Raw genomic sequence first — 57,671 nt, forward strand, 5'->3', positions numbered from 1 at the left:
CTATAGGCGTATACCGCAGGTTCCGTTCGGATTTGGATGGAATCTTCCTTAAAGTTGATTTCCAGTACCCCGGGATCTTTGTAAAAACTCCATTCCTTTTTCAGGAAGGCTGTACCATCTCCTTCAACTTCTTCGCCCTCCGGCCCCGCAAAATGCTTCGCCTCCGTGATCTCATAAGTGCTGTCAAACACAAAGTTGTTATTATCTACCGGGTCAACGGGATCAACAGGGCTGTCATCATCGTTGTTTGAACAGGAAAGAAGCAGCACTATAAACGGGATAAATACTAATCGATTCATAATTTAATGGTACGGTAAAAAGGCAAAAAGTTAAGGAGTTAAAAACACTTACAACCCCAAAATGACTTAAACGAGTTCGATATTATATATTCCCAAAAGCCGAAAACAGGTGACAAAAAACAACCCTTTTTTATCATAAATGATGAAGTAATGATCCTCCATCTGGTTCCCGTTTGTAACGGGGTCCCACCCCGGGATCTTTAATGTTTTTTTATGGCAGGTCCCCCGTTTTTGTTGCGCTCAAACGAGGGCCTGTTGGAAATTTTCCACTTATATTACTTCTTACTTTTCTTTACAGGATATTTTTCAACGTATATTTTTATCATTTCACCGGGTTCTTTTCCCACGACTTTTTCGATAAGCAGAAATTTACATAAGGCTCAGGCGCACCGGTATTGAAATGGATATTGATTAATTGTTGTTTCTCTATTCTTATCTTGCCCTGGATTTCCTCAAACGTGTTATCCCCTTCGAAATTTCCGTTTTTCACCCCTGCTTTTTCCCTTGATCCCTGCATTTTTGTGAGTTTGGGGTAATGTTTTTCTCAACTGTTTAAATTTTCTCGATTTTTTGTCACCCGTTTTCCTTTTTTCGGAATAATATAGTGTAAGAGGGCGAAAAAAATAAAATTTAAACAGTCACTTAGTATTATGTATAATGAACTTGTCCTGAGTTGTTCTATTACCTACAAAATCATCATTTTGCCCCCTAATTTCGTAATTTTCTCGAACCGTAGCGCTGCTATGCTCCCGATAAAATCGGGATCCAAAATTACTTCATTAATGAACAAAAGCATGACTTTTCGCTCAAATACAACAACTCAAGACGAGTTCAATTTAAGCAATTTTTGCAATGAAGAAAATTACCTTATTACATAATTTCAGATTTTCCTTTTTGTTTATTCTAACCATTTCAATTTATTCTTGTTCAAAAGACGATAGTATATCACATGAAACAGAAGCAAGTGGAAGTGTTGGTTTTTCAATACAAAAGGACAAACTCCACTTTAGTAGCAAGGAAGAACTTAAAGATTTTATTGATAATAGTAGTGAAAAAGAGTTCACTGAACAGATCAGGACATTACAAGAAAAAGGATTTAGACCGCTGACTCCTATTTTTTTTAGAAAACGAAACAGAAGCCTATAATGAATTTCTGATTAGAAAAAGGGATAGATTGGCTTCTAAGTCAAAAAATATACTTTCTTCCCGTGGGGATTCAAATATACTGTTGGAAGAACTGGATGAGGATGATGAAATTATTGCAGACCCCAGTTTTGCAGCGGTATTGAACGAAGACCGTGCTATTTATGTTGGAGATTCTTTGCATGTTTTTACTAGCAGGGGGGCATATAGCTGTACAATTGAAGATGAGCAATATCTGTTTGATTATCTTAATGGGTTGGAAAATGGGGATACAAATACCAAGCAAAGTAATACATCATCAAAAGTACCACCTGAGCCTCAGGATATGAATTGTCCAAATGGTACACAGGTTATTAGCGAAATTATTGATGGAAGAATGACACATCGGTATGTATGTAGACAAAGCACGTTTACTCCCCCAACAAACACAGGTTCCAATATTCCCTCAAAACTTCCCCATGAAATAAAGCAAGGTTTAGGGTTTTGTGCTATTGAAGGTGAAAGTTTATGGCAAAAAGTGTTTGGGGAGGCTGAAACTTGCCATGATTATTTTGATAGTAGAAGACGAGTAAAAGTAAAGTTCTGGAATCAAAACTATTTCGTGTATTCGTCCATTGGAGTTATGGTAAAATATCAAAAAAAATATACATTGGGTTGGCAGAAATCAGATGCGGTAGATTATACAGAATTAGGTATTAATTATGCGGAGTATACTTTTCCGATGAATATGACGGGATATAATGCTCTTAAAGAGCAGGGTGTTATTGCTAAATATAAGGGAGTGACTTATAAGGCAGATGGCACCATAGTAAGGGACTATAAACCAAAAACTTCTGGCTGGCCTTTTATGAACGAGGCTTATTTACCTGATGGATTAGAATTATATCTGTTTGATAATAAGTTTCAGGGTATAAAAGGAAAAGAGTTGAACAAACAAGTAGGGGAATTGATAAAAAAGGGAATTCCAGACGTATTAAAAGCGACCGGCTTGATGAAGGATCTTAAGGAAGGTAAAGTTAATATTACGGCTACTGCCTACGACCCCACTAAGGAAAGAATTAAGTTTATGCAAATAGGGAAAGTAAAGCAAAGTTCCGGAGGCAAAATAAGACATACTTTTGACAAGAATGCGATATTTACTTTTGTATTTGGAGATGGCGGGCTTGAAAAATTTGATTTTGGTGCAGAAAAGTATAAAGATGTGCGAATTGATTTTTATGGTGTTGCGAGAAGGGATGGGAGAATATATAAAGGTAAACAAATGGGATTCCGGGAAGAAAAATAAATATTACTTAACTAAATTCGACATGAAAAATTATTTGTTTGTATTTGCTTTTTTTTTAGCTATTATACATATAGAAGCACAGGAGGTTAGCATAGAAAAATCTATTTTTGGTATTCAAACAGGCTTCCTTGGAATATGGGTACATAATGAAGCAAAACTTTCCTCAAAAATTTCCTTACGGAGTGAAATTGGCTTAGATGCAGGTTTTCAGTCAGGCGAGTATTACCAAGCCGTAGGAGTATACAAAGGGATGGCGTTAATACCTTCCATTACTTTAGAACCCCGGTATTATTACAATTTGGAAAAACGGAATGGAAAGGGAAGATCCTATGCCAAGAACAGTGGTAATTTTTTAACGCTAAGAATGAAATATTTTCCGGATTGGTTTGTCATTGCGTCAGATAAAAACAGAGTGCATACTACGGAGCAAATTTCTTTTATTCCAAAATGGGGGTTAAGAAGAACTCTCGGGGAACACTTTACTTATGAAGCGGGGATAGGAATAGGTTATTATCATAATTTTGATGAAAGTAATATTGTTTTCGATAAAAGCGGAGTGATGATGGATTTTCATCTTAGAATAGGATATACTTTCTAATCTGTAATGAAAGCCAATAAGAGAATATTTTTTATCTGCTTCCTCTTCTTATTATCGGGAGTAACCACTCCGATAATAAGCCAAACATTAACTCCACCCCGATTCTATACTGGTGTGGAGTTAAACAATAAAAATATTTTTTTTCGGGATGATGGCGGTTATGCAGGTTTTTTTGTGGGGACAGAATTGTTTTCTGTGTCCTTTATAGCCCCGGAAATCGAAGTAAAATACCTTACCGGAAATATTGAATATGAAGAAGCGGATGTAGAAGGTATAATTTCAGGGCAATTAAATCACGCTATGCCTTCTAAAAGTATCACTTCCGGTGAATTTGATAGTTGGACATATAGTATAACTCCAAAACTTGCATTTGGCGATGAGGATTTTCGATTTTTGATATTGCCCAAATACTCCATTGCATCTACATCTGTCAGGGCAAGTTATCATGTAATAGATGATGCCAGAGAATATTATAGCCGGGTAGAACAGGATGAAAAAAAGGAAAGGCAATCTTATTTTACATTTGGAATAGGGGCTGAAGGACACATTTTTGACACTGATAAACTTTCTTTTGCCCTTACCCTTCATTATAGTGCATGGAATATCCGGGAATTGTTTGATGGCCTTAATGTAAAAGGCCTTAGAGGTGAAGAAGGTAAGGGCGCTATTGGAATCGGGTTTAGAGTATACTTTAACCCTTTCGCGAGACTGTAAACTGAACTCTGTCTGAAAAAGATTAGAAGTATTAATTTTATTCAGACAGTACCATGACAAAGAAAGAACAGACAGAATTTGAAAAGAAGGTGCTCGAGCAGTTCATGTCGGGCAAGAACCTTTTCGGTGAGGGAGGCGCCTTTGCCCCCATGCTGAAGAATGTGATCGAGAAGGCCCTTGAGGCGGAGATGGACGGCCATCTGGACGAGGGTGAGCGCACCAAGGGCAACAAACGCAATGGCAAGGGAAAAAAGACGCTGAAAAGTGGTTTTGGGACCTTCGACATCGATACCCCGCAGGACCGCCAGAGCAGCTTTGAGCCGGAGCTGGTGAAAAAACGCCAGACCATCCTGGCGGACAATCTCTCGGAGAAGATCATCGGCCTCTACGGCCTTGGGATGAGTTACCGGGACATCTCGTCCCATATCAAGGAGATGTACGATACGGAGATCTCCCATACGGTCTTAAGCCAGATCACCGATCGGATCGTCCCCGATGTAAAGGCGTGGCAGAACCGTCCCCTGGAGCCCCTCTATTGCATCGTATGGCTGGATGCGATGCACTACAAGGTAAAGGTCGATGGGAAGATCGAGCACAAGGCTCTTTATAACATACTTGGCATCAACAAGGAGGGATATAAGGAAGTTTTGGGCATGTACATCTCCGAGAGCGAGGGTGCCAACTTCTGGCTCCAAGTGCTGACCGACCTGAACAACCGTGGACTGCAGGACATCCTTATTGCCTGTACCGATAACCTGAAGGGCTTCACAGAGGCCATCCTTAGCATATTCCCAAAGACCCAGGTGCAGAAGTGCATTGTCCACCAGATACGCAATTCCCTGAGGTATGTTGCCTCAAAGGACCAAAAGGAGTTCATGCGGGATCTCAAAGAGGTATACCGTGCCACCAGTAAGGAGGTGGCCGAGGACGGACTCCTGGCCCTGGGCGAAAAATGGGGAGGCAAATATCCCGTGGTCATTGAATCCTGGCAGAACAACTGGGAAGAGCTCTCCCAGTACTTCCAATACACCCCGCCCATCCGCAAACTGATCTATACCACCAATGCCGTGGAGGGCTTCCACCGCCAGGTGCGCAAGGTCACCAAGACCAAAGGGGCCTTTACAAACGATATGGCCCTGCTCAAGCTGGTCTACCTGGCCACCAGGAACATCGAGAGGAAATGGACCTCGCCCCTCCAAAATTGGAGCCTGGTGGTCCAGCAACTTTATATTAAATTTGGGGAGAGGATTCCCTTGGAATTAAATCCCAATCCCTCTGGGGCTAGCCCCAGAGGGATTGATGGATTGGACAGAGTTTAATTTACAGACCCCCTTTCGCTGCTAACGACGACTAAGCTTCTTCCATTCTTTCACTCTTCCCAACGTTCTCTTTCGCCTCACCTAAAGCCTGAGCCGGGATTTTTTTATAAGCTGAAAATAATACGGTTTAAGCCCTTTACTTACTTTTCTTTACAGGATATTTTTCAACGTAAGCTTTCATCATTTCACCTGGTTTTTTTCCTACTGCTTTTTCGATAAGCAGAAATTCATAGGGCTCAGTTGCACCAGTATTGAAATAAATATTGATTAATCGTTGTTTTTCTATACCTGTCCTGGCTTGAATCTTTTCAAAAGTGTTTCCTCCCTCAGACTTCTCCCGCATAAATACTCCTAAATTGGTCCGCTTTTCCAATTTGTATTTTTTCTTTAGTTCCAAACTACGATCGGAGTAGACCGCGTTCCGTACATTTTTAATCGTGTCACCTGTATTGATTGCTATATTATAGAAGGAATAGGATCCTAATACATAATTTTTATGGTAAACTGTATTTGATAGGTATAAGTATTTAGAGATTTTCCAGCTTAGTAATCCATTCATTAAAATGTGGGCATTTGGTTCTAAGTAATGATAAACCAATATCTTCAGCTACCATAGGGCCAACTTGCGCTTTTTGACCTTTATAAGTAGGTATATATTTGATGATTCTCTTTGATGGTGCGGTTTGCGGAGATTCGTTAATTTCTTCGGGGGCTGTTTTTCCTATATCTTTTTTGAGTCTTTCAATTCCGGTTGGACTATCTGGATACATGAGGAAGAGCCGATCCGGATCAACCAATAGAAAAGTTTCAAACTCATGTAATTGTACGTATGGAATACAATTCGGATGATTAATAGATTTTCCAATGGCTTCTTCCAATGCTTTGACCTTTGCATAATGGTCTGGTATATTTTGAATATCTTCGGTGTATGGACTTTGAGAGTCTTTTGGGAATGCGTATAGATCAATAAACGTGGTATACCAGGTATTCGGCTTATTTCGATCTGATTGTATCCATCGGACTACATCATTTTTTAACCAGTTGTACCGTGAAAGACCACCTTTATGTCGTTTATTACTATGTTTAGACCATCCGGTGGTAATTTTTCGTACTGAAACAAAAATGTTTAATGAAGCAAAATGTTTTACTAAAACATCATTGACAAATGCTTCTTCTGTACTTCCTTCTACTATAATATTTAAGAACTTCATGGTCTGCCTCCTATGATATTTTTTTCCCAGATTTGGCCGGTAGAAAATTCATCTAAATATACTTCTAGTGCTTTGGCATCCGGTCTGGTATATTCGGAAGCCCTTCCTTTACGTTCAATAACAACAATGTCATCCAGTTCAAAATTATTAACCATACTTATAGATTGTGTAGCTATAAATACCTGACAGTGGGTAGAAGCTGCTTTTATTAATCCGGCTACAGCGTCTATGGCACTCGGATGAAGACCAAGCTCTGGTTCATCCAAAAACAATACGGTAGGTAAGTCTTTGGGATTTTGAGCCAAGAGACTTATTAACGCTATTGATCTGAGCATCCCGTCTGAAGCTTGCCCGGAATTAAATATTTTATTCGTACCTTTTTCTTTCCATCTCAAAAGAACTTGTCCAAATTCTTCGTACAGCTCAAAATCATCAAAGAAGGGTAATACTAAACGAAGGTATCTTACTATTCTTTGATAATACGCTTTTTCTTCGTTTTGTAACCGAAAGAGAAAACTACCAAGGTTTTCCCCGTTTTGCTTTAACCAACGGCCATCTGCCGAAGACCATTTTAAACGCATTGCTGAGGTATCACTGGTATTATGAAATTGGTATACCACCAATTTTTTAAGGGAGTTAAGAGTGACAAGAGCTGACTTGTCAGACAGTTCAATTAATCTCGGTTCTTCGTGCCCTACACCACAAGAAATCCAATCACCCTTTTTCACAGATTTGCCTTCTGTATGCCTATAATTTTCTTTTTTGAAAACTAACTTATCCGGTTTAGCAAACATTAGGCTAAATTCATATTCGTTATAACCACTTTCTGTTTCAATTTCTATATAAGCATCGATAGAATTTGTTACACTTGCCTCATCATGTAGAATATCATTAGAACCCCCAAGGAAAGACACATATTCTTGCAGCTTTCCATCCGAGTCTAACATCTTACTCAAAAAACGAAAAAAGGAAATAAAATTACTTTTGCCCGAACCATTCGGACCAATCAAGACATTAATCGGTTTTGGCTTAAAGCTTTCTATAGCTTTAATAGATTTAAACCCTTTTATTGTAAAGGACTTTAATTTTATATCTGGCATATTTTATTGTCTAATAAGTTGACTTATAGGTGTTGGTTTAAGTTTTTTTCTTTGATTCTAGCTCTTGAACTCTCTTTTTTAAAAAATCTTTTACTTCCTTTAGTGCTTCATTAGCTTCAGTCAGAAGATCAATTCTTTTTTCCAATTCTTTTACTTTTTCCTTGCAACCATTACCTTTTGAGGTTTCTTTATGCATGGAACCCTTACCCACCAATAGCCACTCTGAATTAACTTCTGAGTATTTAAGAATAATTTTTTGAATGATATCAAAAGATGCATTGGGGTATTTATTACTTCTTTTATCTATGGAGAATAACCTTTGTACCCTTTGATGGTCCACGCCAATAGCATTACTGAATGCTGAAACATTTCCTTTATGGTAATAATCAATTAACTCTCTAATTCTTTTATTATCCTTTGGTAAATCCATAAATTGCAAAAATGTTTGAATAATAGTTGTTTAATTTCAAACATGTTTGTATATTTGTTGTCACATACAAACCAAAACTCATTTTTCCTTTTATTGGAACTAAAAAGGTAAGAAACAAATTTACGCAAAAATGAAGAGAAAGTATAATACTCAAATCGTAAATACACTTGCTAAACGGTATGATGTAACCACGCGCTATATTCGAACTTGTTTGAAAGGAGAAGGAAATTCCTTGTTAGCCGATGAAATACAAAACGAATATAAAAGGCTAGTAGGCAAATTGAATGTTGTGCTGGATTCTTTAGGTATTGATAGATAGGTTGGTTTTATTACTAGAATCAATCTAATTCATATATCACTTTAACTACCGACCAATTAAATTATGTCTATCTTTTTAAGAAATGTTCTCATATACTGGACAATGAAATTTACCTTCATGTGCATTTAAGAATTGGGTATACATTTTAATCCACAATCAAAACGAAATGAAGATGATTGGATGGACAGTAAATAGAAAGCAAGCTGGTGACTTCTCCCTAAAATTGTGAAATTATACAAAGAAAGGACGGAACTTGTTTCCGTATGCCAACACTTTCTATTCTGGTGAATGAAATCCACCTTGTCTAAATTTACGAAAATCCAATTTTGCTGGCAATTTTCCATAAAAAAATAGCCTGGCGCTGGCACAGGCGATTTTTTAGTATTTTGTAACTCTTCCGGACTGTATAGCAAAGTTGTCCAGAAAGGTCTGGATTTATAGCCTCCTATTCTTTTAGAAATCTAACAGCCATACATTCATCCGGGTCTCCGATAGGGATTAATATAACTGCTTTTTCATCCTTTACGTAAATTTGCCAGGAAGCTAAATATCCCTTTAAGTCTGTTTGCTCCTTGTTAAAGTTAATATCCATGACTAAGTGGGCAGATTCGTCATGAGCTGTAGATTTCCAGCTTCCGCGCACGTCAATACCTTCAATCTTTCCATCATAATAAGCATCGAAATCAAATGTCCCCTCCGGAATATTTTTCATCTCAAAGGTGCCATCAGATTTTATGATTAGATAACCGTCCTTTATATTCTTGTATTCCTTAACTGTTTTAATGGTTTTTGCATCAAGCTTATATTTTCCGATCAAAAATTCAGGCTTTGGATTGTGGCTTATTGCATCCAAACCAGAATTCAAATTACAAGGAATTATCCGGGAGCAATTTGTCAAAATGCCCATTCCAAAGATTGCGTATATCCCCCATCTATACTTAAAGGAGCTTTGAATATATTGGAATATTATTATCATATTTATCTTTTTCTAATTTTAAATCATGGTCTTCCTTTCCATAATGAGCCACTATTCTTTTCGATAAAAACTAACATCATAATGATCTATAAACAAGATGTCATCATTTCTATGTATAGCAGGATATTTATATATTTCATCCCGGATATATTCTGAAGGGACATCGTGAAGAAATATCAGGTTTTTAAATCGGACATCGCAGCTTTCTTTAAAGAACTCCCATGTCCCGTGGTTCTTTTTGGTCAAAGAATCTTTTGTAAATACCTGTTCAAAAGTGCCATCAGGTTTTATAATTAAAATGTTTTCCGCCTGCTTAACAAAAGTATTTTTATAAATGCCTTCTATGGGTTTTTTATTGTTACATTGATCCCTTGAAATACACCCCATTAACATGGGAATCAGACCTAACATTAGTAAAATATTTTTCATTGTAGCCTGAGTGTGGATTTAAAGATTTGCTTGATCATACAGAGTCGTCAATATTTACCATTGCCTTATGATTTCATTTTCTTTTTGTGTCTTTAGAAGTAGGGATTAACAGATTAAGAAAATGGATCAATAGAATAAAAGAATAATTTTTCAAGATATTATTACAGATTATTCTTTTATAAATCTTACGGCCCTACATTCATCCGGATCACCAACGGGAATTATAATGACGGCTTTTTCACCCTTAGAAAAGATTTGCCAGGAAGTGCCGTAATCTTCAGCATTTATTTGATCTTTGTTAAAGTCTACATTTACAGAAAAAAAGGTTGCTTTTTCATGAGTTACAGCTTTCCACTTCCCTCGAACATCTATCTTTTTAGTCTTATCCTCATAATAGAAAGCGTCAAGATCAAGTATCCCTGCCGGGATATCCTTGATCTCGTAAACGCCATTTAATTTTATGTTCATGCTCGGATGTTTCATGTCCTTATAGGTTTTAAACCATTCTATAGTTTTAGAATCAGGTACATACTTGCCAACCAAAAATTCTGGTTCGGGTTTATCCTCAAGGACGGTCAATCCGGAACTCAAATTACATGGAAGTATTCGAGAGCAACTGGTAAGAAGAAATCCAATTACTGCTAATCCGTATAAGAACAATCTTTGAATATATAGGTTCATTTTCAGCATTTTAGTTGATTGTGTTCTAAATTGTTGTTTAAAAGGATATATGAAAAATCGCCCGGCAAGAGTTCAGGCGATGTTTTAGTGTTTTGTAATTCTAACAAACTGTATAGCAAAGTCGTCCATAAAGGTCTGGACTTATAGTCTCCTATTCTTTTATAAATCTTACGGCCCTACATTCATCTGGGTCCCCCAAAGGTATTATAATTACAGCCTTTCCATCTTTAGAGAGGATTTGCCAGGTAACCAGATATCCTTTGTCATTAAGGATTGTGGGCTTTTTGTCAAAACTGATATCTGCAAATAAGTGTGCAGATTCTTTATGTATTCCGGATTTCCATGTGCCCGTAAAGTCTACGCCTTTAGTTTGACCCGCAGCATAAGATTTGATGTCAAATACACTTATTGGAATATTCCTTATCTCAATGGAGCCATCGGGATTGATATTAAGATACCCTCCCTCGTAGCCCTTTATCATTTCAAGGGTTGCAGCGTCTGTAATATAATGGCCGATTAAGAATTCCTGTTCCGGACGGTCTTTTACCGGGGTGAATTTCGAATCTAAGCGACAAGGTGTGAATCGGGCACAATTGGTTAAAAAAAACATTCCTATTATAAAGCACATTATTATCCTATACGACAATGATGTTTGGATACGGTAAAAAACTTTTTGCATTTTATTTTATTTTAAGTTTAAATTTAAATGTTTGTGTTATGGTAGATAAAGGTTTATTCTTACCATTACCTGTTCGCTTATAGCTTTCCGCAATGTGTAACAGCAAGGAATTTCTGGAAGTGGGGTTGGTTAATTCCACGTTTATCCATCCCTCTTCATCACTTGGAGTATAGTCAATGCTTGCACCGCCAATGAAAAATTGTACCCAATTGGCTTTTATATGCTTATTAAAAGAGTCTTTAACCGTTGTATGATCAGGACTAAAACTATAACTTCCTAGAATGGTGTTTCCAGATTTGACAAATTCTTCAAAAGTTAATTTTTTGTCATGTAATATACTTAAAAAATCTTTTTTAATATCGGAAGGTACCTGACCGGCAAGCATTTGTTTGGTCATATCATAGTCAAACGGAAAATCCCGGTTATCTTTTCCTGTTCCGGTAGCAAACTCATATAATAATATTGCCACCCCATTTTTTCCATTGACCTTAAATTGTTTTTGTTTTTCCGTTTCGGATGTAATATTTGCTTTGGGATTCATGTAAAGTGCAGTTTTCTTTAAGGCAAAAATGAAAGAGTTGTCAACAGCCTCTATCATTTCTTTTTCTGCGTAGTCCGGGACTTTATCTTTTAATTTGTATACCTTTTCGGCATACTCGCGTGCACGTTTTAGCCAGGGAGAGTTGAGCGGGTTAAAATTTCCCGACTTGAGATATTCATCAAATTCCGCGAGTTCGGACAGGGTAATGGCTGCACTAGATGGTGGATTACCCATTATCCTGGCAATTTCTTTTTCCCTGTTAGCTTCAAACATTTTAGCCACATGCTCTGGTCTCAGGTGGCCTAGGTAACCCTGCGCTGCCCGTCTTATCATCTCCAATTCATACTCAGGGTCGAAGGCTTTTATTGCTTCCGAGATCTTAGGGGCATTTTTATTCCCAATTTGAAGCATATAGGAATTTGTGGCATAATTGGGAATCTGATACCTGGTAAGGACTGAAGGATATTGTAATATGCTTTGTGTATTATAGGAAATAATGTAGGCAGTCATAAGGCCTATTTTATCCTGAAGAGAACGGCTCTTGTAATGTGAAACCCTGTCTTGTACCAGCTTATCCACAAGGATATTAGAATCCCAACCTACTTTCATTAATCCTTTTTCTATACTGGAGTTCTTCGTGCTTTCCAGGTGATGTTTTCCAAAACTTGCGACAGACTTTTTTCTTATTTCATCATGTTTCGCTATGGTTTTAATATCCTTAAGCTTTACACCCTGAACTTTAAAACTACCAATGCTTGATTGGTTAACCTTTCCACTATTTATCTCTGCTTTGCGTTGCTTTAGCAATAATAATTCGGAAGTATAATTATCTCTGGAACGGCCTTCATCAAATGATTTCTTATGATAGTTTGCAGCTAAATCGGCTGCTTTATACTTGGTGCGCATGGTTCTTTCCTCATACGCTTTAAACATAGCTTTTTGAGCATCCTTGAAACCGTTGAAATTTTTATTTAAGGTACTTTCGATAGATTTCTCCAGGGTGCTTTCTTGTTTGGAAAGCCAAGCTTTCAAGGCTTTTTGGTGTGCTGCCCTCATGGCATTGTCCAATGCTATCAAATCATTAATGGCCGTGAATTTAATAGTGTGATTAAATGGTTCCTCGGCTGCGGCCACAGCTCCTGGTTCCATTAGTGGCGACACATCTTCTACCGAAGATTCTTCGTATTGTTTATATTGAGCCGAAAGCGGAGTATATCCCAAAAGACAAAGCAGGGAAAGTATAGCTAAGTAATTTTTCTTCATCGTAGTAAATGATTATTTCTTTAATACCTGTTTTGAATATTTTTTTCCGGCAATTTTAACCTGGATAATGTAGACACCAGGTATAAGGCTTTGTCCGGGAATCGTAAGGGTATGCCTTCCCTTTTGTTGCTCTTTTTCAGCTGTAACTACTGATTTGAGCCTTCCATAATGGTCATATAATGTAATTTCAACAGGAGAGGGTTTCTCAACTTCATAGGTAACCAGAATATCACTAGCAAAGGGATTGGGGTAAACAGTGAAAGAGACCTTATCTTCTTCCAGTAAATCACTGCCACTCTCTTTGGTGAAATTTTTGTGAAGTACCATAACCAGGGGAGGGCCGGGTTCTGACCAGTTGGAGATCCAGGTTTCCAGCCGGGCGATCAGAAAATCATTACCGTCTTTGTTTTTTTCTTCCAAAGAGATAGAAACTATTTCATATTCAAGTTCCTTTTCAGTAGGGTGATCCGTGAAATCCTGTTCAACCGAAATATTGGCATTAGGCAGCGTAAAAGAATTATTATGCCATATTATGGAACTTTCAGTTTCTTTATGCTCTATAGAAATAACCGCATGATCAGGTTGGATACCATCAGCTTCATTCGATAGACGGAGAACAGCAGAACGAACTTTCAATAATTTTTCTCCGGCCCAATCCATTTCATATAGACTTCCCTGCCACTCTCCGATAAGTGAATCGGAATGGATAGTAGATTTCGGTAGCCGATGAGCTAAGGTTTGACTATTAACAGGTATCGTTGAATTTGAAATTGCTGTTTGTGTAGAGTTATTGTTGTTGCTACGTTCATGTTCTTCCCATTGTGTGAGTAGTGTCCTGCTATTATATATGGGGTTGTTGCGCAAGATTTCCATGGCTTTTTCTTTATTCTCCACAATACCCAATCCGTAATAGTAGCACTTGGCAAGCCAATGTTTGGCCATACCGTAGTTACTTTTTTCAAACCATTCTATTGCCTTTCCATAATCCTGTTCTATACTGCCCATACCCTTTAAATAAAGATACCCCAAGCTATAAGCAGCTTTTTCACTACCCAATATATGGGCATAGGAAAACCACTCTCTTGCTTCATCAAAACTCAGGGTACAACCTATACCGTCTTTATAAAATATACCCATCAAACATGCCGCATCCGCATTTCCTTCCAGGGCACAGGATTTTACTTGTTCAAATATTTCTTCCGATTGTTGTTGGGTGATTTTGGAGATATCCGGATAACTTTCCACAATCTTTAGGATTTCCTCACATTTCTGTGGATTTGTGGATTGCGCAAATGCATCCGTAGGACTAAAGAGCACTAGGGCCAGCCCTATTAAAAGGTGATTTTTCATGCGTAGAAATTTGATATAATTGTTGAGTTTTTGCGTATTTACCGAAATCGGCGGGCAAAATTACATTATTATGTAATAAAATACTTTTCTATTTTTAAAATAAATACACACATATTATAATGTTTTTAGTGTTAAATAATTATCCATAACATAGAGGATATTTCCTCTACAAAGACTGGAAAAAAGAAAATAACCCTTAAAATTTATTCCGTTTTATACAATGAACAGACACGGCATAAGCCCTGAGTTTCAAACTTAAAGAATAAAAAAATGTAAAAACATAGGGGCTTTCCTAGTTTTTCTCTCTCAAAAATGTTTAGATAACCTCTATGTGTGTAGTGGGATTTAGGTAAGCATGTTTGATCAGCAGTAGTGTTATTTATTTTTCTTTTATTGAAGAAGCAGAGGTTTTTAACGATTGATATGAGATATAAAAAAATCGCCCGGTATAAGCACAGGCGACTTCTCTGCTTTAAGGATACATGGAGCCCTTAAAATTATTTATTCTGTGTAATTTAGGACAAGGAATATGGTGAAATTCTTTTTATTGTTTATCCCATTATCCTATTCAAATATAACCTTTGTATTTTTAGATTGCCAATTTCTTTTTTTGAACAAACTTGTAGTTGGAGCAAAATCCCGTTTCAGTTGCAATTTTTCTGGCTTGTTTGGAAAACGCTGCAAACGTTTATATATGATGCCCCTTGTTTCCGTTACGCTCCGAGGGATAGTTGGTAAAAGATCAAATCCTTTGTATTCCTGTTTCCGGGTTTCTTTTGGTATGTAATACCGCATGAACAAAAACTGTATCATCTTCTAGGGTATAATATATGCCGTAAGGAAATTTTTGTAGAAAGATAATTCTAATCTGTTTATATCGCTTTTGGTAATGTTCCGGGCTTGCCTTAAGATTTTCAATACCCTTATCAAGTTCATTTATAAATGCTTTAGGAAGATGTTCGGCCTGCTCTGCATACCATGCTATAGCTTCAACGATATCTTTTTCAGCTAATGTTTTAACTATCAACTTATAAGCCATACTGTTGCTTTAAGGAAGCCTTGATATCGTCCCAGTCTTTTCCGTCAGCAGGGTTTTCCCTGTGGTGCTTTAGGCGTATATCTATGATTTCCTTATGAGAACGTGTTAAACCAGGCTCTTCTGTTTCAGTTTCTATAATGGCATTAAAGATTTTGAGAATTCGCTCATCCGCATGCTCTATATACTTTCTAATCCTGTTCCTTAAATCCATTGAAGTGTCCATAACGTACTGTATTGTACACCAAATTTATTAAATAATAACCAAAAAGGAGGTGTTTTCCAGTGTTTTATGAAAATTTTCTCTTTTAAAAGGGGAACTACATTCTTTAATTCTATTGAAATGGTGTTAATTCTCCATATTCTACATTGAAATGAGTTAATACCCGTCTATCGATTTACCTGTCATAAGCAGGATTCTCCATGTCTACTGTATTCAAACGAGCACCAGTGGAGCTTTTTCATTTCGATCACTTTTTCCCTAAATACTTAAAAACCTTTTTTTTCGAAACATTGCCGCTTTTTGTCTTTTTCGTGGTTTCTCTTTTTGCCAGTTGGGAGACAATTATTTTGTGTTAATACATTCTAATAGCTGATACCAATTTCCAGCTCCTTGTTCACCTTCAGGTTTATCTACAATTTTAACTCTTTTGTTACGTGGCGATCGGCACAACAAATCCGTAATACGCATAGATTCGTTATTAATGTCTTCTCTTACAGCTACCGGAAGAAACTCCAATAGTTTTTTGGCAGTGATAGGGTTGTTTAGCTTTCCGTCATCAATGAGTTTATCTATTTCTTTCCCTAAATCAATCTTTTTATGTTCCCTTTTTGGCTTTGTACCTGCTTTTTCAATGTCTAATATAGCTTTTTGCGTTTCTAAAGGTAATTTCTTGATAGATGGTTTACGCTGTTTTGGATTCATAATTTGAAAGTTATGTAATCCATAAACGTTTGCAATATTTTCAATCTCTTGAGGGGTCGGAGTTTGTTTTCCAGACTCTATTCTTGAATACTGATTCTTCTTTAATTTGGCAAGCTGCTCAACAACTTCTTGAGTCAATTTATAATGTAATCTATACTCTTTGAAGACATCTCTTAAACGTTTATTTTCATTCATCTCTAATTTTTTAATATTATCGAATTAAAATATTTGTGTATTTCGATATTTTTCATATCTTTGTTTCAAATTGATAGCGACATCAACGTGATGTGTCAAAAGATTCATCACTTACAAAGTCTCTCGACTGGAAAAAACCGTCAATTATTGCCCACGAGAGTCCGTAAAGTCGCCCATTATTGTTTGGAAGTTATATCTTTGTGGTATATTCCAACAGGGCGGCCTTTGCGTTTGGACTTCCAGGGGCAAGCCGAGAATATCGAATAGATTTCTTGGCGAGGTTTAACTTGACGGTTTACCTCCAGCTGGAAGGAGCAAAGGTTGTCCTGTTGGATCTATATGACAATCCACCTCAATTTCCTGAGAGGCTCGTTTATAAAACTAACCTTATGAGAACGAGCAAGACTAAACCGTTAAAGTACCCAAACCATAAATTACTATTAGATAGTATTACAATTTGTGATGCTGTTAGGATACAATCCCAATCGCTTCAATCCATTTTAAAGAACATCAAATGCGCCCCGGAATGAGGGCGCAACAAAAGACGTCGGGCAGTAAAAGTAGGCGTTAAGCCATCTTTGCCAATGGTACAAAACACCGCTGGCCACTGCCGGACAGTACCGACCCTGCGCGATAAGGAAACGTTACGGTTTGCTTTAGGAGAGGTGCGGTTGTTTGCCTTTCAGTTTACAAATTCACATCCTAAAGGTAGATGGTCATTCCCATTTTTGCAAATTTTATCTGATTTTCTGTTGGCGTGGGTGTTGGTTTTTATACTTAACACACTAATCACTCAAATGTCGGAATTATGAAACACGCCACATTAGCAGGGTTCTCCTGCTGGTGCCCCATTACTATTGCCTTAATTTTACTTAGCCTACCGGTGTCCCTTAAAGCATCACTACCTTTTCAATCTTTCACTCAACACCAAATTACCGGGACGGTAACGGACGGTAACGGGAAGCCTTTGGGTGGTGTTAATATCATCATTTCCGGAAAACGACAAGGGACGATTTCTGATTTTGACGGAACGTATACTATTATGGCTTCTCCTCTGGATACTTTAGTATATTCCTTCGTTGGATTTAAGACGTTGGAGGAAAGGGTAGGAGGTAGGCTTACTATTGATGTGGTGATGGAGGAGGATGTTACCGCTTTGGGAGAGGTCACGGTGAATGCGGGGTACTATACGGTAAAAGAGAAGGAACGGACGGGGAATATATCCCGGGTTACCTCTGAAGAAATCGAGTTGCAACCGGTAGTAAGCCCTATACAGGCTCTACAGGGCCGCATGGCCGGTGTGGAAATTTTACCGGGAGGGAGCCAACCGGGAATGGCCTCTACGATTCGCATCCGGGGACAGAACAGTTTGCGTGCAGAAGGTAATTTTCCATTGTATATTATAGACGGGGTTCCCCTGAATTCCACTCCGATGGAAAGCAACAGCCTTTTGGGGAGTACGGGTATAGATCCTTTAAACAATCTGAACTTATCCAATATAGAAAGTATCGAGGTATTAAAAGATGCCGATGCTACGGCAATTTATGGCTCCCGGGGGGCTAACGGGGTAATTTTGATCACTACCAAAAGAGGGCAACAACAAAAGACGGAAATAGAAGCCCGGATATATGCAGGTATGGCTACAGTGCCAAATAGGTTAGATTTGCTCAATACGGAGCAATATCTGCAAATCCGGAAAAAAGCTTTTGAGAACGATGGTGTAGTACCCGATGCATCCAATGCTTATGATTTGGTCTTATGGGACCAAAACCGGTATACCGATTGGCAGGATTTCTTTTTTGGTGGTACTTCATACATTACGGATGTTAATTTAGCGGCCTCCGGAGGTAATGAAACCACTTCTTTTAGAATAGGAGGTTCTTACCATAAGCAAGGAACAGTATATCCCGGAGATTATGACTATAGCAAGCTAACCGCGGGATTGCATCTCAACCATACTTCGGAGAGCAAAAAACTGGGCATTGACCTTTCGGTAAATTATGGGATGGATACAAACAACCTGGTAGGGAATGTGAATGTATCCTCCAATGTATTTATGTTGCCACCGAACGCTCCTGCTGTTTTTAATGAAGACGGTAGCTTGCATTGGGTAGCATGGAACGAGGCAGGTGCGGACAATCCTTTAGCCGGCTTTTATAATACCAGTAAGACACAGGCAGGTAATCTGGTGTCCAACCTGGGAATTTCTTACCAGCTCTTATCCGGGCTTAGCCTCAAAACTAATGTAGGGTATTCGTATTTCCATAGCCAGGAATTGATGAAAATGCCTAAAAGATCATACAATCCTTCGAATTGGGGAAATATAGACCATAGGTCCCTACATCTGCAATCCGACAGGAAATCCTGGATTATAGAACCCCAGTTGGTATATAGTACGAAGATCGCGGAAGGAAAATTGGATGCACTGTTGGGAGGAACTTTTCAGAAAAGTAAAAACAGTAGTTTAGGTGTACAGGGTGTAGGCTATGTAGCCGAATCGTTAATCGGCAATTTAGATGCCGCAGAAAGTATGGTCAATGGAACCAGCCAAAACACCGCGTATGCATATAGTGCCCTGTTTGCCCGTTTGGGCTATAACTGGAAGCAAAAATACTTTATAAACCTTACCGGGAGAAGGGATGGCTCCTCCCGTTTTGGACCAGGTAAGCGTTTTTCAAACTTCGGTGCCGTTGGTGGTGCCTGGATATTTTCGGAAGAACCTTTTATTCAGAACAATATACCGTTTTTAAGCTTTGGCAAATTACGGGGAAGTTATGGTACTACCGGGAATGACCAGATCGGGGATTACGGTTACCTGGATGCTTATGAAGCCACACCCGGCCCTGGTGGATTATATCCTACCGGGCTTTCCAATCCCGATTATTCCTGGGAGATTAATAAAAAGCTGGAAGCAGCCATAGAACTGGGTTTTCTTGCGGACCGGATAAATCTCGGTTTGAGCTGGTACCGCAACCGTTCTTCCAACCAGTTGGTAGGCTACCCGCTCCCGGGGCTTACCGGTTTTCCTACGGTCCAGGCCAATTTACCGGCTACTGTAGAAAATACAGGTTGGGAGGTGGAAGTGTCTTCCCTGAATATCCGGTCTGAAGATTTCCGTTGGCAAACCTTTTTTAACATCAGTTTTCCTGAAAATAAACTGGTTAGTTATCCTGATATTGAGCAATCTTCCTATGCCAATACCTACCGTGTGGGACATCCGCTCAATATTTCACTGCTGTACAGGTATGAAGGTGTTGATCCGGAGACAGGCTTTTATAGTATAGCCGATATCAACGAAGATGGCCGGCTGGATTATGAAGACCGCGTGGTGATTTGGGACCGGGGCCGGAAATTTTTCGGAGGAATAAGCAACAACATAAGCTATAAGAATTTTTCCCTCCAATTTTTATGGGAGTTTGTCAAACAAGAAGGGAAGATAAGTTCGCTTATGGAGGCAGGTCCGTATGGGAATTCACGTATGGAGGTAATGCAGGCGCTTCAAGAGGGAAGCAAGTTTCAACGGATTTCACAATCTTCACAGGCTACTACGGCTTATTCTAATGTCTTAAATACCGTTTTCCTTGTTGAAGATGCCTCCTTTCTACGGTTAAAAACACTTTCCCTGGGATATTCGATTCCCGCTGAAGTGTTACAAACCACAGGGATAAAAGGGTGTAAACTTTTTCTGAATGGTCAAAACCTGATCACGCTTACCAATTATAGTGGAATGGACCCGGAAAGGCCCGGCCCGGGAACCTCATTTGCCGGACTACGTACGATAACTTGTGGGGTGCAACTAAACTTTTAAAAACATGGATATGAAATTATCAATATATATTAAACGGTTCGTAATCATAATGGTTTGTTGTTGCATGGTTTCCTGTGAAAGTTTTGTAGAAGTAGACGCACCGGATCATAAAATAGTGAGTGAAGCGGTCTTTGACGATGATGCTATGGCCATTAGTGTTATGACTGGTATATACAACCAGTTATTCAGGGCTTTTTTCAGTAGTGGCGGATCGGATAGCGTTACTGCTCTGGCCGGACTGTCTGCCGATAATTTGCGGTGCATAAGGACAACAGACCCTACCCGCCTGGAATTTGAACAAAACGAAATTTTGCCCAACAACCCCAGGAACCTTAATGTATGGACCAGCGCCTATAATATCATTTATATGACAAACTCCTTATTGGAGGGATTGACAAATTCCGGAAAAATTACGGAAGAAATCCGTAACCAATTGGAAGGAGAAGCCAAATTTGTTCGTGCCTTTACTTATTTCTACCTGGTTAATTTATACGGCGGAGTCCCTTTGGTATTAACTACCGATTATAGGGTAAATGCGTTGGCTGTAAGGGATACGGAAGAAGAGGTTTATCAGCAGATTATAGAAGACCTGGAAGATGCCATGGATAAATTAGAGGAGAACTATATAAATGGGGAACGCACCCAGGTCAACACTTTTGTTGTTATGGCATTACTGGCAAGAGTAAACCTTTATCAGCAAAATTGGGAAGAGGCAGAGAGACTAAGTACCCAGGTGATTTCCCAGGCAGGTACTTATGAAATACTGGAAGATCCTGACCAGGTTTTTCTGGCCAATAGCCATGAAGCCATTTGGCAGCTATCTCCTGTTGGCAGGGGGAGTGCTTCAACGAATACTAATGAGGGGAGTATTTTTATTATTAATCCCAGGATAACAGCTTTATCACACCTAAAATTGTCAGACGATATCGTAGGGACTTTTCAATCCCCGGATAAACGTTTATCGCATTGGGTGGGTTTTCATGAGGGACTGGCTGTCCATTATGCCTATAAATATAAGATAAGGAACAGTACAGCAGATATTACCGAATATTCCATGGTACTTCGATTGGCAGAACAATACCTGATACGGGCTGAGGCCAGAGCTATGCAAGGCAAGCTAAAGGAAGCCATAGCAGACCTGGATGTGATACGAAACAGGGCAAACTTAGATCTAATATCAGATATCAATCCGGGAATAGATCAAGAGGCTTTGCTGGAGAAAATCATGGAAGAAAGAAGGAAAGAGTTTTTTACGGAATGGGGCCACCGGTGGCTGGACTTAAAGCGTACCGGAACTGCCAGCGAAGTCTTAGGAACGGGCCATCCGTTATGGCAGGATACCGATATACGGTATCCCATACCGGAAGAAGAGCGGATAAAAAACCCGAATCTCGGCCAAAACAATGGGTATTAATTTAATCATAGTACAATTAGCATATGGACGCTCTATATAGATTGCTCATTTTTGTTACAATTATCGTATGTTCTTTTACACCTGCGATGGCACAATCGGAGCCTGGCCCTATGGCCGACACTTTACTCCTGGATAACAGTATAAGACATGGACGTTTACCTAATGGTTTTACGTATTACATGAAATCACTAACCAAAGATCAACCCAAGCTGTATTTAAATTTTTACGTAAAGGCAGGGTATAACCAGGAGGATAAAGGGCAGCTCAACCTGGCCCATGCCCTGGAACATCTGGCATTTGAAACCACGGAAAATTTTCCTTTAGGATTATTTAATACCCTGGAGGTCGGGTTGTATCGCTTTAACGGAAGCACCGGCTCAAAAGGTACGAATTATAATTTTGATGTGCCGATAAACAATGTAGCGATTTTGGATACCGCTTTTCTATGGTTTAAAGATATTGCTACCGGGCTTACCTTATCCGATACCGATATTGACCATATCAGGGAAGAGTTACGACAGGAATTCCTGCTAAAGAACGGCAAAGATTTAAATAAGAGATTTGCAGAAGCAAATTTGCAAGCTGCGTTATTTCCGGGAAGAAAAAGCCGTGACCATTTTTTTGAGCACCTAAAAGCATTTAAGCCAGAAACATTAAGGCGTTTTTATAAGGATTGGTATCGCCCGGATTTGATGGCGTTAAGCGTCATCGGAAACATAAAGGACCTGGATGCGATGGAAAGGAAAATAAAAGAAACCTTTTCCGATATTCGTCCCCATAAGAATCCGAGGATACATGTGGATTTTGATTCCATCTATTTTGAACGACCGTCTCAGTATGTTGTTGTGGAAAAGCCAACAGGGGCAACTTCATCCATGCACAATGGTGATGTTGAAATTCAATTATTTTTCAGGGCCCCGGATGTGGCCGAAAAAATGCATACGTTGGATGGCATTAAAAGGTTAATCCGGTTACAACTGCTGATCGCCTTAGTAAGTGAACGTCTTAACGTAGCTACACATGCCTATAACTCTTTTTATGCAGGTGCTTTCGATCCGTACACATATGGTGACTTCCCTCCGACATTAGGCATTAAGATCAATGCAGAGCATTATGAAACAAGGACCGCATTGCAGCAGACAATACAAGTATTGCACCAACTCCAAAAATATGGTGCTCTTGAACAGGAATGGACTACTATTAAAAAAGAACGGCTTCAATCCATAAACAATACGGACAGTGCGTATGCCAAATATTGGGTCAATGAAATAGGGAACCAATTTTTACATGGACAAGCCCTACCATCTAATAAACAAGCCCTTTTAAAAAAGTGGCTATCTGATCTTTCTTTAGGAGATTTTAATGATTTTGTTCGTGAGTTTCTCTCCAAGACGCCGGAAGATATCGGCATCATAGTCCCTACCGGGGATAAAGCGTTGTCCTATGGAGAGCAGGAAATACGCTCCCGGATAAAAAATGCTTTTAAGAAACCGGTACACCCTTACATGCTACCTGAAACACCTACTGTGTTGATGCCCGTTGAGAAGACTGTGGGACTAAAGGAGAAAGGCTATATAGATAAAGGCATAGGAGAATCCGGGGCCAGGGAACTGGTTTTGGATAATGGCATACAGGTGGTCTTAAAATCCTATATACCATCTCCGGGGGTATATAGTGATAAGATTATGCTGCATGGCTTTAGCCCGAAGGGAGCCTCTTGTGCTTCCAAAGAAGATTATTATGCTGCCCTGCTGGCTCCGGGTATTGTGAAAAATGCCGGGGTGGGGGCTATGGACAAGTTTATGTTAAAGCGTTTCCTTTCAAACACCAGTATTTCGGTTTCTCCGTATATTGGATATTACGAAACGGGAATAACAGCAAACGCTGCCTTGAATGATGTGGAAAAAATGCTGCAACTGATTTATCTCTATATTACTACCCCACGTAAAGACCAGGAAGCTTTTAAAGACTGGAAACTGGAAGAACAAAAGTCCTATTATAATTCCTCCTCTAACATCATCCAGGCAGATTTTTATAATGCTATTGGAGAAATTACCGGGGACAGTTCGGTGAGAAGAAACCCTTTGAGCAGTAAAAGAGCCCTTCAAGGAACAAAACGTTTTAGAGGTATAAAGCAAGCCAACCTGGATAAGGCCTATGAAGCATACAAAAGTCTCTTTGGTCATGCCAAAGATTTTACATTTTTAATCAGTGGAGCGTTTGCTATGGATTCCGTATTGCCTTTAGTACAGAAATATTTGGGGAACCTTCCCGATATATCCGATTCACCTCAGTGTAGCCAGAAGCCGGCAAATACCGACGCCCCTTCTAACGGCCTCTCATACCATGAAATACCGCCCCCGGATTATCAAATGCATAATACCAGTTATAGTTTGCGCTTTATGTCAAAAGCATCTGATATGGATGATTGGCGGGAGGAGATAAAAATACGAGCTTTGGGTAGAATTGCCATGCTAAAAGCCTGGTCACTGCGCTTTGAAAAGGGATATTCGTTATATGACCTAAGTGCATCCGGACAGTTAAACAAGGATAAATCACGATATGAAATCAGTATTAACTTTAACTGTGAATTGAAGGAATTGCCATTACTGCGAGGGGACAGCAAAAAGATTATTCACCAAATAAAATCAGGCCAGGTAACACGGGAAATACTTCAAAAAACATTTAAGGAACTAAAATCTGCGTATAATCAAACAAACGCCACGACCCCAAGGGAAATGCAACATAGACTTTATAACCATTATCGTTATGAGTTGTCCTGGGTCGATTCTGTTGAAGCTGAAAACTATATTGAATCGTTAACCCTTAAAGATATTATGGATGCCGCTAATGTATACTGTAAGGAGGAAAACTTATTTGAATTTGTAATGAAAAATTAAAAAAACGTTTTGCTGAAGGCCACTTTCGGATATTTTTATAAACAATATCCCGCCAGGAAAATTCTTGACGGGATAGTTAATCAAAATTAAAGGTCAATAATGTTGCCATCACCTACTTTTGCAGTTTGAGGGTCCTCGGCATCATAAACCTGATGAACCTGGCCATCAATTCGAACCTGGCAAGGTTCATTTCCTTCACCACAGTTCAGTTCAACATCTAATGGTTCAAATTCACCATCTACCAAAATATAATCGGTAGTGGGGTCGCTTAATGTCATGGTGGCAAATGCCATTCCAATGGCCAATATAAAGGCCAACATCGGTAAAATCAATTTAAGACGTTTCATGACTAAAAAAATTAAAAATTACGCCTACTCTATCAGGTTTTCGGCTTCCCCTGTATGTATTGCGCAATACATATATTGTACTCGGATAATATTCATTTTTCCGGGATTGCTATAAGCAGTCCCCCTGAATACAGTAAAATTAGAACCGGGTTTTACGACGCGAAAGAAAAAAACGGTAAAAATTCTGCAAACCCGGTCAAAACCTTTCCGTTTTTTTCCTTTTTATGTTAAAGTTTAGCTTTACTTGTTTTTCAGGTACCGGCTAAGGGCATAGCGGAAGGATCGTTCATCGTTGTAACCGACGGATAAGTAAACATCCTTTGCACTTAAATCATTATGTTCCATTTGCGCAATGGCGTCGGTGACTCTAAGTTTGCTGTAATATTCGTGAGGAGTTATACCATACTCGCGTTTAAAGTGGTTGCGGAGGGTACGTTCGGTCACCTGAAATTGCAAAGCGAGGAAGCCGGCATTTAGAAGGTCGCTGCGGTAATGGTCGTCCAGGTACATCTTTACCCGGTGGGCCAGCTTGTGATACTGTGGCCCCAATACGGAATTATAGTGCCCCAGTATATACGAAAGATACTTCCGCAGGTTACCGTCCAGTACGCCTATATTGTTGTTTGAGTAGCTATACACCTTATAAAGCCAGCGCCGTACCTTACGGTCTATACGGCAGGTGTGCATCATGTGGTAGGGCCTGGAGCTGTGCCTGAATTTCTCAAGGATGAACTGGAGGCCGGGAAAGTCCGTGCTGATGTTTTCCAGCCATTCCGGGGCCATATTTACAAACAGAACGGTGTGATGCCCTTTGCCGGCATGTACCGTATACCGTCCGCTGCCATAATACAGCATGGCAAATGTATTGGCATGTACTTGTGTAACAGGGCATGTATTTCCGGAGGTGATGGACAGGGTACCCCCAAGCATAAAATAGAGAAACAACTGTCGCCTGGGAATTTCAAACGGGACAGCCATGGGCCTGTTGGCCTTGATATCAAACATATCGATATAAAATGGGGCACAGTGAATATACTGGCTTACGATCTCCAGCCCCTGTAAACGGTAGTAATGACATCGCTCGGCAAAGGACATTGGGAAGCGGCACCATTCCGGTAGCTTTTCGACGGGGTTGTCGTATACTAATTCTTTCGGTTTAAAGACCAGGACGTATGGTGTTTTCATAGCATAGGGGTTTATGCTTTGCCTGACACTGAGAGTCGAACGTTTTAAAATTTAAGGACTACACTCCGGCTGCTGGCATATTGAAATAAAATTACTGCTTTCAATATTAAAACCGGTATCCTAAGTGGATACAAAAAGTATAACGGGGGAATACTTTTGTGTAAGGTTTTTAACAATTTCGCTTACATACACGTCGTATTTCAGAGGTCTAATTCTCGAAACTCCGAACTTGAAATGGGGGTCTTATTTAAAACAGGCTCCAAAAACAATATAAAGTTCCCAAATCCAAAACGAAAACATTTATGCCAGAGGGAGAAAGATTTATCTATAAGGGAGTTTTTTGGGTGGGAAAATTGTTAATCCATGTGTTATCTTTAGGTTTTAAGGGATTTTTCGACATAGTCGATACAAAATCCCAATTTAGGGGGTGTTCTATTTATATAAAGGAGAAAAATCAGGTTCACTTAATTTCTTTCTGGTCGAGCCCTTTGGTGCTTTGACATGCTTAGCTGGAAAGAACGGATAAAGTGAGCCACCCAAAACGGATAAAAATGGGCAGTGAAAATTTTGTTACCTAAAAAATAAAAAACCCAGTGAAATCAGTACTTCATAAGGTTTTACGTATCTTGTGTGAATTTAAATGAATTATCATCAAGATTCTTGCCTTGCAAGATTCGGGTCGTTCGGTTTCTGATCTCAGCCGGGAGCAGGGCATCAGTCAGGCGACATTTTACAATGGAAGGGTAAGTATTCGGTGGTACAGCGTCCCCAGTAATGGTTTTGTCCATCGCTAAGCATTGGCTCCCCGTAATTTTCCAGTTTATGGGCCAGCCAGAGGGTTACTATCCACCATTCATAGATCTCCCACATCTACTGTTCAGCATTTTGCAGGGCTTCAATGTCATTTTCAAGGGCAGAGATACGGCTGATTAAAGCGGCATTATCCGGCTCGTCTTCCAGTTTTAATTCCGCTTCCGGAAGCTCTTCAGACCAGGTTTCCAGTTGGTCGTCTTTTTCCGTTTCACAGTAGGTATTTCCCGCTGCATCCCCACAGGCGCTTCAGCAGCCCTAAGCCTACCTTTGTACAATGATTCATGTGTAGATCAAACTTTTTGGTATTTTAAAAGTATGTACACGATGCGTACATCGTTTATACTTTGTTTTAAGTTTAGGAATAAATTCTTGGTAATTTGGTATATGGGAATCGGACTAAAAAATCGGTTTTCATATTAAGCCTTGTTAATCGGAAATAGGTCACCTTCTTGCGAATGTCCTATACCATAGCCGGAAGGGAACAACCCAGCTAGCGGACAGGCTCCCTCCGTGTGATTCATTTTTTTGTTGTATTCATAAGAGAGGAATTGGATATTTATTGCTTGTCTTTAACTTTCCGAAAATAATCTTCCATTTTGAGCAACAAACTGATAATCCCTGGACTCGCCTTCATACTTTTTAGAAGGGATTAAGGATAAACGACGAAGGAACGCGGGAATGATATTTTCGAAATTTATCTTAAACAAACAGGAATAGGTCTTAGTAGAATTGAGAGAGTAGAATATGTATTAGGTGAACTATATAAAAAGTAATTTTTTACCTGATTACGGAAATCCATAATGAAGATCCCGAATATTCACTTAATTTTATCTGAAAACCATTACAATATAAATTGTTTTGGCCTCATTGATCCTTACTGCTTCCCGTCTGGTGTTTTTTTACCAGGGAGTTGTTGCTCTGATTTTTATATTAAACCTGCTCCAATTCATCATATTATGAACATTAAGAAAATTCTTCAGAATGAATTCCGCTACCCCTTTCCCTGTTTTAAAAATCCGTATGTAGACACCTTGCAACACATTACGGATAATGAATGGATAGACGGGGCCTATCTTTATCTCTACCAAGAGAATGAAGCCGTTCGTAAAAAATACAAAAACACCCGAACGGCGCATATTGCTTCACATTGGTTTCCCACAGCGGGCCACGAACGCCTTTTGCCGGTATGCCGGCTGATGCTCTGGACGCTGTATAACGATGATATGTACGAGGAGATCACCCCCGAAGAACTTCCTTTCATACGCGATCGTTCCCTGGCTGTGCTCAATGGAGAGATGACAGGAGAAAACTCCCGTATTCCCTTGGAGCCTTTACTAGGCTCTTTAAGAAAAGAGTTCTTGCTATACCTCGCCCCGGCTTCCTACAACAGGTTTGTCACCATGATAAACCGTTATTTTCACGGTTTGGAAAAGGAGTTGATATATAAAGCCAATCATGAATATCCTGGCATTGCCGAATGCCTGGCCATACGGGAAGCCTCCCTTTGTCTTTATCCGTTTTTGCAACTTACGGAGATCGACACCGGGGTGACCTTGCCCGATGAAATTCATGACCACCCTGTGATCAGGAGGTTACAGACCCTGGCCAGCCGGATGATGCTTTTGTACAACGACGTGCAGTCTTTACAGAAAGACCAGCTTACCGGGGGGATTTATTACAACATGGTAAAGGTCATCGAATATCAGAAAGGGATTTCTATCGAAGCGGCCTGTGCCGAAGACATCCGCATGCATAGCGAAGACCTGAAAGAATTTTTGATGTTGCAGCGAAGCCTTCCCGATTTCGGAGAGTGGCATAGCGCTGTAGTTAATTGGGTGCACTATATGAGTATTACCCTGAGCGGATGGAAAACGGTCTCCTTTGATCTTGCCCGTTACAATACCACAACGGGATTTCCCTCAGCGGACATGTTAAAAAACAATCGGAATATTATAACTTAAGGATTCATACTATTAAAAATTAATACCATGCAAAAAACAATACAGGTACCTAAACCCACCTATCCCTGGCCAACCATTCAAAGCCCCTTGAGCGGCACTTTCTACGAAGAAGAGAACAACTGGTATGACCGGGATTATCAATTTTTATCATCGGAAGCGTTGGCAAGATATAAAAAAATGCGATTGGTTGACGTAGGGCCTTATATGGTACCCACAATTACCGACCGGGACAAAGTGCGTGCCATTGCACGTTTTGTAATTTACATGACAATAACAGATGATTATGTAGAACTTTTACCGGTAGCGGAAATAGCGGCTTTCAGGGACCGGATTTTTGATGTAATGATGGGGGACGATCCCCGGCCGGAAGAAATGGGGATACTTCGTCAAATGCAAACCGGCAGAAAGGAATGGATCGCCCTCGGGATGCCCGACTTCTGGATGGAACGGATAGCCAGGAATTATAAATACCGCTTTATTGCTGATGGGATCATGGAGGAATCACCGTATAAGATCAGTAAAGACATTCCCCCCGTTTCCCTCTTTCATTTGATTCGCGCCAATTCTATTGGAATGATACCATTTATTGATCAGATTAGTCCCTTGACCGGTTTTGCTTTGCCTGACTTTATTTATAATCATACGGTTATCCAGCGCCTGGTAATGCTTGAGGCCATAATTGTTGCGCTCCAAAATGACTTTGCCAGTATCAAAAAGGAGATACCGATAGAATCAGAGATGTTCAATATCATCACATTATTACAGCATCATAACAAACTGTCTTTTGATGAAGCCTGTGCGGAAGGGATGAGGATTCATGATGAATTTGTAGATGAATTTGTAACATTATCAAACCATCTTCCGGATTTCAGTCCGTATCAAAAAGAAACAGAAGAGTTTATTTACTACATAAAACTAATGATCAGTGGTTTGAATTCCTGGTATTATCGAAGTGGAACACCACGGTATGAACCAGGGGGGTATCCTGTACCACCAAAAAGGAATGGTGAAACGGATCAAGATTAAGTTTGATATCGTTCCCAAGAGCGGGGTGGGGATAAGTGTTATTCTTCCTTCCTAGCGGGATATAGATGAAGATTATATTCTTTTTCAGGATTGAACTGCCGGTTTTTTTAGCATCTTGACAGAATGAGGGAGAGGATATTATGTATCTCACAAATCTTAAGGTGTCATTGGTATGATGTTTGTTTTTTCCTACATTTAGTATGGTTAAATATTTATGAATTTATACTCGGATGTTGACCCAAAAGAAATCACATAATATATGTTAAAATATTTTTGTTTTAACCAGTCAACGGATTCTATTTTATAATCAATACAGATGAAAATACTTACTTGACTTATAAACTTAAAACTGATTTTTCATGTATGATAAAGCCCCAACTTATTCAGACAGAAACGATTCTTCTTGTCAAAAAGGCATAGCCATAGTAGGCATGTCCTGCCGTTTTCCCCGGGCATCTACATTATCGGAATTCTGGGAATTACTGAAACAAGGTAAAAACACGGTTACCTCCATACCCAAAGAAAGATGGGAGGTGGCGGATTTTTATGACCCTTCCCCCGAAGCCGTGAATAAAACCCATCAACGGGAGGCTTCGATGCTAACGGATATTCACGATTTTGACCCTTTGTTTTTCCGTATTTCCCCGGCGGAAGCTTCCGAAATGCACCCTTCCCAGAAATTAATGCTGGAACTGGTATGGGAAGCTATAGAAAATTCGAATATACCGTTCGATAAAGTACAGGGAAGCCGGGCCGGAGTGTATATAGGAAACATATGGAATGATTTTGAACATTATTGCCGGCAGAAAAATGCGTTGGTATCCTCACATTCTGCATTAGGACGGGCTGCCAATATAATTGCCAACCGGATCTCGTTTGTTTATGGTTTTACCGGCCCCAGCCTGGTCGTGGATACCGGTTGTTCCGCCTCCCTGGTAGCCCTGCACCTGGCATGTAGGAGTTTGTGGGAAGGAGATACGGAACTGGCTGTTGCGGGTGGGGTCAACCATCTTCTCGATCCCGGGCAGTATGTTTTGCTTTCGAAATTCGGCGGATTGTCTGTACAAGGACAATGCAGTGCATTTGACAAGGGGGCGGACGGTTTTGTTCGCGGAGAGGGCGGAGGGGTTCTCCTGTTAAAAGAATTGTCCCGGGCAGAAGCGGATGGAGATATGATCTATGCCGTTATACGCAATACGGCCGTCAATAATAACGGCCATAATGCAAACTTGCCAGCTACCAGTATCCCTGCGCAGGAACAATTGCTCCATAAAATCTATAAAGAATGTGGAATAGCCCCGCATGAAGTACATTATGTGGAAGCCCACGGAACCGGTACTAAAGTGGGAGATCCTACGGAGGCTAAAGCCCTTGGAACATTTTTTTCCAGGGAAAGAGAAGAAAACAAGTTGTACATTGGTTCTGTAAAAACAAATATAGGGCACCTGGAAGGCGCGGCAGGTATTGCAGGGGTGATAAAAGCGGTACTCTCCATGCAACACAAACAGTTACCGGCAAGTCTCCACTATCGGACCCCGAATCCCGATATTCCCTTCGAATCCCTCAAACTTGCGGTACAGCATCAACTCACTTCGTGGCCTGTTCTTAACGGGGAACGTTTGAAAGCCGGGGTCAATTCCTTCGGATGGGGAGGGACCAATGCCCATGTGATCCTGGAAGAATACCGGGAAAGTTACGCTATTACAAAGTCCCCTGCACCGATTACCCGAACAGGGTATTGCCTCCCGGTCTCGGCTAAATCCACAGCGGCCTTAAAAGATTATACAAGGGCTTATGCCGCAATATTAAAAAATGCGCCGGACACTGTTGTTCGGGATATTTGTGTTGCATCCGCTATGTTAAAACCGGCTTTTGATCACCGGGTATTATTTACGACAGAGCACAGGGATGAATTGCTCGAAGCACTGGAAAATTTTGCACAGGGGACGGAGGAGATCATCCCCCTTAATCTATCCTCATCCATAAATAAGTTGGTCATGGTGTTTCCCGGGCAAGGAGGACAATGGATTGGCATGGGAAAGGAACTTCTTAAAAAAGAGCCGGTGTTTAAAGAGGTCATAGAAGCCTGTGCCCGGGCTTTCCGTTCCTACACGGACTGGAACCTGGTGGAGGTGCTGCAAGCTACTCCGGAGATCAACCGTTTACAGGAAATCGATGTCATCCAACCTGCCTTGTGCGCCATACAAATTGCGCTGGCCAGGCTTTGGATGTCCTGGGGCATATACCCGGATGGAGTGGTAGGACATAGTATGGGGGAGGTGGCAGCTGCACATATTGCGGGGATATTATCCCTGGATGATGCCGCCCGTATTATCTGTAAGCGTAGCGCCCTGATGAAAACAGTGAGTGGTAAGGGAGGGGCGATGATGGTCACGGAACTGTCCTATAAAGAAGCCAGTGGATGGATAGAAAGGGAATACCCGGAATTGTCCGTTGCCGTAAACAACAGTCCCAGGTCTACCGTATTGGCGGGAGACCAAAAAGTTATGGATAAGGTCAAATCCGTACTGGAGCAGCGGGATATTTTCTGTCGGCAGGTAAAAGTGGATGTGGCTTCCCACAGTAGGCAAATGGATCCGCTTACAGGAGAACTCAAGGAAGCACTACAGGATATTAAACCACAACCCGGAACGATCCCGGTTTTCTCTACTTGCCGGAATAAGATAGTAGACGGGGAGGAACTTCATGCAGATTACTGGGTGGATAACCTGCGAAATACGGTACAGTTCACTTCTGCTATGACATATTTGATGAATGAGGGATATACGGTTTTTATGGAGATCGGACCCCATCCCGTGTTGTCGAACGCGATAAAGGAGTGTGCCGGAGATTTTAAAAAACAAATAATTACGGCAGCCTCGCTTTACCGGGAAGAACCGGAACTGCCATCACTGTACAGAAACCTGGGAAACTTATACGAACAGGGGTATACTATAGATTGGACCCGTTTTTACGGTACCACCAAGGCACCGGATGTGGTATTACCGAATTATCCTTTTCAGCGCGAACATTTTGAGATCAAAGACAGGTCTCACCTGGTGACCGATACCGGAAAAAGTCCCCGGTTCCCGTTAGAGGGGAAGGCCATACCTCTTGCCGATTCCGAAGATACCCGCTACCTGGAAAGGCAAATCAGCCTGGAAATGTTACCTTTCCTAAAAGATTTCAGGATTAATGATGCTTTTGTCATCCCCGAATCGGTTTATATCGAAATGCTCTTACAGGTAGTAGGCAAAGAGAACACTACAGATGTTCCAGTTATTACCGGGCTACATTTTTTGAAATCCGTTATTTTACCACTAGAAGGATGTATAACCATACAATTCAAGTTAGATCGTCAGGATAAAGGTTTTTCGTTTAAATTCTTTGTAAAGGCCGATCATATATATGATGACGGTCAATGGGAACCGGTTGCTATGGGAAAGATTGTTTTCCGGTCACAGGCTGAATTACATTTCACAAAAACTGTAGAGCTCCTCCGGACGGATGAAATTCCCGAGGCATTATCTTATTACAATGCCCTTCGAACACTGGGATTAGATTATCAGGGTTCGTTCCTGGGACTTCGGGAGATCGGCAAGAATGACAGGTTCCCGGAAGAGGTACATTTTCGTATCCGGCCGGACAAGCACATCCTGGAGTCCGCAGATAGCTATCGGGTACATCCGGGATTACTGGATGCTTGTTTTCAGCCGATATACTATACAGCCATAGAAAATACCGGAATACAACCCGGGCGGGCTGCATTTCTTACAGCTGCGGAAGAAATAACAATAGCCGGTATTCCGGATGGTGCCCAGGAGTTGTATGGAAGCATTGTATTCGGAATACTGAAAAATGAAGAAGGGGGAGGGACGACCATTTCCGCAGATATAGCTATTTATGATTATACCGGAAATCCGGTACTGAAAATAAAAAAACTGGAAGGAAAACTACTTGGAGAACAGCTTGCACAAGACCATTATTTAGGGACCTTTTCTCATCCGGAACAAGGTGAAGAACAGGATAGTGAAGAATTCCTCTCCCGTTTTCAATCCCTTTCTTCCAGGGAGGAAAAGCAGGAAGCGGCAGAGCAGCTGTTGGTGAAGCATGTTGCGGGAATCACCAAAATACCCCCGGGCCGTATCCGCCCTTCCGTAACATTTAAAGATGTCGGCGTAGATTCGCTTATGACCCTACTGCTGCGCAATGACCTGGAGGAAGAACTTTCCTTGAAATTACCGGTCTCCGCCTTCTGGTCTCATCCTAGCATAGCGGCTTATGCTGCACTGATTGTGGGTATTATGGATAATCGGGAAGATAAGGAACATTCTTTAGCTACAGGCACGAATAAGGTGGCTGTGGATATTACGGATTGGCTTGTTATTTCCCGGCCTCGTCCGGAATCCCGATACAGATTGTTTTGCTTTCACGATGCCGGGGGGGATTCTTCTTTGTTTCGGGGATGGGAGCACCTGTTAGGGACAGATATAGAACTGGTAGCTGTGGAACTGCCGGGGCGGGGAACGAGGTTAACTGAAAATGCCTATACGGATATACATCGGCTTGTTACCGATATCATATCGGAACTTTTACCGATCCTGGATAAACCTTTCCTGTTTTTTGGTCACAGTATGGGGGGATTACTGGCATTTGAGATTGCAAGGGAACTTAGAAACTTACATTATAACTTGCCCGAAAAACTGATCCTTTCGGGAATGCCCGGGCCTGTGAATTATTTCCCCCGGGAAGTAATGAGTACATTTAACGATACAGAGCTCACCGGGATATTTCCACATCTAGAAAAAATTCGACACCAGGATAAGGAATTGTTTCAATTGTTGATAAAACGCTTACGGGACGATTTGCTTCTACTGAATCGTTACCGTTATGTCCCGAAGCAAAAGTTGCCTGTTCCCCTGATAACCATTCATGGCAAGGAAGACCAGCGTGTTAACAGGGAACAGGTCGAAGAATGGCGTTTTGAAACCTCACAACCGGTTAAAGTGATTTCCAGGCCGGGAGGACACCGCTACCTGGAAAATGATCGTTTGTACCTAACCGCTATGATAGCGGAGGAAGTAAGAGCGCTGGTACCGGATAAAATAGTATTATAAAGAATAAGGCAACTATCGAAGCACATGTTTTTATTCAGGCATTTATTGAATGAATTATGTAAATAACTGACCAATTATGACAAATAGATTTATTAAGGAAGAAATTGTAGGTACCTGGAAACTGCTTTCATGGGTATATTACGATAATGATAACAAACCCGTTCACTATTTCGGAGAAAGTGTTGAGGGGATATTAATGTATGATAAGAGTGGCTTGATGAATGCGCAGTTAATGAGGCCGGAACGCCCTCTTTTCAATTCCACTTCAATCAATAGTGGTACTCAGGAGGAAATACGCATGGCTTTTGATGGCTACCTGGCTTATTACGGGAAGTATGAGGAAACACGCCCCGGTGAAATTGTACATACGGTTGAGGGCAGCCTGCTTCCCAATTGGATTGGGAGTAAGCAAGTGAGGTATGCCCGTGTTGAAGGGGACGAACTTCTTATATATACGCCTCCCATACCTTCCCAACAGGGAGAGGTTGTTTTTTACCTGAAATGGGTGAGGATTTCCGGGTAAGGTATTTGGAAATTAAGGGAGGCTTTTTATTGCGATCTATCGAGACCCATTGCTTCGGGGCAACAGGTATGCGGATAAGTTTAAAATCAAGGGTGAATTTTTAATTTAACTATTGGTCTCATAGTTGTTTGTGGTCATTCGAGCGTAGTGGTCATGAGGCGTTTGATTGATCTGCTGAACATTGAATTGGTCCGATCGTTCATGAAAATGCAAGATCAAAAATACCTGGACAATCTCAGGATAAAGACAGAAGACGGGAACTAACATAATAAAGGGCGTTTGCCAAATGAATGCTACGGTGGCACACCAAAATATCTTTAACAATCCTTATTCAAAATGATGGTTGCTTATTGATCCCGAAAGCGAAGGGGCGATAAAAAGATGAAAGAGGAGAGGATCTGTCTTTTGGATAAGCTTATCTATACTTAGTTTAAGAAGGGGGTCAGGAGATATAAGGGGCAAAACATAGGCATGTCCGAAGTCCACCTGTTCCCAGGAAAGTTGTAGGTAATCTTCAGGACGTACAGTTGGTGGTGGCGATGAATACTACCCCACAATACGGTAGACCCGGGAGCCTTGGATGTTATGGAATAGGAGGCTTCCGATGGCCCTAATGCCTTCATAAGGTCGGCCACACCTTCCGATAACTCACTACCTCTCTGGTCAAAGTCATAGCTATAATGAAGTTGCGGAGCTTTTCCTTTTAAAGGATAGCGGGTATATGTGGTGATGTAAACAGAAGGTATTCCCCCTTAATGGCGAAAGAATTTCATTTTTGGTATAGGTCCAACCTGCTTTGCTGAAGTCCGGCTGTAGATCATAGACTTCATTATCTTTCAAAGACAGTAATTCCAAGAGTTCCAGGTCCGCTTCTGTAATCTTTATTTGAACTCGTCTTGAGTTGTCGTATTTGAGCGAAAAGTCGTGCTTTTGTTCACTAATGAAGTAATTTTGGATCCCGATTTTATCGGGAGCATAGCAGCGTTACGGTTCGAGAAAATTACGAAATTAGGGGAGGCAGGAACGTTAAGAAAATGTCTGGTGGACATTTTTAGCGACTGGCCAGACTGCCACTAGGGCAATGATTTTGTAGGTAATAGAACAACTCAAGACGAGTTCTTTGTATGTCTGATAAAGCCGGGCGCGAAGGAGAAGAAATTATTCTGGATAAAATTTTTTCCATATTATGTCGATGATCGCCTTGAACAGGAGGTGTTATGGTCAAAAGAAGAAGACTATCTCCCAAAATCGGACTTCCAAATCCGGGTTTAAAAGTTTCCAAACGGTAGCAAATAGTATCAGCCTGAATTATCGATCCATACTAAACTACTTTATAAACAGAAGCACCAATGCCTCTGCCAAATCCTTTAATACCAAAAGAAAAGCCCTTAGAGTACATTTTAGAGGGGTCAGGAATACAGAGTTTACCTATTCAGACTATCTAGAATTTTTTGCCTAGTCCACAAATTTTGGGAATGATCCGAACTAATTCTGTCAGTAAAATTGTCAGTATAAAAAACAAAAACCCTGTAAAATAAATACTTTACAAGGCTTTTCTGTACTCGGGGCGGGACTTGAACCCGCACGAACATTGCTGCTCATTGGATTTTAAGTCCAACGTGTCTACCAATTCCACCACCCGAGCGTGAAATCAAATTATTTCAACAACTCCGGTGATTGAACCTTTCGACTGCGTTGCAGACAGACGAACTCAGGGTAAACTGGAGCCGAGATCGAGCGAAAAACGGGATTCGAACCCGCGACCTCCACCTTGGCAAGGTGGCGCTCTACCAACTGAGCTATTTTCGCATTTTATAAGAACGTACCCTTCCGGGGATTATTGCGGATGCAAATTTAACGCTTTTCTATAAATAGCAAAGAATTTTTTGAAAAAAGACTGCTTTTTTAACTGTAGTGTCCCGACTTTTTTGTGCATGATCCGCAATGCCGTTGAAAGTGAAACGATTAAGTTTTCTCTGGTGTCGGCCATTATTTGGCTTTGCTGAGCATGCGTTTTATTTCATTCAGTTTCATCAATGCTTCCACAGGGGTTAGGGTGTCGATATCCGTATGCAATATTTCTTCGCGGATATCTTCGAGAAGAGGATCATCCAGGTTGAAGAAGCTCAGTTGCATATCGTCCTGTGCCGATTTCAGGTCGTCGGATAATTCGCCTGCGGAGTGGGATTTCTCCAGCTTTTTAAGGATTTTATTCGCTTTCCGGATGACCTGTTGCGGCATCCCGGCCATTTTGGCCACATGGATACCGAAGCTGTGTTCGCTGCCCCCGGGAACCAGTTTACGAAGGAAAAGTACCTTGTCTTTCAGTTCCTTTACCGATACGTTGTAGTTTTTTATCCGGGCGAAGGTCTCACTCATTTCATTGAGTTCGTGATAGTGCGTGGCAAAAAGTGTTTTTGCCTTGGAGGGATGTTCGTGCAGGTATTCGGAAATGGCCCATGCTATGGAAATTCCGTCATATGTACTGGTTCCCCGGCCTATTTCGTCCAGGAGTACCAGGCTGCGTTCCGAAATATTGTTCAGGATGGAGGCTGTTTCGTTCATCTCTACCATAAAAGTGGATTCTCCCATAGATATATTATCACTGGCCCCCACACGGGTGAAGATCTTGTCTACAATACCGATGCGTGCTTCATCGGCAGGGACAAAGCTTCCCATCTGTGCGAGAAGGACAATAAGTGCTGTCTGTCGCAGTATGGCCGATTTACCACTCATATTGGGTCCGGTGATCATAATGATCTGTTGTTCCTCCCGGTCAAGGAAAACATCATTGGCGATATACGCTTCGCCTATGGGCAGTTGTTTTTCGATAACGGGATGCCTTCCGTTCTTTATCTGCAGTTCGAAAGATTCATCTATTTGCGGGCAGGTGTAATGGTTTTCCCCGGCAAGCCGGGCAAAACTGCTGAGGCAATCCAGTTGCGCCACCACTGCCGCATTGGCCTGCACAGGGGAAATGAACTGTTTCATCCATTCCACCAGTTGTGCGAACAATTGTTGTTCCAGTTGCAGTATTTTTTCTTCGGCACCCAGTATTTTCGCTTCGTATTCCTTCAACTCTTCCGTAATATAGCGCTCCGCGTTTACGAGGGTCTGTTTCCGGGTCCATTCTTCCGGCACCTTGTTTTTGTGCGCATTGCGGACTTCGATATAATAACCGAACACATTATTGGAGTCGATTTTGAGTGAGGGGATTCCCGTTCTTTGCGATTCCCGTTCCAGCATCCGGTCGAGATAATCTTTGCCCGAAAAGGCAAGGTTTCGCAATTCGTCGAGTTCTGCAGAGAATCCGGAAGCTATGGCATTGCCTTTCTGTATGTTTACCGGTGCTTCTTCGTGCAGGGTTTCTTTGATCTTGGCCCGCAGGGTATCGCATAAGTGCAGTTTGTCTCCCAGTAATTTCAATGCTTCTTCTCCGCTTTCCGATGCCAGGGCTTTTATCGGTACGATAGCTTCGAGCGAATTTTTGAGCTGGATGACTTCTCTGGGGTTGATCTTCCCTGTAGCTACTTTGGAAATCAGCCGTTCGATGTCGCCTATCTGCTTCACCTGGTTGCGTATTTTCTGTAATACGGTGTCATGCTCCAGGAAATACCGGACCACGTGATGCCGTTGTTTTATTTTTCCGGCATTTTTCAGCGGCAGGGCCAGCCAGCGTTTCAGCATGCGGCCCCCCATTGGCGAAATGGTTTTGTCTATAACATCAATGAGCGTTACGGCATTGGTGGCGGTGGAACTGTAGAGTTCCAGGTTGCGGATCGTAAAGCGGTCCATCCATATGTATTCATCCTCTGCGATGCGGTTTACGGAAGTAATGTGCTGGAGCTGGTTGTGCTGGGTCTCCGACAGGTAATGAAGTGCTGCGCCCGAAGCAATGATACCTTCTTCAAGATGGTCTATTCCGAAACCTTTTAACGAACTTGTTTTAAAATGGTTCGTAAGGGTTTCCATGGCAAAGTCTTCCTGGTAAACCCAGTCTTCCATAAAAAAGGAATGAAAATCGTTTCCGAAGACGGAGAGGAATTCCTGTTTGTTCTTTTTGGACACCAGGACTTCACTCGGGTTGAAATTCCGCAACAGTTTGTCCGCGTATTCCGTATTTCCCCTGGAGGTCAGAAACTCCCCGGTAGAAATGTCGAGAAAAGCGAGGCCGATCTGTTTTTTACCGAAATGCAGGGCACAGAGAAAATTATTGGTCTTGGCATGTAAAATATCATCGTTCAGGGCCACACCGGGCGTTATGAGTTCGGTGACGCCCCGTTTTACGATCTTTTTGGTAAGTTTCGGGTCTTCCAGCTGGTCGCATATGGCTACGCGCTCCCCGGCCTTTACCAGTTTTGGCAGGTAAGTGTTGAGGGAATGGTGGGGAAAACCGGCCAGTTCACTACGGTCTCCGCCATTGTTGCGGTGCGTCAGTACAATGCCCAGTATGCCGGCGGCCTTTACAGCATCTGCCCCGAAGGTCTCGTAAAAGTCCCCCACACGGAACAGGAGCAGGGCATCCGGGTATTTTGCCTTGATCTGGTTGTACTGCTTCATTAACGGCGTTTCCTTCTTACTTTTTGTCGATGCCAATGTTTTTTCTGGTTTTTCTGGTTTCTTATTCTTTGGTTGCCGGGTGTTTTGCACCCCTCCTGTCCCCCTCAAAGGGGGAGTAACGCTTTTTTAAAGAATTAAGGTGCCCCTTCTTCCTAACTCCTTTTTGATAAGGGCGAATTTATGAATAATTTTATCCGTTTGAAATTTTTTGTTCACAGTAAAAGCCCCGATCCCGGGGTTTTGTATTGGATGACAAAAGGTTAATTTTGCATTGCATTGTGGAACGAAAAAAAGCAAGTATGCGAAAACTGAAGAACAGTGAACTGGGACGTCTACAGGTAGAAGAATTTAAAAATACGGTAAAGACCCCTTTGATCGTTATTCTCGACAATATAAGAAGCCTTAATAATATAGGGTCCGTCTTCCGGACAGCCGATGCCTTCCGGATCGAAAAGATATATCTTTGTGGTATAACGGCCACCCCTCCGCATAAGGATATCCATAAAACCGCTCTTGGCGCTACTGACAGTGTAGACTGGGAGTATGTGAAAGATACCCATGTGCTTGTGAACAGATTAAAAACGGAAGATGTTGTTACCGTGGCTATAGAACAGGCGGAAAATGCGGTGATGCTTAATGACTTTACTCCGGAAAAGGGTAAAAAATATGCGGTGATCTTCGGGAATGAAGTAAAAGGAGTGGAGCAGGAAGTAGTGTCCGGTTGTGATATGGTTATAGAAATACCGCAATACGGGACCAAGCATTCCCTGAATATTTCGGTAAGCGCCGGGGTAGTGCTGTGGGACCTTTTTAATAAGATAGGAACGGTACATCAATAACAGGGGGGAGCATGCTTTTTTATGATAAAATTTTCGAGAATACGGATTTTTCCGTGGAGCCGCCGGAAAAGGGCGAATATGAGGATTGTTCGTTTGTACGCTGCAACTTTTCCCGTGCGGACCTGTCCGGGATTGATTTTTTCGAATGCCGTTTTTCGCATTGCGACCTCAGTATGGTAAAGCCGGTGCATACAGCTTTCCGGGATGTCTCTTTTGAACATTGCAAGCTGCTGGGAGTCTCTTTTGACCAGTGCAACGATATCCTGCTTTCTTTCCGCTTCGGGAATTCTGTTCTGGATTTTTCTTCTTTCCACCGCATGAAGTTGAAAGGAATTCATTTTAAAGACTGCAAACTGGAAGGGGTGGATTTTAGTGAATGCGATCTGCAAAATGCCGTTTTTGAAAACTGTGACCTTAGCGGGGCGGTTTTTGAAAATACCAACCTCGGGGGCGCCGATTTCCGGACTTCATTCAATTTTTCGATAGACCCCGACGGGAACTGCCTTCGGAAAGCCAGGTTTTCTATGGACGGGGCAGCCAGGTTACTGGAGAAATACGGCGTTATTCTGGACTAAATCAGTTTCTTATTCTTTCGGAACATAGGCCTCTTCGTATCGTGACCATATTTCGTAGATAGGTTTGCCGGCAGAACTTTTGCCACTATGGTGCCATTTACCGTCTTTTACCTCGTAGTTGAATTCCAGCGAAGCGCCGACCCTGCTGTTATCCCTGGAAAAGAATGTGATCTGCTCCGTATATTTTCCGTCCTCAGCAGTATAAGTACCGCCGCCGGTACCGTGGAATTCTTTGGTCCCGGAATTAAAGGCGACCCATTGGAACCTTCCGCCACTCAATATTTTTATCGTCCGCCGGTCACCGGGGGTCATCTCTCGTACTTCTCCCTCTGTATTAGCCCTTCCGGTAATGACCCAGTTACCGGTAAGGTCGTCTTTTTGGCCGGATAACCTGGTCCATGTTTCGGTACCTCCGTTTGCCTGCTTCAGGACGATCTGTTTATCGGTTGCAGCCAGCGAGTAGGTTTGTTTCTTCCCTATCTTTTCCGGGTCGGTTGTATAAAAATCGGGTATTTCCGTGTATTCATCCTCTTCCAGTAAATATTCTCCTCCGCCCGTATCCGTAAATTCATTGTTATCCGTTTTTTTGCCCCCGAAGGCAAAATATCCGTCCTGGTAGATGCGGATGTATTCCACATTATTGATTTCCGTTCCGTTTTTGTGGGTCAGCTTCCACGACCCCTCCAGTTTCTGGGCGTAGAAGGTCCCGGAGGAAAAAAATACGAGTAGTAAGACAGGTATATGTTTCATGATTTCAGGTATTTGCTATGTCTAGTAAAGATACGTTTTTTTTATTTTTTGTCCTTGGGGAAAAAATGAACCTTGAAAAGGATTCCGTAAACCGGACGGATTTTATTCAGAAAATATAATTTCCCGGGCCCGGTGTTCTTTTCCGGATAAAGTTCGGGGAATACACTATTTTTGTCAGAGAAAACCGGAAAGAATGTCTTCTGTGGAAATTAGAGATGTAAAAGTCACCCGTTATATCACTCCCCTAAGAGAAGGAGGGTCCCTGCCCGCAATTGCCGAGGCCGATGACGGATTTAAGTACGTGGTGAAATTCCGCGGTGCCGGCCACGGCGTGAAAGCATTGATCGCAGAGATGCTGGGAGGTGAAATTGCCCGGAAACTGGGACTTAAAGTCCCGGAAATAGTATATGCGGAGTTGGATGAAGCCTTTGGCCTTACCGAAGGGGATGAAGAGATTCAGGACCTGCTCCGCGAAAGCCGCGGACTTAATATTGGTATCCATTTTTTATCCGGGGCCATTAACTTTGACCCGGTAGCTGTACGGGTGGATGGGGAACTGGCGTCGAAAATTGTCTGGCTCGATGCCTTTATTACCAATATAGACAGGACTTTCCGGAATACCAATATGCTTCTCTGGCACAAAGAGGTGTGGCTTATAGATAACGGGGCTGCTTTTTATTTTCATCATTCTTGGAACAATTGGGAACAACAGGCAAAGACGCCTTTTACTTACATCAAGGACCATGTATTACTTCCGCAGGCAGATATGCTGGATGAAGTGGATGAGAAGTTCCGGGAAATACTGACCGGTGAAGTACTGAGAGAGATCGTGGACCTTATACCGGAAACGTGGTTGCAGTGGGAACAATCCGAAGAAACGCCGGAACAGATACGCGAAATATACTTTCGCTTTTTAACTACGAGACTGACCCACTCCGGAATTTTTATAAACGAAGCAAAGAATGCGAGAAATGCTGTTGTATGAATATGCGGTAATAAGGCTGGTGCCTAAGGTAGAACGGGAAGAATTCCTTAATGTGGGGGTTATACTTTATTGCAAACAACAGGCTTTCCTGAAAACCTTATACCATATTAACGAAGAAAAACTAAAGTGTTTTGCGTGTGAAACGGCTGTAGAGCAACTGAGGGAAAACCTGGAATCCTTTGATAAGATAAGCAGGGGAAGTAAAGACGGAGGCCCTATCGCCCGGTTAGACCTGGCATCGCGTTTCCGGTGGCTTACCGCAATGAGGAGCTCTGTTATCCAGACTTCAAGGCCCCATCCCGGTTTTAGTTCCGACCCGGAAGAAACGCTGCAACGGTTGTTTGAAGAACTGGTGCTGTAAGGGAAGTAAAGGTTGTGTAGTTTTTAGTTCTGAGTTTCTTAGTTGGTAGTTCGGAGTGATCTTTGCCGGAAGTCGGTTTTTTGTATTTAAAGAAGTATTATCTTCTCCTCCATAACACCAAAACTCCCAACTCCCAAACTAATAAAAAAAAGGGACTCAATTGCTTGAATCCCGGAGGTTGGATTATGAAAAAGTTAGTTAGTTAGCTTCAATACCGGTACTAATTTAAAATAACCTTTTTAAAAAATGCAAATAAAAGTTAAAAAAGTTGTAATTTCTACACTTCGTCTTTGAAATTGTGTATTTTATCGATAACGTAATGGTAGTCGTTCTTGTTTTGAACAAAATCCAGTTCCGATACATCCAGGATGAGTACATTCGGATACTGATGGGTTTTAATGAAATCCAGGTAGCCTTTGTTTATCTTTTCCAGATAGTCCGGCGGAATGTTCTGCTCGTATTTTCTTCCCCTTTTTTTGATGTTCTGCAATAACTTATCCGTGTCCTGATAGAGATAAACATATATGTCCGGTTTGGTCACTTCCCTGTACATGAGATCGAATAATTTCCGGTACAAACGGAACTCATCTTCAGCCAGGGTAACATTGGCAAATATCAGTGATTTGAAAATGTCGTAATCGCTTACCATAAAGTTGGAAAACAGGTCGGGCTGTGAGGTGTCGTCTGTGAATTGCTGGTAGCGGTCGGCCAGGAAAGACATTTCGAGGGGAAAGGCATAGCGGTTGCGGTCTTCATAGAATTTGGGCAGGAAAGGGTTGTCCGCAAAGCGTTCCAGGATGAGCTTACCGTTAAAATCTTCTGCTATTTTGGTGGCCAGGGTAGTTTTTCCGGAGCCTATGTTACCTTCTATTGCGAGGTAATGAAGCGAGGCAAAAGGATTTTTCCCCACCGGTTTCAGGTTGTGTGAAGTCATATCGATTTCACTGTTATCCGGGCATTCCTCCAGTAACTGCATCACGGTTTTTTGCAGCTCCGGATGTATTTTTCCGGGAGCAATATCCGCGAGTGGATGTAATACGAACCGCCGGTTGGGAATCTGCGGATGAGGTATCATGAGGTGGTCGGACCGGATGACTTCATCTCCGTAAAACAGGATATCGATATCAATGGTCCTGGGTTGATATCCTTTTTCCTCCGAGCGGACCCTTCCCAGTTTTTTTTCCGTTTCCAGGATGTGGAATAGCAGTTCCTGCGGTTGCATGGAGGTTTCCACGGCAATACACGCATTCAGGAAATCTTCACCGGAAAATCCCCAGGCCGGTGTCTGGTATACTCCGGAACAGGCAGTTACTTTCAATTCATTGCCCTTTTCCAGGTATGTTACCGCATGTTGAAGGTGTTGTATTTTATTCCCGAGATTGCTTCCTATGGATAAATATGCGCGTTTCATTATGCAAAATAACTAAAAGAAACCAACATAAACGAGATAATGAGGGGGTAAAAAAAACGGAAAATGACTTTGTTCACCAACGGGTTTTAATACCGGCTATGGATGGAGGTAAAAGTTGTGGGGTAGGGAGTCCATTAATCGGAACGGAAGGTGTGACGGAGCCCGCCGGGAACTTTTAACAGCAGATTTGCAAATATCTATGGGGATTGAAAATTTCGGGAGACCATTTACCGTAAGTATGGGGTAAGTGCCCGTCCCGTATGGTCCGGGAGGCGGATTACTCCGACGGGAACAGAAACGGACCGGAATTTACATATTGTCACAGACCGTAAATCCGTTTATACCGATCGTAATTCATAGAACGAAAAGATTATCTTTGTGGAGCATAGTAGATAAATACGGTGCGAACGAGTTTTTTACCGCAAGTAATACGCAATTGAACAATGAAATTTTTAAGAAATCTGTTAGCCTCCATTTTAGGGTGCATTATAGCCCTGGGTGTATTGTTTTTTATGTTCCTCATCTTTGTAAGCCTTGTAGGCAGCCAGGACAATGTAATAACCGTACCGGATAAATCCGTACTGGAAATAGGTATCGACCAACCCCTGAAGGATTACGGCGGTAAATTTGATTTTACCGATTTCGGGATGAAATATGAACAATATGACGGGTTGAACCATATGCTGAAAGCGATAGAACAGGCGAAAACCGATACCAAGATCAAGGGGATAAGTATAAACAGTAGTTACCTCCCGGCAGGTATGGCACAGGCCAGAGCCATACGGAATGCGCTGAACGATTTTAAGTCTTCCGGAAAATTCGTATATGCTTACGGGGATTTTTATTCGCAGAAGGATTATTACCTCGCTTCCGTAGCCGACTCGGTTTTCGTTAACCCTGTTGGGGATATAGATTTTAAAGGGCTGTCTTCCGAAGTGTTGTTCTTTAAGGACCTGCAGGAAAAAACGGGGGTCAAACTGGAAGTGATCCGTCACGGTAAATACAAAAGCGCCGTGGAGCCCTTCCTGGATAATAAAATGAGCCCGGAAAACAGGCACCAGATATCCGAATTATTATTTTCCGTATGGGATTCCATGCTGGAAGACATCTCCGGTAGCAGAGGGGTTGGTCTGGATACTCTTAACAGTATAGCGGATAAGCTGGGGGCAAGGACACCGGTTATGGCGCTTAATGCGAAACTGGTAGACCGGATCGCCTATTTTGATGAGTATGAATCTTCCCTGAAACTTGCAGGCGGAATAAAAGAAGGGGAAGAACTGGAATATATAAATATGAAGGAGTATGCCGAATATGCCGCTAAAAAGGTTAAAAAGATCGGGAAGGACAAGATAGCAGTGATCTATGCCGAGGGAGAAATTGTGTACGGTGAAGGTGGCAAAGATTATGTAGGACAGGGCATTATCGTAAAAGCTCTTAAAAAAGCCAGGGAGGACGATAAGGTAAAAGCCATCGTACTCCGTATAAATTCACCGGGGGGAAGTGCATTGGCCTCGGATATCATCTGGAGGGAAGTGGAGATTACCAAAAGGGATAAACCCGTAGTTGTATCTATGGGGAACCTCGCTGCCTCGGGAGGATATTACATTGCCTCGGGTGCAGATAAGATATTTGCCGAGCCCACCACGATAACCGGATCAATAGGTGTTTTCGGAATGCTGCCCAATTTCAAAGAACTGGCAGACCGGATGGGAATACATGCGGAACATGTAGTTACCAACGACCAGGCTCTCGGGTATAGTGTTTTTCAGCCTTTGTCCGAAAAATACGCTGAAGTGACCAAAGAGAGTATCGAAAATATTTACAGCACCTTTATCAATCATGTTGCCGATGGCAGGGAAATGACCGAGGAAGAAGTGGATTCCATAGCCCAGGGAAGGGTATGGAGCGGTGCGGAAGCATTGGAGATAGGCCTTGTGGATGAGATAGGAGGACTGGAAGACGCCATAGCATATGCCGCAGAAACCGGGGGAACCGGAGAATATACCGTGCAGGATTTTCCGGTGTATACCACGAGCATTCAGGATATTATGGATAAGTTTATCGGTGTTTCCATTACCAGGAGTAAAGAAGAAATCTTAAAAGAAGAAATAGGAGAAGAGGCATACCGGATATTGCAAAAAATAAAAGTACTGTCCAGGCAAAAAGGAGTGCAGGCCAGGTTGCCGTTTGAGCTTATTATGCATTAAAATATGAGGTAAGTAACAAAACCGTTTTATAGCAAAGCCGGAAAACTTCCATAGGGTATAGGTTTTCCGGCTTTGAATAATTGTTCTGACGGTGTTGCAGGCACCTTTTTTCGAATTTCTCCAATAAAAACCATTTGCATGCAAAAACATAAAGCCGCATACCAGCTATATTTATATCTCGCAGCACTGTTCATCACTTCCTTGGTAGTTTCCAATCTTATCTTTCAAAAATTCTTTTACTGGTACCCTTTCGGGGAAATAAACATTTTCGGGGCAAAGATATTTGAGATATCCGTCGGGATACTGCCTTACCCGGTAACCTTCCTGATCACCGACCTCATTTCGGAAATATTCGGTAAAAAGAAGGCGAACCAGGTGGTCACCGCGGGTATTTTTGCTTCATTGTTTTCCCTGCTTATTGTCTACGTTTCCGATGCTTCTCCTGCGACGGACTGGTCCCCTGTAGGAGATGAGCTGTTCCGGGATGTTTTCGGACGTACCATACTGGCCGTAATGGCCTCTATGCTGGCTTACCTGGCGGCACAATACGTGGATATCCACATTTATCATTTCTGGAAAAACTACACCAAAGGCAGACATTTGTGGCTCCGGAACAATGGCTCTACGATCTCTTCCCAGATTATAGATACCATGACCGTACTGCTCCTGCTCTGTTCTTTTGATGTGATTGCCTGGGAGCGGTTTACCGGCTTACTGATAGGAGGGGTCCTGTTCAAAATGTTAATAGCTTTGCTGGATACTCCTTTTTTATATTTTTTTGTATATCTTATCCGTAACAGGTTTGACCTGGAAAAAGGAGAGGAGATCCAGTTGCCCTGACAAGATCGTATTTATATAGAAGAAAAACCCTGAAAAAAGATAAAACAGGCGCAGCATTGATTCAAACAAAAATAAAAGCAATGAAACACCCATGATAAAGTTTCCTTTAACACAAACAAGCATGAATATGGGTGTTCCATGTGACCGTTGAAAAACAAATAAAAAATATACACATGAAAATTAAAAAGGGATTAAAGATAGCCGGGATCACTCTCGGGATACTCATACTCTTACTTGCGGTAACCCCGCTTTTGTTCAAGGATAAAATAACAGCACTTATCAAGGAGAACATCAATGAGAACATAAATGCTAAAGTCGATTTTAAAGACATGGATATCAGTCTTTTGTCGGGTTTTCCGAAAGCCCGGGTTTCCCTGAACGAAATATCCGTAATCAACCTTTCCCCTTTTGAAGGGGATACCCTGTTCTATGCCGATGAGGTTTCCGTAAAAATGGGAATAGGAGAACTGTTCAAGGGAAGCGGAATGCAGATAAGCAGCTTTGCCGTAGACAAGGCTAATGTGAATATCCTGGTGAACAGCGAGGGGAAAGCCAACTATGACATAGCCAAAGAAACCGGGAGTACGGATAATAGTAAAGAGGGGGCCGCAGAAGGAGAAGATTTCAGTTTTTCGGTACAGCAATACGCTATCAGGGACAGCCGGATATCTTACATGGATGAAGAGGGGAAAATGCAGTTTGTCATGGACGAATTCAACCATTCCGGTAGCGGGGACCTTTCCCTGACCAAATCGGAGCTAAAAACGAAAACAAATGCATTGGTCTCTTTTGTGATGGACAGCACGGCCTATGTCAGTAAAAACAGGGTGGATCTCAATGCGGTTATCGGTATAGACCTGGAGAAGAACCGCTATTCATTCCTGGACAATACTTTATTGCTCAACCAACTCCCCCTGGTGTTTGACGGCTATGTGCAACTCAATGATAATAGCCAGGAGGTGGATGTGACCTTCAATACCCCGTCATCCGATTTTAAGAATTTCCTTGCGGTTATTCCCGAAGCGTATTCCAGCAATATAGATAATGTACAGACTACCGGGAATTTTGAGGTAAAAGGAAAAGTAAAAGGTGTGGTGGACGATACACATATCCCTACTTTTGATATAAAAATAGCTTCCGACAACGCATCCTTCAAATATCCTGACCTGCCCAAATCGGTTTCGGATATAAAACTGGCTACGGAAATAGTCAATAAAACGGGACTTGCCAAAGATACCTATGTGGACATTCAAAAACTGTCTTTCCGGATAGACCAGGATGTGTTTAATGCCAATGCACGGTTGAACAATGTCACGGAAAATATGCACGTCAATGCCCGGATAGACGGGAAACTGAACCTGGCCAATCTTTCCAGGGCATATCCTTTTCCGATGAAGGAAGAGTTGAGCGGTATTCTGGTAGCGGATATCACTACGGCTTTTGATATGGCCTCCATTGAAAACCAGAAGTATGAAAATACCAGAAATTCGGGAACGGTAGATCTCACCGGCTTTACGTATGCATCTGCGGAAATGGCCAATCCCGTAAGTATCAGCAAAGCCAATGTAACCTTTAATCCCGCAACGGTAAAACTCAATACTTTTCAGGCAAAAACCGGACAGACCGATCTGAATGCCACGGGTACCATTAATAACCTGATGGGCTTTATGTTCAATAAGGAGAATATAGAGGGAAATTTTACCCTGTCGTCCGATACTTTTTCGCTTAATGACTTTATGGTGGCCGAAGCAGAAGGCGAAGGAACACCGGAAGGCGGATCGGAAAAGCCGGGGACAGGAGAAAAAAGCGATGCGAAAACCGAAGAAAAGATCAAGATACCTTCGTTCCTGGATTGTACGGTGGATGCATCGGCCAATACGGTAATATATGATAATCTGAAATTAAAAAATGTAAAAGGGACCCTCATCATACGGGATGAAAAAGCCACACTGAAAAACCTCAGGTCCGATGTATTCAACGGGCAACTGGCCATAAACGGGGATGTGTCCACAAAAGAGGCTACACCGACCTTTAATATGAAGATGGATATCAGCAATTTCGATATCGCCGAATCTTTCCAGGGACTGGACCTGCTGAAAGCCCTGACCCCCATTGCGGGTATTTTGGAGGGTAAACTGAATACGGACCTGTCCCTTTCCGGAAACTTGAACGACGACCTGACGCCCGTACTGACATCCGTTTCCGGAGATGCCCTGGCAGAAGTGCTGACTTCGGGAATCGATACCGGAAATTCGAAATTGCTCAGCGGATTGACCAGCAACCTGAGTTTTCTGGATGTGAACAAATTAAATCTGAAGGACATTAAAACACATTTGTCCTTTGATAACGGAAAAGTCAACGTAAAGCCCTTTCATATAAAATACCAGGATATAGACATTGAGGTAGCGGGAAGCCACGGTTTTGACAAAACAATGGCCTATAAAGCGACATTTAATGTTCCTGCCAAATATCTTGGGAAAGAAGCAAGCAATCTGCTGGCCCAGCTGAATGAAAAGGAAAAAGAGGAAATGACTGTTCCCGTTACGGCAACCATAGGCGGAACCTATACCAGTCCGTCTGTTTCTACCGACATGAAATCTGCCGTTACTGCATTGACACAACAGCTCATTGCCAGGCAAAAAGACAAGCTGGTCGGTCAGGGCAAGGATGCCGTGGGCAATGCGTTGGGTAATCTTTTGGGAGGAAAAAGCAAGGACAGCACGGCAACCGATACTACGGCTGCCAAGAAGCAGGAATCCGTTAAAGAAGCTGCGAAAGATGTTTTGCAGGGATTGTTCGGGAAAAAGAAAAAAGATACGACGAATTAAGTCGGGAGGGGAAAGCATGAAGCTAGAAGTGCGAAGATATAAGTATGTTTGTTCATCTCATTTAACTTCGTGCTTCTAACTTCGCACTCTTCTAATCGTATTTCCTCTTTATAAACCACAGGTCTTCCAGGCTGATGTTAAGGGTGATAAAATGATAGTTTTCCTTGATGAGAATGTTCGATAACTGCCCTTTCTGCCCGTAAGAATATGAGATGTTGAGCATGGAATTGGTATTTGTGTTCAGGGGAAGTCCCAGTCCCGCCGTAATGGCATAACCACCTACTTTTTTGTGGTTGATGGACAGGTAACCGTTATCCGAGGTAAAACCGCCACGAAACTGTACCCTGTCTATATATTCCAATGACCTGGCGTTTTTCATGTATTCTACCCCCATACTGAAAATGTCCTGGTCTTCATATTGGCCGATATTGTCTGTCTGGCTGGTGGAACTCCAGAAATTTCTTTTGTAATCCGCATTTACGGAAAACCCTTTGAAGGGGGTGAAGTAAATACCGACTCCCAATTCCGTGGGTAATTTGAAGTCGGAAATATTTTCACCTTCTTCATCCTCTACGGTTACACTGGTCCCGTCGAGGGTCTTGGTCACGGTCCTGTCCATGCTGCCATCGAGGGAAACCGGCAACTGTACGGTACCTCCCACAGAGAAATTCTTTAAAATATCGTACTGGAAACCCAGTCCCAGGCGAACACCATGATAAAAGGAGGTCTCGTTCATGTCAAAATAACTGCTTCCTATATAAAAGAATTCGTTTTCTTTAATGCTCCCGAACAGATAAGAAGCATTGACCCCTATTCGTATTTTATCCGAGAGCAAATAGCTATAATTGATCTTGACATCGTTCAGCCCGCCCGAACCGTTGATTGTGCTCTCGAATTCCTGGTCAGACCCCTCTATGTTCGAGGTAACCCCCAGCAATGTATATCCTACATTGGTATACGGGGTAAGGGTAACTCCTATGCCCGACTTTTTTGAAAGGGAAAAGGCAAAAGCGAGGTTCGAAAAATTAAAACTCCATTTGTCCTCGTCGTTTATTTTATTCGAATAATGATTGTATTCTGCCCGGAACCCCACATCAAAAAAGAAAGATTTATCAAATATGGAAGCATAGGATGCGGGGTTGAGGTTATTAATTCCGGAATTCCCCGGCATAGCGATTCCGCCATGACCCAGGGCATTGTATTTTCCCACATTGGCCTGGTTGATTATACCGAGGCCGTACATCGAGTACGGAGATCCGGTCAGGCCTTCGGATTGGGCATTTGCAGCAAGGAAACAGCATGTAAAAACACACGCGAAAAAAATAATCTTCTTCATATGAATAGTGGGTTTTTGACCTTCGGAATTGCGGAATACCGCACCGTAATTATTCCTGATCTTCATCGTAAATCGCATACAATACTTGCAGTGTAGCTTCATAATCCCTGTTGTTTTCCCCGTTGAGTACCATACGGTCTACAGATGAACTGTATTGAGAAGGTATAAGGATCAAAGAGCTTCGGTCTTCCCGGGTGGCTGTCATAAGGCGTTCTATATAAGTGCCCAGCGGTACTTCAAAATACAGTTCGTTAAACTCCTCGTTCTCCCGGTTCAATATGGCCTGTAATGCGGTTGATTCGGAAGTAGTAAGCTGTTCCGTAATATCGTTGTTCTGGTCTACAATATAGATGTTGAGCGTATCTCTCAGCGGGAGGTTCTTATCATAAGATGCATTGGTGGGTTTTATTCTGAGAAATGCATTTAGTACTGTTCCCGTACCATCTATGTCGTAGAGAGTGCGGATGGAGGGAAAGCGTATCCTTGTGGTAATGCCTGTTCCCGATTGTATGAAAACCCGGTCTCCGGCCTCTGAACTGGGTAGCACCACTTCGCGGGAGGTAAGTTGGCTGAACAGTGTTCCATCGTCTTCGGAGACGATACGGTTAAAAAAGGTTGCGGGACTGTTTTCGGTCGTAATGGTAAAGTCTGTGTACTGTACCGTGGGTTCTTCCGTTTCGTGGGTGGAATAGTAGATCCTCAGGTAAGTTTTGTCCGATGAGGTATTAAACCCGAGAACGGTCCCATTATCATTTTCCCCGGGTTGTAGCGTAATCCCCTTGAAGTATTCCCGTAGCTGGTCATTGGTAGTAATGTTCTTTTGCTGTATTTGTTCGAACAACTCCTCGCCAAATTCGTCATTGAGTTTTATTTCTACGGAATCTGTCCCGCCCAAAGGTCTGGGAATAAAGGCAATTTCTCCCAGGCTTTCGGTTTCGTGTGCTATGGTCTGCTCGTTGTAAAAGGAATCCCCTTCCACCGGTTTTACCCGGGCCGTCAGTCTTTTTACATGTATGGAAGAAGTTTGGAGGGTGTCGTTGTAATAATATTTATCATATCCCATAAAGAAAGAGATACTGTCATAGACGGCCTCATTATCTATGCTGTAGCTTGTGGGCAATAACTCAAAATAACTTGAAGCCGTGGTCTTTCCGAAAACGGTATCGAGGTACTGGCCTACCAATATACGGGTAGCATCGGAAGTTACCAGGCTGTCGAATTTAATGGTAGACATTTCTACGGTAAGAGTGTCGATAGACAGTACCCGGATATTACTGTCGGTAAAATCTTCGCCTGCTTCAAAGTCGGTGTCATAAGCATTGTCATCACCGCAGGACCACAAAAGAACAGACAGGCAAAAAAATAGCATGTGTCGCATATAGAATGATTTTGGGCAAAAATAGCGGGGTTGGCATAGGGGAAAAATGAAAATCGACCATTGCGGGACCGGCCTATACCAATCCCCTTTATTTACCGATCAAACCACGTCAACGGATTTGATCTGTAAAACCTCCTTTTTGGTATAGAAATAAGAAGAGTTCATCTATTCTGTTTTTGCCCGGGAAGGGCGCTGTGTAGATTTGTTCAAAAAATTGGTGAGAGCAGTAGTAACCATTATATGTCTCTTTCTGGTGATTGCCGGGATTTGGGGACAGGAGAAATTTCCGGAAATGATCCAATTGGAGTACAGTATAAACAAGTCAAACGAAGGAGTGAATGTATACCAAACCCGGATCGGGGGAAGTAAGGTCTTCGCTACGGGAAATTTTCGTATCGGAGTGGTGGCAGATGCCTACAAATTCGATATGGATTACACTTATACCTCTGCAGCAGTGGAGGACATGCATTTTACGGAAGTATATACACTGAGGCCGGAGGTGTTTGTTTCTTATCTCCTGGATGATGCCTGGTCTTTTACTGCTTATGTTCAGCCCGAAATAGCATCCGATTTCCACGGAAACTGGACCGGGGAAGGGTTCAACATGGGATACGGGGGCTATTTTACCAGGTTGTGGAAGCAACCGGGAGAAGCTGTTTCTTCCCTCGTTATAGGAGGTGAATATTCCACGGCCTTCGGAAAACTCCGGTTTGTCCCGGTACTGAACTACAAAAGAAAGATCAATACCCATTGGGAATATGCCCTGGGCTATCCGTATACATACCTGTCTTGGAATATCAACCCGAAGCATACGATAAGGCCCGTCCTCGACCTGGACGCTTTCTATGCCGGGGTCAATGCCGTTACAGGCTATTTCGCAGATGCCGAAAGCCTGTTATATAAGCTGAGTTACCTGAATTTCAACGGAAGGATAAATTATGAGTACTTTTTCAATCGGGGCTGGAATCTCCTGGCCGGTTTGGGATATTCCATACATAACGAGCTGGATCTTTACCGGGATGACACGAAAGTCCATACCTATGATATGGCATCCTCCCTTTATATATCTCTGGGGATCAAATATAAATTTTAAACCAAATAACAAATGAGAAGAACAAAGAAAAAAAATGTGGATTTTATCTTGTATAGTACCTCTCTGGTTTTTTTCCTGGTGTTCCTGGCAGGTTGTTCCAGCGACGATGAGGAAGACATGGGGAACTGGCAGATCCGTTCTGTTTTTGACGGAAAACCGCGAAGCAGTTCCGCTTATTTTTCCATAGGAAACAAGGGATATACCGGGACCGGTTACGACGGTGATGATTACCGGGTTGATTTCTGGGAATACGACATGGATGGGGATTACTGGATACAAAAAGCCGATTTTCCGGGAACGCCCAGAAGTGCGGCAGTAGGCTTCGCCATTGACGGAAAAGGTTACGTGGGGTCCGGTTATGACGGTGTTAACGAACTGGGGGATTTTTATGCCTACGATACCGGAGCCAATTCCTGGACATCCATAGCCGAATTTCCGGAAAACCCCAGGAGAGAAGCATTGGCATTTGCGGCCAACGGATACGGGTATTTTGGCACGGGGACCGACGGGGACAATGACAGAAAGGATTTCTGGAAATATGATCCGTCTGCCGATACGTGGACCGAACTGTTTGGCTTCGGGGGCGATAAAAGGAGAGGGGCCACCAGCTTTACGGTAAATGATAAAGTATATATGGGAACAGGGGTTTCCAACGGAGTTTATCTCAAAGACTTTTGGGTTTTTGATCCTCAGTCCGAAAGCTGGACCAAACTGCTCGATCTTGATGAAGAAGACGATTACAGTATAGTAAGGAGCAATGCAGCCGGTTTCTCAATAGGCAGTTACGGATATATAGCGTGTGGTACTGCTTCCGGAACACTGAACTCTATTTGGGAATATGATCCGGTCAATGACCTCTGGGAACGAAAGACCGGATACGAAGGTACTTCCAGGCAAAGTCCTGTGGTTTTTTCTAACGGGGCAAGGGCATTTGTGGGGCTTGGCCGTTCCGGTAACCTTTACCTGGATGATATTAAAGAGTTCCTGCCCTGGGAAGAATATGACGAAGATGATTAGTGATGTGGTGGTACCCTCCCCGGTCCGGCTACAGGAAAAGCGGGAACGGGGATTTACTATCGGACAGCTGTATGACCGGGAGGTAAAAGCCGCCGGAACGGGCCTGTAGAATCAGCAAGTTACATAACATTAACATATTACCGATCAGGGATATTTGTTGTCTGTCCGGAACTTTAACGAGAATGTATATGAGAAAGAGCGTTTTAATCCTGGGTGGGATACTGCTCATAGGTATTGCAGTAGTTTACCTGTTTGACCTGCAAAGAAGAGATAGGATCGTAACAGAAGTAGTTCAGGTTCCGGGCGGATACGGATATTTGGTGAAAAGCGGGGATAAAATACTTATCCGCCAGGAAATGATACCATCAATACAAAAGACATCTCCTTTTTGTACTTATAACGATGCGAAGGCCGTTGCCTCTCTCGTGAGACAGAAAATAATAAAAAAAGAGATCCCGGCAATTACTAAGGAAGAGTTAAAAGCACTTCATGTACGTATAAATTGTTTAGATTTAGCCAATTAAAAGGTATCGAAGATGGGGATTCTTGCGAGGGTTCTAAACAGGAAAAACCTGAAGGAGATTGCCATACATGTTGCTGTGTGGGGGGTTTTCTTTATATTGCTCAATTATCAGGTGTACTCCGAAATACGATATGTTCCGAAAGAAATTCTCTACAGAACACTATATCGTACCCTGTTGAACATAGGTTTGTTTTACCTTAATTACGCTTACCTGGTCCCAAAATTTTTGTTAAAGAAAAAGCTTTGGAAATACATTCTTATCTCGTTGTCCATTATAGTATTTAACGTAGTACTGATCGGTGGGATCGATGCGCCACCCTTGGGAGCAGTAACCATAGTCAAGAGGTTTGATCCGGCAGACGACCTTACCGCGACGGATAGCATTTTTCACACTCCTCCTGCGGCAGCTGATTCGGTTCGATCGGGAGCAAGTGAAAATATAATGCCCCGGGATACACTGCGCCCGATAATAAGGCAGGGATTTCGTAGGGCGGCTCCGGCAATACATGCGGAGGGGGCAGATATGTGGCGCTTTCGGCTTTTAATGTCTCTCAGGGCAGCGGCAGTAGTTGGTATGTATTTTGTTATCGGTGCGGCCATTAAGATATATATGGAGTGGAAAAAAGGGGAGACGATACGCAACCAGATTCAATCGGAAAAGATCACTTCAGAACTGCAGTTTTTAAAGGCACAGCTCAATCCGCATTTTCTGTTCAATTCCCTCAACAGTATTTATTCGCTTTCGGTTAAAAAGTCCAACGATACGCCGGAAGCGGTAATCACCCTTTCGGACCTTATGCGGTATATGTTGTATGAGGCCAACAGGGACATGGTACCTTTGGGCAAAGAACTGGAGTATATTAAAAACTATATACAACTGCAAAGACTCCGGCTTTCGGACGGCGAACAGGTAACACTTAATATTTACGGAAATGAAAGGGATAAGAAAATACAGCCGCTTTTGTTTATTTCATTTATAGAAAACGCATTTAAGTACGGCACCGACTACAAGGGAAGGACCGTAGTAAAGACCGTGATTTCCATAAAGGAGGGTTCCATTCATTTTTATGTCCGGAATATTATTGGGAGGTATAAGAAGAACAGCAGGAGTTCCGGGGTAGGATTACAGAATATCCGGAACAGGCTTAACCTGCTGTATCCGGATTCACATACACTGGACATAGTGGATGACGGAGAGACTTTTACAGTGAGTCTAACCCTAAAATTTGACAAAAAATGAAATGTGTAATTATCGATGATGAACCCCTGGCTATCGATGTCCTGAAGGGCTATTGCGAAAAAATACAGTTTATGGAGGTCGTGGGTACCTATACCAATGCCCTTGATGCCATAGCAGTTATTAAAGAAAGGGAGGTAGATC

At 42.1% G+C, this 57,671-nt stretch carries 49 protein-coding genes and 2 tRNA genes (1 of these 51 running past the window's edge); 26 read left to right on the plus strand and 25 right to left on the minus strand.

The window, feature by feature from the left end:
* Both ED312_RS14515 and ED312_RS14520 read right to left on the minus strand, forming a co-directional pair.
* Positions 1-299 (minus strand): hypothetical protein (locus tag ED312_RS14515; RefSeq protein WP_148044302.1); only part of this gene is annotated, 299 nt, incomplete at its 3' end.
* 322 nt (positions 300-621) lie between these two features.
* Positions 622-816, minus strand: a complete 195-nt coding sequence (locus ED312_RS14520) for a hypothetical protein (RefSeq protein ID WP_123216746.1) — start codon at positions 814-816, stop codon at positions 622-624.
* Positions 817-1,151: 335 nt separating this feature from the next.
* Between ED312_RS14520 and ED312_RS14525 the strand changes: the two genes are divergently transcribed.
* The 5 genes from ED312_RS14525 to ED312_RS14545 are packed head-to-tail and all read left to right on the plus strand — an operon-like array spanning position 1,152 to position 5,358.
* Entirely contained in the window at positions 1,152-1,445 is a 294-nt protein-coding gene (locus ED312_RS14525; RefSeq protein ID WP_123216747.1) for a hypothetical protein, read from the plus strand.
* A gap of 28 nt (positions 1,446-1,473) precedes the next feature.
* Positions 1,474-2,727 carry a hypothetical protein gene (locus ED312_RS14530; RefSeq protein ID WP_123216748.1) on the plus strand — a complete coding sequence of 418 codons (1,254 nt, stop codon included), beginning with the start codon at positions 1,474-1,476 and terminating at the stop codon, positions 2,725-2,727.
* A gap of 22 nt (positions 2,728-2,749) precedes the next feature.
* Positions 2,750-3,325: a hypothetical protein gene (locus ED312_RS14535; protein ID WP_123216814.1), complete on the plus strand. Its 576-nt coding sequence runs from the start codon at positions 2,750-2,752 to the stop codon at positions 3,323-3,325.
* A gap of 6 nt (positions 3,326-3,331) precedes the next feature.
* Complete coding sequence (locus ED312_RS14540) at positions 3,332-4,039, plus strand: hypothetical protein (protein ID WP_148044303.1); 708 nt, start codon at positions 3,332-3,334, stop codon at positions 4,037-4,039.
* Positions 4,040-4,092: 53 nt separating this feature from the next.
* Positions 4,093-5,358 (plus strand): IS256 family transposase, encoded by a 1,266-nt coding sequence (locus ED312_RS14545; protein ID WP_123216750.1) that lies wholly within the window; start codon positions 4,093-4,095, stop codon positions 5,356-5,358.
* Between the two features lie 136 nt (positions 5,359-5,494).
* Here the strand turns inward: ED312_RS14545 and ED312_RS14550 are convergent, their stop codons facing one another.
* The 13 genes from ED312_RS14550 to ED312_RS14615 form a co-directional block, all read right to left on the minus strand.
* Positions 5,495-5,755, minus strand: coding sequence for a hypothetical protein (locus ED312_RS14550; RefSeq protein WP_123216751.1), 261 nt, complete (start codon positions 5,753-5,755; stop codon positions 5,495-5,497).
* Positions 5,756-5,885: 130 nt separating this feature from the next.
* On the minus strand, positions 5,886-6,569 hold the full coding sequence (locus ED312_RS14555) for a DUF4276 family protein (protein WP_123216752.1): 684 nt from the start codon (positions 6,567-6,569) through the stop codon (positions 5,886-5,888).
* Positions 6,566-7,669, minus strand: a complete 1,104-nt coding sequence (locus ED312_RS14560) for an AAA family ATPase (RefSeq protein WP_123216753.1) — start codon at positions 7,667-7,669, stop codon at positions 6,566-6,568. The genes ED312_RS14555 and ED312_RS14560 overlap by 4 nt, the downstream gene beginning before the upstream one ends.
* Before the next feature lie 37 nt (positions 7,670-7,706).
* On the minus strand, positions 7,707-8,099 hold the full coding sequence (locus ED312_RS14565) for a hypothetical protein (protein WP_123216754.1): 393 nt from the start codon (positions 8,097-8,099) through the stop codon (positions 7,707-7,709).
* 764 nt (positions 8,100-8,863) lie between these two features.
* A complete protein-coding gene (locus ED312_RS14575; RefSeq protein WP_123216756.1) occupies positions 8,864-9,394 on the minus strand; it encodes a hypothetical protein in 531 nt (176 codons plus the stop codon).
* A gap of 51 nt (positions 9,395-9,445) precedes the next feature.
* Entirely contained in the window at positions 9,446-9,823 is a 378-nt protein-coding gene (locus ED312_RS14580) for a hypothetical protein (RefSeq protein ID WP_148044304.1), read from the minus strand.
* Between the two features lie 168 nt (positions 9,824-9,991).
* Positions 9,992-10,504 carry a hypothetical protein gene (locus ED312_RS14585; protein WP_148044305.1) on the minus strand — a complete coding sequence of 171 codons (513 nt, stop codon included), beginning with the start codon at positions 10,502-10,504 and terminating at the stop codon, positions 9,992-9,994.
* A gap of 151 nt (positions 10,505-10,655) precedes the next feature.
* Complete coding sequence (locus ED312_RS14590) at positions 10,656-11,183, minus strand: hypothetical protein (RefSeq protein WP_123216759.1); 528 nt, start codon at positions 11,181-11,183, stop codon at positions 10,656-10,658.
* A gap of 1 nt (position 11,184) precedes the next feature.
* Positions 11,185-12,987, minus strand: coding sequence for a hypothetical protein (locus ED312_RS14595; protein WP_123216760.1), 1,803 nt, complete (start codon positions 12,985-12,987; stop codon positions 11,185-11,187).
* Between the two features lie 12 nt (positions 12,988-12,999).
* Positions 13,000-14,337 (minus strand): T9SS type A sorting domain-containing protein, encoded by a 1,338-nt coding sequence (locus ED312_RS14600; protein WP_123216761.1) that lies wholly within the window; start codon positions 14,335-14,337, stop codon positions 13,000-13,002.
* Between the two features lie 742 nt (positions 14,338-15,079).
* Positions 15,080-15,376 carry a type II toxin-antitoxin system RelE/ParE family toxin gene (locus tag ED312_RS14605; protein WP_123216762.1) on the minus strand — a complete coding sequence of 99 codons (297 nt, stop codon included), beginning with the start codon at positions 15,374-15,376 and terminating at the stop codon, positions 15,080-15,082.
* Positions 15,366-15,599 carry an addiction module family protein gene (locus tag ED312_RS14610; RefSeq protein ID WP_123216763.1) on the minus strand — a complete coding sequence of 78 codons (234 nt, stop codon included), beginning with the start codon at positions 15,597-15,599 and terminating at the stop codon, positions 15,366-15,368. Before ED312_RS14610 ends, ED312_RS14605 begins: the two co-directional genes overlap by 11 nt.
* Before the next feature lie 339 nt (positions 15,600-15,938).
* Positions 15,939-16,493 (minus strand): helix-turn-helix domain-containing protein, encoded by a 555-nt coding sequence (locus tag ED312_RS14615; protein ID WP_123216764.1) that lies wholly within the window; start codon positions 16,491-16,493, stop codon positions 15,939-15,941.
* Positions 16,494-17,301: 808 nt separating this feature from the next.
* Here ED312_RS14615 and ED312_RS14630 point away from each other — a divergent pair.
* From ED312_RS14630 to ED312_RS14640, 3 genes are read left to right on the plus strand one after another with little or no spacing between them, the layout of a single operon-like run.
* The gene (locus ED312_RS14630; RefSeq protein ID WP_123216767.1) at positions 17,302-20,301 is read left to right on the plus strand and encodes a SusC/RagA family TonB-linked outer membrane protein; all 3,000 of its coding nucleotides are present in this window, start codon (positions 17,302-17,304) and stop codon (positions 20,299-20,301) included.
* Between the two features lie 10 nt (positions 20,302-20,311).
* Entirely contained in the window at positions 20,312-21,715 is a 1,404-nt protein-coding gene (locus ED312_RS14635) for a RagB/SusD family nutrient uptake outer membrane protein (RefSeq protein ID WP_123216815.1), read from the plus strand.
* A 23-nt stretch (positions 21,716-21,738) separates the two neighbouring features.
* Positions 21,739-24,615 (plus strand): M16 family metallopeptidase, encoded by a 2,877-nt coding sequence (locus ED312_RS14640; protein WP_123216768.1) that lies wholly within the window; start codon positions 21,739-21,741, stop codon positions 24,613-24,615.
* 86 nt (positions 24,616-24,701) lie between these two features.
* Here the strand turns inward: ED312_RS14640 and ED312_RS14645 are convergent, their stop codons facing one another.
* The 3 genes from ED312_RS14645 to ED312_RS23830 form a co-directional block, all read right to left on the minus strand.
* On the minus strand, positions 24,702-24,962 hold the full coding sequence (locus tag ED312_RS14645) for a DUF6520 family protein (RefSeq protein ID WP_148044306.1): 261 nt from the start codon (positions 24,960-24,962) through the stop codon (positions 24,702-24,704).
* Positions 24,963-25,202: 240 nt separating this feature from the next.
* Entirely contained in the window at positions 25,203-26,147 is a 945-nt protein-coding gene (locus ED312_RS14650) for an AraC family transcriptional regulator (RefSeq protein WP_123216770.1), read from the minus strand.
* Positions 26,148-26,861: 714 nt separating this feature from the next.
* Positions 26,862-27,017: a hypothetical protein gene (locus ED312_RS23830; RefSeq protein ID WP_170164528.1), complete on the minus strand. Its 156-nt coding sequence runs from the start codon at positions 27,015-27,017 to the stop codon at positions 26,862-26,864.
* Positions 27,018-27,916: 899 nt separating this feature from the next.
* On the opposite strand from ED312_RS23830, the gene ED312_RS14660 reads away from it, so the two are divergent.
* From ED312_RS14660 to ED312_RS14680, 5 genes are all read left to right on the plus strand, one after another.
* Positions 27,917-28,921: a terpene synthase family protein gene (locus tag ED312_RS14660; protein ID WP_123216772.1), complete on the plus strand. Its 1,005-nt coding sequence runs from the start codon at positions 27,917-27,919 to the stop codon at positions 28,919-28,921.
* Positions 28,922-28,948: 27 nt separating this feature from the next.
* Positions 28,949-29,947, plus strand: coding sequence for a terpene synthase family protein (locus ED312_RS14665; RefSeq protein WP_123216773.1), 999 nt, complete (start codon positions 28,949-28,951; stop codon positions 29,945-29,947).
* Between the two features lie 359 nt (positions 29,948-30,306).
* On the plus strand, positions 30,307-35,064 hold the full coding sequence (locus ED312_RS14670) for a type I polyketide synthase (protein WP_123216774.1): 4,758 nt from the start codon (positions 30,307-30,309) through the stop codon (positions 35,062-35,064).
* A 76-nt stretch (positions 35,065-35,140) separates the two neighbouring features.
* Positions 35,141-35,587, plus strand: coding sequence for a lipocalin-like domain-containing protein (locus ED312_RS14675; RefSeq protein ID WP_123216775.1), 447 nt, complete (start codon positions 35,141-35,143; stop codon positions 35,585-35,587).
* A gap of 1,192 nt (positions 35,588-36,779) precedes the next feature.
* A complete protein-coding gene (locus ED312_RS14680) occupies positions 36,780-37,046 on the plus strand; it encodes a transposase (RefSeq protein WP_240643116.1) in 267 nt (88 codons plus the stop codon).
* Between the two features lie 100 nt (positions 37,047-37,146).
* Here the strand turns inward: ED312_RS14680 and ED312_RS14685 are convergent.
* From ED312_RS14685 to mutS, 3 genes are all read right to left on the minus strand, one after another.
* Positions 37,147-37,232, minus strand: a tRNA-Leu gene (locus tag ED312_RS14685).
* A 91-nt stretch (positions 37,233-37,323) separates the two neighbouring features.
* A tRNA-Gly gene (locus tag ED312_RS14690) sits at positions 37,324-37,396 on the minus strand.
* Positions 37,397-37,576: 180 nt separating this feature from the next.
* On the minus strand, positions 37,577-40,147 hold the full coding sequence (mutS, locus tag ED312_RS14695; RefSeq protein ID WP_123216817.1) for a DNA mismatch repair protein MutS: 2,571 nt from the start codon (positions 40,145-40,147) through the stop codon (positions 37,577-37,579).
* A 299-nt stretch (positions 40,148-40,446) separates the two neighbouring features.
* Between mutS and ED312_RS14700 the strand changes: the two genes are divergently transcribed.
* Together ED312_RS14700 and ED312_RS14705 are read left to right on the plus strand one after the other, a co-directional pair.
* Positions 40,447-40,986: an RNA methyltransferase gene (locus tag ED312_RS14700; RefSeq protein ID WP_123216776.1), complete on the plus strand. Its 540-nt coding sequence runs from the start codon at positions 40,447-40,449 to the stop codon at positions 40,984-40,986.
* 11 nt (positions 40,987-40,997) lie between these two features.
* Positions 40,998-41,561, plus strand: coding sequence for a pentapeptide repeat-containing protein (locus tag ED312_RS14705; protein ID WP_123216777.1), 564 nt, complete (start codon positions 40,998-41,000; stop codon positions 41,559-41,561).
* A 9-nt stretch (positions 41,562-41,570) separates the two neighbouring features.
* Here ED312_RS14705 and ED312_RS14710 read toward each other — a convergent pair whose 3' ends face one another.
* Complete coding sequence (locus ED312_RS14710) at positions 41,571-42,311, minus strand: hypothetical protein (RefSeq protein ID WP_123216778.1); 741 nt, start codon at positions 42,309-42,311, stop codon at positions 41,571-41,573.
* 193 nt (positions 42,312-42,504) lie between these two features.
* Between ED312_RS14710 and ED312_RS14715 the strand changes: the two genes are divergently transcribed.
* Both ED312_RS14715 and ED312_RS14720 read left to right on the plus strand, forming a co-directional pair.
* Positions 42,505-43,296 carry a HipA family kinase gene (locus ED312_RS14715; protein ID WP_123216779.1) on the plus strand — a complete coding sequence of 264 codons (792 nt, stop codon included), beginning with the start codon at positions 42,505-42,507 and terminating at the stop codon, positions 43,294-43,296.
* Positions 43,274-43,657, plus strand: a complete 384-nt coding sequence (locus ED312_RS14720; RefSeq protein ID WP_123216780.1) for a DUF3037 domain-containing protein — start codon at positions 43,274-43,276, stop codon at positions 43,655-43,657. Before ED312_RS14715 ends, ED312_RS14720 begins: the two co-directional genes overlap by 23 nt.
* Before the next feature lie 277 nt (positions 43,658-43,934).
* Here the strand turns inward: ED312_RS14720 and folK are convergent, their stop codons facing one another.
* The gene (gene folK / locus ED312_RS14725; protein ID WP_123216781.1) at positions 43,935-45,068 is read right to left on the minus strand and encodes a 2-amino-4-hydroxy-6-hydroxymethyldihydropteridine diphosphokinase; all 1,134 of its coding nucleotides are present in this window, start codon (positions 45,066-45,068) and stop codon (positions 43,935-43,937) included.
* Positions 45,069-45,511: 443 nt separating this feature from the next.
* Here folK and sppA point away from each other — a divergent pair, with 443 nt between their 5' ends.
* The 3 genes from sppA (at position 45,512) to ED312_RS14740 (ending at position 50,943) form a co-directional block, all read left to right on the plus strand.
* Entirely contained in the window at positions 45,512-47,275 is a 1,764-nt protein-coding gene (gene sppA, locus ED312_RS14730; protein WP_123216782.1) for a signal peptide peptidase SppA, read from the plus strand.
* A 138-nt stretch (positions 47,276-47,413) separates the two neighbouring features.
* Positions 47,414-48,115: a queuosine precursor transporter gene (locus ED312_RS14735; protein ID WP_123216783.1), complete on the plus strand. Its 702-nt coding sequence runs from the start codon at positions 47,414-47,416 to the stop codon at positions 48,113-48,115.
* Between the two features lie 173 nt (positions 48,116-48,288).
* On the plus strand, positions 48,289-50,943 hold the full coding sequence (locus ED312_RS14740; RefSeq protein WP_123216784.1) for an AsmA family protein: 2,655 nt from the start codon (positions 48,289-48,291) through the stop codon (positions 50,941-50,943).
* A gap of 91 nt (positions 50,944-51,034) precedes the next feature.
* On the opposite strand, the gene ED312_RS14745 is transcribed toward ED312_RS14740, so the two are convergent.
* A complete protein-coding gene (locus tag ED312_RS14745) occupies positions 51,035-52,381 on the minus strand; it encodes an OmpP1/FadL family transporter (protein WP_240643114.1) in 1,347 nt (448 codons plus the stop codon).
* Entirely contained in the window at positions 52,329-53,657 is a 1,329-nt protein-coding gene (locus ED312_RS14750) for a DUF4270 family protein (RefSeq protein ID WP_123216785.1), read from the minus strand. Before ED312_RS14750 ends, ED312_RS14745 begins: the two co-directional genes overlap by 53 nt.
* A 217-nt stretch (positions 53,658-53,874) precedes the next feature.
* Between ED312_RS14750 and ED312_RS14755 the strand changes: the two genes are divergently transcribed.
* From ED312_RS14755 to ED312_RS14775, 6 genes are all read left to right on the plus strand, one after another.
* Entirely contained in the window at positions 53,875-54,750 is an 876-nt protein-coding gene (locus tag ED312_RS14755) for a hypothetical protein (protein ID WP_148044307.1), read from the plus strand.
* A gap of 12 nt (positions 54,751-54,762) precedes the next feature.
* A complete protein-coding gene (locus ED312_RS14760; RefSeq protein WP_123216787.1) occupies positions 54,763-55,767 on the plus strand; it encodes a Kelch repeat-containing protein in 1,005 nt (334 codons plus the stop codon).
* Positions 55,751-55,876 carry a hypothetical protein gene (locus tag ED312_RS24380; RefSeq protein ID WP_262707137.1) on the plus strand — a complete coding sequence of 42 codons (126 nt, stop codon included), beginning with the start codon at positions 55,751-55,753 and terminating at the stop codon, positions 55,874-55,876. The genes ED312_RS14760 and ED312_RS24380 overlap by 17 nt, the downstream gene beginning before the upstream one ends.
* 79 nt (positions 55,877-55,955) lie before the next feature.
* Positions 55,956-56,291: a DUF4907 domain-containing protein gene (locus ED312_RS14765; protein ID WP_170164529.1), complete on the plus strand. Its 336-nt coding sequence runs from the start codon at positions 55,956-55,958 to the stop codon at positions 56,289-56,291.
* Between the two features lie 12 nt (positions 56,292-56,303).
* Complete coding sequence (locus ED312_RS14770) at positions 56,304-57,530, plus strand: sensor histidine kinase (RefSeq protein WP_240643115.1); 1,227 nt, start codon at positions 56,304-56,306, stop codon at positions 57,528-57,530.
* On the plus strand, positions 57,527-57,671 hold the beginning of the coding sequence (locus ED312_RS14775; protein ID WP_123216789.1) for a LytR/AlgR family response regulator transcription factor. It continues 590 nt past the right edge of the window; the window shows 145 of its 735 coding nt (coding positions 1-145); it begins with the start codon at positions 57,527-57,529; the stop codon falls past the right edge of the window. Before ED312_RS14770 ends, ED312_RS14775 begins: the two co-directional genes overlap by 4 nt.

Origin of the sequence: Sinomicrobium pectinilyticum, assembly GCF_003725735.1 — a bacterium.
GTDB lineage: Bacteria > Bacteroidota > Bacteroidia > Flavobacteriales > Flavobacteriaceae > Sinomicrobium > Sinomicrobium pectinilyticum.

Excerpts from the sequence above, each read along its gene's own strand:
- ED312_RS14520 (WP_123216746.1), bottom strand. The coding sequence starts at position 816 with ATGCAGGGATCAAGGGAAAAAGCAGGGGTGAAAAACGGAAATTTCGAA.
- ED312_RS14525 (WP_123216747.1), top strand. The coding sequence starts at position 1,152 with ATGAAGAAAATTACCTTATTACATAATTTCAGATTTTCCTTTTTGTTT.
- ED312_RS14535 (WP_123216814.1), top strand. The coding sequence starts at position 2,750 with ATGAAAAATTATTTGTTTGTATTTGCTTTTTTTTTAGCTATTATACAT.
- ED312_RS14540 (WP_148044303.1), top strand. The coding sequence starts at position 3,332 with ATGAAAGCCAATAAGAGAATATTTTTTATCTGCTTCCTCTTCTTATTA.
- ED312_RS14545 (WP_123216750.1), top strand. The coding sequence starts at position 4,093 with ATGACAAAGAAAGAACAGACAGAATTTGAAAAGAAGGTGCTCGAGCAG.
- ED312_RS14555 (WP_123216752.1), bottom strand. The coding sequence starts at position 6,569 with ATGAAGTTCTTAAATATTATAGTAGAAGGAAGTACAGAAGAAGCATTT.
- ED312_RS14560 (WP_123216753.1), bottom strand. The coding sequence starts at position 7,669 with ATGCCAGATATAAAATTAAAGTCCTTTACAATAAAAGGGTTTAAATCT.
- ED312_RS14565 (WP_123216754.1), bottom strand. The coding sequence starts at position 8,099 with ATGGATTTACCAAAGGATAATAAAAGAATTAGAGAGTTAATTGATTAT.
- ED312_RS14575 (WP_123216756.1), bottom strand. The coding sequence starts at position 9,394 with ATGATAATAATATTCCAATATATTCAAAGCTCCTTTAAGTATAGATGG.
- ED312_RS14580 (WP_148044304.1), bottom strand. The coding sequence starts at position 9,823 with ATGAAAAATATTTTACTAATGTTAGGTCTGATTCCCATGTTAATGGGG.
- ED312_RS14585 (WP_148044305.1), bottom strand. The coding sequence starts at position 10,504 with ATGAACCTATATATTCAAAGATTGTTCTTATACGGATTAGCAGTAATT.
- ED312_RS14590 (WP_123216759.1), bottom strand. The coding sequence starts at position 11,183 with ATGCAAAAAGTTTTTTACCGTATCCAAACATCATTGTCGTATAGGATA.
- ED312_RS14595 (WP_123216760.1), bottom strand. The coding sequence starts at position 12,987 with ATGAAGAAAAATTACTTAGCTATACTTTCCCTGCTTTGTCTTTTGGGA.
- ED312_RS14600 (WP_123216761.1), bottom strand. The coding sequence starts at position 14,337 with ATGAAAAATCACCTTTTAATAGGGCTGGCCCTAGTGCTCTTTAGTCCT.
- ED312_RS14605 (WP_123216762.1), bottom strand. The coding sequence starts at position 15,376 with ATGGCTTATAAGTTGATAGTTAAAACATTAGCTGAAAAAGATATCGTT.
- ED312_RS14610 (WP_123216763.1), bottom strand. The coding sequence starts at position 15,599 with ATGGACACTTCAATGGATTTAAGGAACAGGATTAGAAAGTATATAGAG.
- ED312_RS14615 (WP_123216764.1), bottom strand. The coding sequence starts at position 16,493 with ATGAATGAAAATAAACGTTTAAGAGATGTCTTCAAAGAGTATAGATTA.
- ED312_RS14630 (WP_123216767.1), top strand. The coding sequence starts at position 17,302 with ATGAAACACGCCACATTAGCAGGGTTCTCCTGCTGGTGCCCCATTACT.
- ED312_RS14635 (WP_123216815.1), top strand. The coding sequence starts at position 20,312 with ATGAAATTATCAATATATATTAAACGGTTCGTAATCATAATGGTTTGT.
- ED312_RS14640 (WP_123216768.1), top strand. The coding sequence starts at position 21,739 with ATGGACGCTCTATATAGATTGCTCATTTTTGTTACAATTATCGTATGT.
- ED312_RS14645 (WP_148044306.1), bottom strand. The coding sequence starts at position 24,962 with ATGAAACGTCTTAAATTGATTTTACCGATGTTGGCCTTTATATTGGCC.
- ED312_RS14650 (WP_123216770.1), bottom strand. The coding sequence starts at position 26,147 with ATGAAAACACCATACGTCCTGGTCTTTAAACCGAAAGAATTAGTATAC.
- ED312_RS23830 (WP_170164528.1), bottom strand. The coding sequence starts at position 27,017 with ATGTGGGAGATCTATGAATGGTGGATAGTAACCCTCTGGCTGGCCCAT.
- ED312_RS14660 (WP_123216772.1), top strand. The coding sequence starts at position 27,917 with ATGAACATTAAGAAAATTCTTCAGAATGAATTCCGCTACCCCTTTCCC.
- ED312_RS14665 (WP_123216773.1), top strand. The coding sequence starts at position 28,949 with ATGCAAAAAACAATACAGGTACCTAAACCCACCTATCCCTGGCCAACC.
- ED312_RS14670 (WP_123216774.1), top strand. The coding sequence starts at position 30,307 with ATGTATGATAAAGCCCCAACTTATTCAGACAGAAACGATTCTTCTTGT.
- ED312_RS14675 (WP_123216775.1), top strand. The coding sequence starts at position 35,141 with ATGACAAATAGATTTATTAAGGAAGAAATTGTAGGTACCTGGAAACTG.
- ED312_RS14680 (WP_240643116.1), top strand. The coding sequence starts at position 36,780 with ATGATCGCCTTGAACAGGAGGTGTTATGGTCAAAAGAAGAAGACTATC.
- mutS (WP_123216817.1), bottom strand. The coding sequence starts at position 40,147 with ATGAAGCAGTACAACCAGATCAAGGCAAAATACCCGGATGCCCTGCTC.
- ED312_RS14700 (WP_123216776.1), top strand. The coding sequence starts at position 40,447 with ATGCGAAAACTGAAGAACAGTGAACTGGGACGTCTACAGGTAGAAGAA.
- ED312_RS14705 (WP_123216777.1), top strand. The coding sequence starts at position 40,998 with ATGCTTTTTTATGATAAAATTTTCGAGAATACGGATTTTTCCGTGGAG.
- ED312_RS14710 (WP_123216778.1), bottom strand. The coding sequence starts at position 42,311 with ATGAAACATATACCTGTCTTACTACTCGTATTTTTTTCCTCCGGGACC.
- ED312_RS14715 (WP_123216779.1), top strand. The coding sequence starts at position 42,505 with ATGTCTTCTGTGGAAATTAGAGATGTAAAAGTCACCCGTTATATCACT.
- ED312_RS14720 (WP_123216780.1), top strand. The coding sequence starts at position 43,274 with ATGCGAGAAATGCTGTTGTATGAATATGCGGTAATAAGGCTGGTGCCT.
- folK (WP_123216781.1), bottom strand. The coding sequence starts at position 45,068 with ATGAAACGCGCATATTTATCCATAGGAAGCAATCTCGGGAATAAAATA.
- sppA (WP_123216782.1), top strand. The coding sequence starts at position 45,512 with ATGAAATTTTTAAGAAATCTGTTAGCCTCCATTTTAGGGTGCATTATA.
- ED312_RS14735 (WP_123216783.1), top strand. The coding sequence starts at position 47,414 with ATGCAAAAACATAAAGCCGCATACCAGCTATATTTATATCTCGCAGCA.
- ED312_RS14740 (WP_123216784.1), top strand. The coding sequence starts at position 48,289 with ATGAAAATTAAAAAGGGATTAAAGATAGCCGGGATCACTCTCGGGATA.
- ED312_RS14745 (WP_240643114.1), bottom strand. The coding sequence starts at position 52,381 with ATGAAGCTACACTGCAAGTATTGTATGCGATTTACGATGAAGATCAGG.
- ED312_RS14750 (WP_123216785.1), bottom strand. The coding sequence starts at position 53,657 with ATGCGACACATGCTATTTTTTTGCCTGTCTGTTCTTTTGTGGTCCTGC.
- ED312_RS14760 (WP_123216787.1), top strand. The coding sequence starts at position 54,763 with ATGAGAAGAACAAAGAAAAAAAATGTGGATTTTATCTTGTATAGTACC.
- ED312_RS24380 (WP_262707137.1), top strand. The coding sequence starts at position 55,751 with ATGACGAAGATGATTAGTGATGTGGTGGTACCCTCCCCGGTCCGGCTA.
- ED312_RS14765 (WP_170164529.1), top strand. The coding sequence starts at position 55,956 with ATGAGAAAGAGCGTTTTAATCCTGGGTGGGATACTGCTCATAGGTATT.
- ED312_RS14770 (WP_240643115.1), top strand. The coding sequence starts at position 56,304 with ATGGGGATTCTTGCGAGGGTTCTAAACAGGAAAAACCTGAAGGAGATT.